The sequence below is a fragment of the Bosea vestrisii genome, assembly GCF_030144325.1.
Classification (GTDB): domain Bacteria; phylum Pseudomonadota; class Alphaproteobacteria; order Rhizobiales; family Beijerinckiaceae; genus Allobosea; species Allobosea vestrisii_A.
The window spans coordinates 5,827,191-5,884,861 of the sequence record NZ_CP126307.1 but is presented as its reverse complement, the minus strand read 5'-3'; the positions used below and the strand labels follow the sequence as shown (position 1 = coordinate 5,884,861).

41 protein-coding genes and 1 pseudogene (2 of these 42 cut by a window edge) are annotated in these 57,671 nt (G+C 65.3%); 29 read left to right on the top strand and 13 right to left on the bottom strand.

The genetic code is table 11. The annotated features are described in order from the left end of the window. A protein-coding gene (locus QO058_RS28960) for a 4'-phosphopantetheinyl transferase family protein (RefSeq protein WP_284169695.1) crosses the window boundary here: on the bottom strand, nucleotides 1-379 show its 5' portion. It extends 320 nt beyond the left edge of the window; the window shows 379 of its 699 coding nt (coding positions 1-379); its start codon is at nucleotides 377-379; its stop codon lies beyond the left edge, outside the window. Beyond that, nucleotides 376-1,776 (bottom strand): lipopolysaccharide biosynthesis protein, encoded by a 1,401-nt coding sequence (locus QO058_RS28955; RefSeq protein ID WP_284169694.1) that lies wholly within the window; start codon nucleotides 1,774-1,776, stop codon nucleotides 376-378. The genes QO058_RS28960 and QO058_RS28955 overlap by 4 nt, the downstream gene beginning before the upstream one ends. A 215-nt stretch (nucleotides 1,777-1,991) precedes the next feature. Here QO058_RS28955 and QO058_RS28950 point away from each other — a divergent pair, with 215 nt between their 5' ends. From QO058_RS28950 to QO058_RS28880, 14 genes are all read left to right on the top strand, one after another. Then, a complete protein-coding gene (locus QO058_RS28950; protein ID WP_284169693.1) occupies nucleotides 1,992-2,594 on the top strand; it encodes a hypothetical protein in 603 nt (200 codons plus the stop codon). After that, nucleotides 2,549-4,855 (top strand): right-handed parallel beta-helix repeat-containing protein, encoded by a 2,307-nt coding sequence (locus tag QO058_RS28945; RefSeq protein ID WP_284169692.1) that lies wholly within the window; start codon nucleotides 2,549-2,551, stop codon nucleotides 4,853-4,855. The genes QO058_RS28950 and QO058_RS28945 overlap by 46 nt, the downstream gene beginning before the upstream one ends. A gap of 132 nt (nucleotides 4,856-4,987) precedes the next feature. Next, nucleotides 4,988-5,644, top strand: a complete 657-nt coding sequence (locus QO058_RS28940) for a class I SAM-dependent methyltransferase (protein ID WP_284169691.1) — start codon at nucleotides 4,988-4,990, stop codon at nucleotides 5,642-5,644. Continuing rightward, nucleotides 5,641-6,570: a glycosyltransferase family 2 protein gene (locus QO058_RS28935; protein ID WP_284169690.1), complete on the top strand. Its 930-nt coding sequence runs from the start codon at nucleotides 5,641-5,643 to the stop codon at nucleotides 6,568-6,570. The genes QO058_RS28940 and QO058_RS28935 overlap by 4 nt, the downstream gene beginning before the upstream one ends. Before the next feature lie 916 nt (nucleotides 6,571-7,486). After that, complete coding sequence (locus QO058_RS28930) at nucleotides 7,487-8,044, top strand: methanogen output domain 1-containing protein (RefSeq protein WP_284169689.1); 558 nt, start codon at nucleotides 7,487-7,489, stop codon at nucleotides 8,042-8,044. Further along, a complete protein-coding gene (locus tag QO058_RS28925; protein ID WP_284169688.1) occupies nucleotides 8,019-9,197 on the top strand; it encodes a sensor histidine kinase in 1,179 nt (392 codons plus the stop codon). The genes QO058_RS28930 and QO058_RS28925 overlap by 26 nt, the downstream gene beginning before the upstream one ends. After that, nucleotides 9,194-9,865 carry a response regulator gene (locus QO058_RS28920; RefSeq protein WP_284169687.1) on the top strand — a complete coding sequence of 224 codons (672 nt, stop codon included), beginning with the start codon at nucleotides 9,194-9,196 and terminating at the stop codon, nucleotides 9,863-9,865. The genes QO058_RS28925 and QO058_RS28920 overlap by 4 nt, the downstream gene beginning before the upstream one ends. A gap of 240 nt (nucleotides 9,866-10,105) precedes the next feature. After that, on the top strand, nucleotides 10,106-10,789 hold the full coding sequence (locus tag QO058_RS28915) for a LuxR C-terminal-related transcriptional regulator (protein WP_284169686.1): 684 nt from the start codon (nucleotides 10,106-10,108) through the stop codon (nucleotides 10,787-10,789). Between the two features lie 307 nt (nucleotides 10,790-11,096). Then, nucleotides 11,097-11,849 (top strand): response regulator transcription factor, encoded by a 753-nt coding sequence (locus QO058_RS28910; RefSeq protein ID WP_284169685.1) that lies wholly within the window; start codon nucleotides 11,097-11,099, stop codon nucleotides 11,847-11,849. A gap of 46 nt (nucleotides 11,850-11,895) precedes the next feature. Further along, complete coding sequence (locus QO058_RS28905; RefSeq protein WP_284169684.1) at nucleotides 11,896-12,693, top strand: glycosyltransferase family 2 protein; 798 nt, start codon at nucleotides 11,896-11,898, stop codon at nucleotides 12,691-12,693. Between the two features lie 123 nt (nucleotides 12,694-12,816). Further along, nucleotides 12,817-13,023: a hypothetical protein gene (locus tag QO058_RS28900; RefSeq protein ID WP_284169683.1), complete on the top strand. Its 207-nt coding sequence runs from the start codon at nucleotides 12,817-12,819 to the stop codon at nucleotides 13,021-13,023. Between the two features lie 610 nt (nucleotides 13,024-13,633). After that, complete coding sequence (locus QO058_RS28890; RefSeq protein ID WP_284169682.1) at nucleotides 13,634-15,583, top strand: PrkA family serine protein kinase; 1,950 nt, start codon at nucleotides 13,634-13,636, stop codon at nucleotides 15,581-15,583. Nucleotides 15,584-15,601: 18 nt separating this feature from the next. After that, a complete protein-coding gene (locus QO058_RS28885) occupies nucleotides 15,602-16,906 on the top strand; it encodes a YeaH/YhbH family protein (RefSeq protein WP_284169681.1) in 1,305 nt (434 codons plus the stop codon). 10 nt (nucleotides 16,907-16,916) lie between these two features. After that, nucleotides 16,917-18,476, top strand: coding sequence for a SpoVR family protein (locus QO058_RS28880; protein WP_284169680.1), 1,560 nt, complete (start codon nucleotides 16,917-16,919; stop codon nucleotides 18,474-18,476). 202 nt (nucleotides 18,477-18,678) lie between these two features. Here the strand turns inward: QO058_RS28880 and QO058_RS28875 are convergent, their stop codons facing one another. From QO058_RS28875 to QO058_RS28865, 3 genes are all read right to left on the bottom strand, one after another. Next, complete coding sequence (locus tag QO058_RS28875) at nucleotides 18,679-19,983, bottom strand: TRAP transporter large permease (RefSeq protein ID WP_284169679.1); 1,305 nt, start codon at nucleotides 19,981-19,983, stop codon at nucleotides 18,679-18,681. A 9-nt stretch (nucleotides 19,984-19,992) separates the two neighbouring features. Beyond that, nucleotides 19,993-20,454 carry a TRAP transporter small permease gene (locus QO058_RS28870; RefSeq protein WP_284169678.1) on the bottom strand — a complete coding sequence of 154 codons (462 nt, stop codon included), beginning with the start codon at nucleotides 20,452-20,454 and terminating at the stop codon, nucleotides 19,993-19,995. A gap of 112 nt (nucleotides 20,455-20,566) precedes the next feature. Beyond that, nucleotides 20,567-21,553, bottom strand: a complete 987-nt coding sequence (locus tag QO058_RS28865; protein ID WP_284169677.1) for a TRAP transporter substrate-binding protein — start codon at nucleotides 21,551-21,553, stop codon at nucleotides 20,567-20,569. Between the two features lie 183 nt (nucleotides 21,554-21,736). On the opposite strand from QO058_RS28865, the gene QO058_RS28860 reads away from it, so the two are divergent. The 3 genes and pseudogenes from QO058_RS28860 to QO058_RS28845 all read left to right on the top strand — a co-directional run. Next, complete coding sequence (locus tag QO058_RS28860) at nucleotides 21,737-22,624, top strand: LysR family transcriptional regulator (protein WP_284169676.1); 888 nt, start codon at nucleotides 21,737-21,739, stop codon at nucleotides 22,622-22,624. A 126-nt stretch (nucleotides 22,625-22,750) separates the two neighbouring features. Further along, entirely contained in the window at nucleotides 22,751-26,581 is a 3,831-nt protein-coding gene (locus QO058_RS31275; RefSeq protein WP_347975569.1) for a hydantoinase B/oxoprolinase family protein, read from the top strand. Nucleotides 26,582-26,654: 73 nt separating this feature from the next. Further along, nucleotides 26,655-26,786: pseudogene (locus tag QO058_RS28845) on the top strand (helix-turn-helix domain-containing protein); the annotation flags it as partial. A gap of 50 nt (nucleotides 26,787-26,836) precedes the next feature. Here the strand turns inward: QO058_RS28845 and QO058_RS28840 are convergent. After that, nucleotides 26,837-27,415 carry a helix-turn-helix domain-containing protein gene (locus QO058_RS28840; RefSeq protein WP_284169675.1) on the bottom strand — a complete coding sequence of 193 codons (579 nt, stop codon included), beginning with the start codon at nucleotides 27,413-27,415 and terminating at the stop codon, nucleotides 26,837-26,839. Between the two features lie 478 nt (nucleotides 27,416-27,893). On the opposite strand from QO058_RS28840, the gene QO058_RS28835 reads away from it, so the two are divergent. From QO058_RS28835 to QO058_RS28825, 3 genes are read left to right on the top strand one after another with little or no spacing between them, the layout of a single operon-like run. Further along, nucleotides 27,894-29,594: an FAD-dependent oxidoreductase gene (locus QO058_RS28835; protein ID WP_284169674.1), complete on the top strand. Its 1,701-nt coding sequence runs from the start codon at nucleotides 27,894-27,896 to the stop codon at nucleotides 29,592-29,594. Next, the gene (locus tag QO058_RS28830; RefSeq protein WP_284169673.1) at nucleotides 29,591-30,433 is read left to right on the top strand and encodes an SDR family NAD(P)-dependent oxidoreductase; all 843 of its coding nucleotides are present in this window, start codon (nucleotides 29,591-29,593) and stop codon (nucleotides 30,431-30,433) included. The genes QO058_RS28835 and QO058_RS28830 overlap by 4 nt, the downstream gene beginning before the upstream one ends. A gap of 13 nt (nucleotides 30,434-30,446) precedes the next feature. Continuing rightward, a complete protein-coding gene (locus tag QO058_RS28825) occupies nucleotides 30,447-31,214 on the top strand; it encodes an SDR family oxidoreductase (protein ID WP_284169672.1) in 768 nt (255 codons plus the stop codon). 15 nt (nucleotides 31,215-31,229) lie between these two features. Here the strand turns inward: QO058_RS28825 and QO058_RS28820 are convergent, their stop codons facing one another. The 4 genes from QO058_RS28820 to QO058_RS28805 all read right to left on the bottom strand — a co-directional run bounded on the left by QO058_RS28820 (nucleotide 31,230) and on the right by QO058_RS28805 (nucleotide 34,936). Beyond that, a complete protein-coding gene (locus QO058_RS28820; RefSeq protein ID WP_284169671.1) occupies nucleotides 31,230-32,060 on the bottom strand; it encodes a sugar phosphate isomerase/epimerase family protein in 831 nt (276 codons plus the stop codon). A gap of 3 nt (nucleotides 32,061-32,063) precedes the next feature. Then, nucleotides 32,064-32,963, bottom strand: coding sequence for an NAD-dependent epimerase/dehydratase family protein (locus tag QO058_RS28815; protein WP_284169670.1), 900 nt, complete (start codon nucleotides 32,961-32,963; stop codon nucleotides 32,064-32,066). Between the two features lie 64 nt (nucleotides 32,964-33,027). Continuing rightward, nucleotides 33,028-33,885 (bottom strand): IclR family transcriptional regulator, encoded by an 858-nt coding sequence (locus QO058_RS28810; RefSeq protein ID WP_284169669.1) that lies wholly within the window; start codon nucleotides 33,883-33,885, stop codon nucleotides 33,028-33,030. A gap of 4 nt (nucleotides 33,886-33,889) precedes the next feature. Beyond that, a complete protein-coding gene (locus tag QO058_RS28805) occupies nucleotides 33,890-34,936 on the bottom strand; it encodes a Gfo/Idh/MocA family protein (protein WP_284169668.1) in 1,047 nt (348 codons plus the stop codon). A gap of 197 nt (nucleotides 34,937-35,133) precedes the next feature. Between QO058_RS28805 and QO058_RS28800 the strand changes: the two genes are divergently transcribed. From QO058_RS28800 to QO058_RS28760, 9 genes are all read left to right on the top strand, one after another. Continuing rightward, nucleotides 35,134-36,405 carry an ABC transporter substrate-binding protein gene (locus QO058_RS28800; RefSeq protein ID WP_284169667.1) on the top strand — a complete coding sequence of 424 codons (1,272 nt, stop codon included), beginning with the start codon at nucleotides 35,134-35,136 and terminating at the stop codon, nucleotides 36,403-36,405. A 92-nt stretch (nucleotides 36,406-36,497) separates the two neighbouring features. Then, nucleotides 36,498-37,367 (top strand): branched-chain amino acid ABC transporter permease, encoded by an 870-nt coding sequence (locus QO058_RS28795; RefSeq protein ID WP_284169666.1) that lies wholly within the window; start codon nucleotides 36,498-36,500, stop codon nucleotides 37,365-37,367. Then, the gene (locus QO058_RS28790) at nucleotides 37,364-39,886 is read left to right on the top strand and encodes a branched-chain amino acid ABC transporter ATP-binding protein/permease (RefSeq protein WP_284169665.1); all 2,523 of its coding nucleotides are present in this window, start codon (nucleotides 37,364-37,366) and stop codon (nucleotides 39,884-39,886) included. The genes QO058_RS28795 and QO058_RS28790 overlap by 4 nt, the downstream gene beginning before the upstream one ends. A gap of 25 nt (nucleotides 39,887-39,911) precedes the next feature. Then, nucleotides 39,912-40,718, top strand: a complete 807-nt coding sequence (locus QO058_RS28785; protein ID WP_284169664.1) for a shikimate dehydrogenase family protein — start codon at nucleotides 39,912-39,914, stop codon at nucleotides 40,716-40,718. A 7-nt stretch (nucleotides 40,719-40,725) separates the two neighbouring features. Next, nucleotides 40,726-42,477, top strand: a complete 1,752-nt coding sequence (locus tag QO058_RS28780) for an FAD-dependent oxidoreductase (RefSeq protein WP_284169663.1) — start codon at nucleotides 40,726-40,728, stop codon at nucleotides 42,475-42,477. Continuing rightward, nucleotides 42,477-44,195, top strand: a complete 1,719-nt coding sequence (locus tag QO058_RS28775) for an FAD-dependent oxidoreductase (RefSeq protein ID WP_284169662.1) — start codon at nucleotides 42,477-42,479, stop codon at nucleotides 44,193-44,195. The genes QO058_RS28780 and QO058_RS28775 overlap by 1 nt, the downstream gene beginning before the upstream one ends. A 14-nt stretch (nucleotides 44,196-44,209) precedes the next feature. Further along, nucleotides 44,210-44,824: an NIPSNAP family protein gene (locus tag QO058_RS28770; RefSeq protein WP_284169661.1), complete on the top strand. Its 615-nt coding sequence runs from the start codon at nucleotides 44,210-44,212 to the stop codon at nucleotides 44,822-44,824. Between the two features lie 11 nt (nucleotides 44,825-44,835). Then, nucleotides 44,836-45,690: a sugar phosphate isomerase/epimerase family protein gene (locus tag QO058_RS28765; protein ID WP_284169660.1), complete on the top strand. Its 855-nt coding sequence runs from the start codon at nucleotides 44,836-44,838 to the stop codon at nucleotides 45,688-45,690. Further along, nucleotides 45,690-46,397, top strand: coding sequence for an SDR family oxidoreductase (locus QO058_RS28760; protein WP_284169659.1), 708 nt, complete (start codon nucleotides 45,690-45,692; stop codon nucleotides 46,395-46,397). The genes QO058_RS28765 and QO058_RS28760 overlap by 1 nt, the downstream gene beginning before the upstream one ends. Before the next feature lie 177 nt (nucleotides 46,398-46,574). Here QO058_RS28760 and QO058_RS28755 read toward each other — a convergent pair whose 3' ends face one another. The 3 genes in view from QO058_RS28755 to QO058_RS28745 are tightly spaced (at most 23 nt apart) and all read right to left on the bottom strand, a layout consistent with a single transcriptional unit that may run on beyond the window. After that, the gene (locus QO058_RS28755; RefSeq protein ID WP_284169658.1) at nucleotides 46,575-47,285 is read right to left on the bottom strand and encodes a SapC family protein; all 711 of its coding nucleotides are present in this window, start codon (nucleotides 47,283-47,285) and stop codon (nucleotides 46,575-46,577) included. A 23-nt stretch (nucleotides 47,286-47,308) separates the two neighbouring features. After that, nucleotides 47,309-48,940, bottom strand: coding sequence for a ShlB/FhaC/HecB family hemolysin secretion/activation protein (locus tag QO058_RS28750; RefSeq protein WP_284169657.1), 1,632 nt, complete (start codon nucleotides 48,938-48,940; stop codon nucleotides 47,309-47,311). Beyond that, nucleotides 48,937-57,671, bottom strand: partial view of a leukotoxin LktA family filamentous adhesin gene (locus QO058_RS28745; protein ID WP_284169656.1) — the 3' portion only. 8,962 nt of this gene lie beyond the right edge of the window; only the last 8,735 of its 17,697 coding nucleotides appear in the window; its start codon lies off the right edge, out of view; its stop codon occupies nucleotides 48,937-48,939. Before QO058_RS28745 ends, QO058_RS28750 begins: the two co-directional genes overlap by 4 nt.

Sequence of the window (57,671 nt, the reverse complement as noted above, 5' to 3'; positions counted from 1 at the left end):
CGGTCGAAACCGGCCGGATGCGTTCGATGTCGATGCCGACCGGCATCCCTGCCGTCACAGCGACGATCGCAAGCTCGCCGGAATGGCTGAGATTGAACGCGAGACGCGATCCGCCCTCGTCGTTCGCGAGAAATGGCTTGCCGAAGACGGTTTCGCCGAAGCGAAGCTGCGGCGGCGGGACAGGCGTGTAGAGAGCCAGGACGCGCCGCAGCCAGTTCCGTGCCACGATGAAGGCGATCCGCGCTTTCGCATCATGGAAGCGGTCGGCGCGGGCGCGTTCATCATTGGAGAGGATCCCGCGCCGCTCCGCCGCCTCCGCTGCGCTGAGATCAATGCGACAGCACCAGAGATGCACGTGAAGTGGTGGTAGCGGCATCATGGCGTGGGCGCCGTCACCATGCGACTGCCGGCCGAAGCGCCCGGCCGGCTTGCCAGCAAACCCGGTATCCGGAGCGCAAGCATCACCAGCACGAGCAGAGCAGCGAGCTCCGACAGAAGCGTCACCGCGATCAACCCCGCCACGCCGAAGAAGAGCGCAGCCGGATAGACCGCCAGCAGGTTGAAGCAACCTCCGACGAGCGCTGCGATGAAGACCGGACGCGTGCGCTCCAGCGCTCGGAAGGCGCAGCCAAGGACCAGGCTCATCAACGCCATCGGGAAGGCGAAGGAATACCAGATGATCACCCAGTCGAATTCGAGGATTTCGCCACCATAGAGCTGGTGCAGGAGCCAGGGGCCGAACAGTCCGAGGCAAAGAACCACCACGGCACCGGTCAGGCCGGCGAACAGCAGGGCCCGACCGAGGGTTCTGTGGAGACCGGGCATGCCGCCCTCCGCGAGAGCCTTCCCAGCCAGCGGCGGAACGATGTTTTCCAGCGCCTCGCGCACCACGTTGAGTACGGCGAGCAGGCTCTGCGCTGCCCTCAGCGCACCGAGCACCTTGGGCCCGAACAGGCCGGCCGTCACCAGAAGGCCGCTATAGCTGAGCACCCATTGCACGGAGCCGGTGAGGACGAGCCACCGGGCTGACCGCCATTGCCGCCCGGTGACGGTGGTCAGGATCTGCGGCCTCCACACCAGAGGTCCCGACAGGCTCAAGCCACATATCGTCGATATCGTTGCCGCGCCGGCGACCGCCCACAGCGCATTCGCGACATTGATCATCCCGGCCTGCCAGAGAGCCGCGAGCGCGCCGAGCTTCAGGATTTGATTGATCACGTCGATCAGCAGAATTCCCGCCGGCCGGCTCCGGGCAAACAAATAGCGCCTCAGGAAATCCTGCGTCAGATAGGATGCTGCGGCCATCGATCCCGGCAGCGCAACCTCGGCGAGAGGCGGTGCCCCGCCTGCAGCCAGCATCAGAGCGGCAAAGATCGCGCCGGTCGCAATGACCACGTAGCCGGCCTGATGAAGGAAGACCACGGTGTAGTAGGCCTCGGCCTCGCCCCCCTGCTCCTTCGTGCCGATGCTCATCATCGGGCTGACGATGAGGCCCAGCTGAAGGCTCATCGCGAGGTAAAGCGCCAGCCAGACCATGGTGTAGAGCCCGAAGGCTTCGAGGCCGAGCGCGCGGGCCAGCAGGATGGTCGTCAGGAAATTGCAGGCACTGCTCAGCACCTGATCGCCGAAGGACAGCGCCGGATCGCGCATGGCCCAGAGCCGCGCCCTCACGGTCATCCACGCATTGCCGGGCCTGACCTGATCCGAGCCGACAGCGCTTGGCTCGAACAGCGCCCGGCCGAGATCGCCACCCGTCTTGCCCACGCCGAAGGTCATCCGATCTCCGTTGACGATTACTCGGCCGCATCATCTCGGAGCGAAGTCTAGCGGCGTCCTCTCGCCGACGGCGCTGGGCATAGGGGCTGCCTAAAAGGAAGATCACCTGAACGGCCCGCCGGCATGGCTACCTCGGATGCCCATCCCTGCCTGGACCCGGCGGAGGGATACCTTCGCCGCGCGCCGGCAACCGCCGCGCCGAGCGAGGGTCGGCAGTGAGACGAATATCACGAGCACCGATCGCCGCCGCCACCGATAGGCGGGCGACCGATCGCTATCTGCCGATCCTGGCGCTCGGCTTTGCTGGATATGTCGTCCTGGGCAAGAGCTTTGCCTATCTCGGCCTGCCGCCGCTTTTCGTCGGCGAGATGCTGTTCGCGCTCGGACTGCTCGCCTTCCTGGCATCAGGCTGCGCGACGTCGCTGCTCACAACGGTGCCGGCCGTCAGCGCGGCATTGCTCATGGCCTGGGTCCTGCTGCGGACGCTGCAAGGGATCGGCGCCTACGGGGTCGACGCGTTGCGGGACGGGGCGGTCGCACTTTACGGCGGTTTCGCCTTCATCGTCGCGGCGCTGCTGGTGGAGCGCCCGATCCGCATCGCCCAGATCGTCGGCTATTTCAGGGTGCACGCGCGCGTGCTCATCCCGATTGCGATCGTGCTCTATCTCATCGCCCGGTTCTTCGGCGCCTCGATCCCGAAGCTGCCCGGGCAGAATGTCGAGATCATCTCGGTGCGCTCGGGGAGCTCGCAGCGCATCTTTGCGGCGCGCTCGTGCTCGTGCTGGTCGGTCTTTGCAAGGTCGGCCGCACCTGGCTGATCGTCGCTCTCGGCGCAGCCCTGCTCATCGCCAGCCAGAGCCGCGGCGGCATGCTGGCCTTGCTGGTCCCATTGCTCCTGGCGATGGTCCTGACCGGTCAGTCAGCTCGCCTCGCCACCATCGCCGGCGGCCTCACGCTCTTCCTGCTGGTTGCCTACGCCGCCGATCTGGAGATCGACCTGCCGCGAGGCGAGCGGCCCATCAGCGCCGCCGCCGTCGTGGAGAACCTCGCGAGCGTCGCCGGATCGAGCGACGCCAACAATCTCGACGGCACCAAGCAGTGGCGGCTGGGCTGGTGGCAGGCCATCCGCGACTACACCGTCCACGGCCCCTATTTCTGGACCGGCAAGGGCTTCGGCATCAATCTGGCGGAGGCGGACGGGTTCGTGGTCGGCCTCGAACGCGGCGGCCCGACCCTGCGCAGCCCCCATAGCGTGCACATGACCTATCTCGGCAGAGGCGGCGTGCCAGGGCTGGCCCTCTGGCTCCTGGCCATCGGCAGCTGGACCATCGCGCTCTTGCGAGCCGCCCATCTCGCCTGGCGGCGCGGCGACCTCGACTGGGCGCGCTACTTCGTCTTCCTGGTCTGCTATCTCGCCTCGATCATCATCGACGCATCCTTCGACGTCGCGCTCGAGGGGCCGATGCTCGGCATTCCCTTCTGGATCCTGTTCGGGATCGGCTTCGGTTCGCTGATGGTCTATCGCGCCTGGCATGTTGTCGAGGAGCCCGCGCGCGCCCGACCCGTGGGGCGCAACGGCGCGAGCATCGCGGGCGCGGCTCTCCTCGGCGCGGCGACATGGCTAGGGGCCCCTCCGTCCGAAGCGGCTGACAGTGCCCCCTGCCCGACCGGTTCGATCTTGGTCCCGGTCGGCGCCTCCATTCAGGCCCTCGTCGACAAGGCTCCCCCAGGCGCGACGTTCTGCATCGCGGCCGGCACTCACCGAGCGCAACTGATCGCGCCCAAGGACAGGCAGGTCTTCATCGGCCAGCCCGGCGCAGTGCTGAACGGGGCCGAACTGGTCACGGACATTCGCCGGGAGGGAGCCTTTTGGGTAACGGCCACACCGAGGCTTGCGATCAAACCGTTCGGCACCTGCCTGACCTTGCGGCCTCGCTGCAACGATCCGCGGCGCTTCTTTCTCGACGGTCAGCCGCTGGAGCCGGTCGCCGACCGCGCCGACCTACGGTCTGGCAGCGTCTTTGCCGATGCTGCAACCGGCCTGAGTTATCTCGCGGACGATCCGCGAGGCCGTGCCCTGGAGAGAACGCGGCAGCTCTATGCCTTCAACAATGCAGGCGCGCGCGGCGTCACCGTCAAAGGCCTGATCGTCGAGAAATATGCGACGCCGGCCCAACAGGGAGCGATCTTCGGCGACGAGAATCCCCGGGCCACGGACTGGTTGATCGAAGGCAACGAGGTCCGCTTCAACGGCGGCTCGGGAATCGCGACCGGCGAGCGGAGCATCGTCCGCAACAACAAGGTTCATCACAACGGCCAGCTCGGGATCTCGCCGAATGGCGCCGACGTCCTGATCGAGGGCAACGAGATCCACGAGAACAACACCTACGGCTTCGACGCCGCCTGGGAGGCCGGCGGTGTCAAGGCAGGCAAGGTCGAGCGACTGACGCTGCGCGGCAACCACGTGCACGACAATTACGGCTCGGGTCTGTGGTGCGATGTCGACTGCCGCCACGTCCTGTTCGAGAACAACCTCGTCGAGCGCAATTCGGATGCCGGAATCTTCTACGAGATCAGTTTCGATGCCATTATCCGCAACAATATCGTTCGCCTGAACGGGACTGGGCGCGGCGGCCAGCAAGGCAGCGCCTGGGTGTGGGGTGCCGGCATCCAGATCGCCGCATCGGAGGGCGTCAGCGTCTACGGGAATACTGTCACCGTCGCCGACGGCAGCAGCGGGATCGTCATCGTCGATCAGGGGCGCGAGCGATTGGGCCAATCTAACCGGCGAGACGCTGCGAGCCCGCTGCTCTACCGGACCGCCCGCAACGCGGTGCACGACAACGAGATCATCTATGAGGGCGACACCGGCCTGTCCGGCGGGGCCAGCGACGTCACGCCTTCAAATCCGAATTTCGGGATCATCGAAACGGGTGGAAACCAGTTCGACCGCAATACCTATGTGCTACGCCGGCCGATGAATGCCCCTTTCTTGATCTGGGGGCACGAGCCCATCTCTTACGAAACGTTCCGCAGCCTTGGCCAGGAAGCCAGCGGCCGGCTGGCCCGTCCAGACTAGGCTGCCCATCTGCCCAGAACGGCTTAGTCCGCAAGCCCAGGGGCTCAGCCGTCGGACCGGGCTGCCGACGGTATGATTATCTCTAGGATCATGCCCTCCGGAACCGGCGCGGCATCGCGAGGCAAAGAGCTCATGAACATGATTCCGCGATCGTTCCGCCGCTCGCAGTTCCGCGAGGAGCGGTTCAGAACGTATGTCCGCCCGATCATCGATGCCGTGGTGAAGAAGCGGGGCTCCTGCCGGATTCTCGACATGGGCGGCGACGCCGATTACTGGCACTTCGACCTCCCGGCGTCGGGTGTCGAAATCTCTCTTTTGAACATCGAAGCCAAGCAGCAATCATCCGACCCGCGCTTTCACGTCATCCAAGGAGATGCGCGCGACGTCGCGCAATTCGGTGATCAGAGCTTCGATTTCGTCCACTCCAACTCGTTGATCGAGCATGTCGGCCGATGGGCCGATATGAAGCGCGTCGCGGCGGAGATCAGACGTCTGGCACCGAACTATTACGTGCAGACGCCGAACTTCTGGTTTCCACTCGACCCGCACAGCAACGCGCCGATCATGCACTGGCTGCCGCAGCCGCTGCAGCGACGGCTGGTATCGAGCAAGTCCCGCGGCTTCTATGCGAAGGCGACCTCGCTCGACCACGCCATGCAGATCGTCGAAGGCACGTCCATGCTCGACCGGGCTCAGCTTGCCGACCTCTTTCCGGATGCCGAGATCCTGACCGAGAATGTCCTGTTCCTGCCGAAATCGCTGATCGCCATCAGGAACTCGGAGACGTGAAGCAAGCGGAAGCCATGCAGCGGGATTTCGCCTTCCTGGCTTTGGCCAAGGATTGCGCGACGACGATCCCGCGCTTCCTGGCACTGATCGAGACGCTTCGACGCAAGGGCATGAGCGTGGCTGCCTTCGTCGGCGAGAACGGATCGCAAGACGGGACGCGGCTGCTGCTTCAGCGTGCGGAGGCGCGAGGAGAGATTATCCTTGTTCCAACCCCTTTCATGGCAGACGAGCCCGAGCGGCTCCGGCGGATGGCACTGGGCCGCGAGCGGCTCAAGAGTGAACTCGAAGCGTCCGGCGTCGAAGCCCGTTTCGTCTGCGTCGTCGATATCGACAACGTCATCGCCGCGCCACCTTCGGTCGCGGCCCTCCTCGCAGCGGCATTGAAACTCGAGCAGCCGGGGATTTTCGGCGTGTCGGCGACCTCTCGCCCGCACTATTACGACCTGCTGGCATTCGAGGACGAGCATCGATCGTTCGAGACGCTTCTTGATGACCTCGCGAAGAGCCGGGTCGACATCTTCGAGTACTACCGCTTCTTCCGGTCACGGATTTATCCGCACCAGCGAGCGCTTACGGACGATCGCGAGATCACATGCTCATCGAGTTTCAATGGCCTGTGTCTCTATCGTGCCGATACCTACCGCCTCGGAAGCTACCTTCAAGCCGGCTCCAGCATCTGCGAGCACCTGGTCTTCAACCGCAGCCTCGCCGGTCTGACCGGCGGGACGATGCTCATCGATCCAGGCCTGGTGCTACGCACGCCGAAAGACCATTCCGAGCAAAGCTTCGTGCCATTCGCCTGGAGGCGGCTTCGGAAGCTAGTGGCCTGGCATCTGCGCCAGCGAGATCGTCGCTCAAAATTGCTCGCCTCGCGATCGGCAGCAGGTGGAGCGCGAGCCCCAGAGAATGCGAATGGCAGCTCATAATCATGTTAAGTACTCGGTGTGAATTCAGCGTTTCGGCAGGACTATCGCGGAGAAACCGTCACATGATCGTGAAGATCATAACATTCTCGTCAATCAAGTTGTCTCCGCTGACCTTTCCCAGTTATTCGAATCTCAGGCGGCTCGAGTAGGCTAAAAACCCCCTGCATACGAGAATATTTGTGAAATCTATCTTAGCCAAAGCCTAAAACTGACGCAGAATAACATAACACAGCCCGTTCAGCGACCTGACTATATTTCGCATCAGACGGAATTCCTTCGATATTCGTACAAATTACCAGAGCTTTTTGTTCTCTTTTGGTTCTCGCCAAACGCGCTCGATCGCACCTGCACCCCCAAATGCAACCTATGTTAGAATAACCCCTGTAAAAAATCCTTTCAGTACTACATAGTTCAAATTTCGGCAGACGCCTCACAAATAAGCTGCTATTATCACCTCCAAGATGCGCATTCCAAGTTTTGAGATCGCGTTGAATTACCTCGCCTGCCACACCGATCGCTAGTCTGACAGCTTTCATATCTTTCTCCCTTCGGGGAGAATCTCCGGTGCCTTCGTGGCGGGCAAACGAACCATCCAAATAATCTAACGGGCGTTCTGATCTAAATATTATAATGACATCTAAAATTTTGAAAATTATGGAATGCTGATAAGGCCTACGTTTAAAAGAATTTCATGTCGCAGGATTAGAATATATACCGTCAAAGAGCTTCGATACTTCGTGCGTTGAATTCAAGTTTGAGCGCCCATAATTCAATACGGCCGGAGCCCCTAAGTAGAGCAAATGGACCATCATTGTCGAGAAAGGAACCCTTTCTCCATTGGACCCGGGAGCGACCTTTCACCAATGCCAAGGGGCGCCCTTAGTGAAACAGCACCTCGCTCTGGAGGCCAGTCATCGTGACCCCATCCGCCACCAACGTGACGCTGCCAAGCATCGGCTCGCTTAAGATCGAATTCGACCATCACGGTCTTTTCAACGCCCTGGTCGGGAGCATGGCGGAGCTGTTGGAGACCATAGCGGGGATCGAGGATGCATGTGCCTATGTCAGCAGCATCGCCGCGCGGTTGGGAGCCGACATCGAGAAACAGTACAAGGCGGCACTGGGCACCCAACACCTCAACCGAAACCAGCTGGTCGACGTCCTCATCGATCTTAAGAACCGCGCAGGCGGGAGCTTTTCCGTGATCGAGCAAGACGACGACCACATCGTCTTCGGGAATTGCGCCTGCCCTCTCGGCAAGGCCGCAGCAAACCACCCGTCCCTCTGCATGCTGACCTCGAACATCTTCGGCCGGATCGCCGCCAACACGGTCGGATACGCTGCGGTGGATCTCGAGCAGACGATCGCCAGAGGGGCCCCTGGCTGCCGCGTAGTCCTTCATCTGAAGCGAACGGAATTGGGCCTCGATACGAGGGAATACTTCCGAGATGATGCATCTACAGCTTCGGCATGAACTAGACCTCGAGACCTATCTCGAGCCGTCGGTCATCGCTTTGAGCGATGGAAGTGTCCACGCGTTCAATCGTGCCGCTAGCCAGCTTCTCAATCCCGCGAGTTCGATCTCGTCGCTGCTCGATATGTGCTCGAGCGGGGTCGAGACCTTGCAGACCTATCTTCTCGCCTGCTCGGGCTCGCGGCAGCCATTGATCCAACCGGTCAGTTTTCACGGTCCGGATGGCACAATCGACTATCGCTGCTTCGGCAATGTGCTGGTCCCCCGACGTCGAAGCCGCCCGGCCACGCTTCTTCTACGTCTGTTTCCGGCCCTCGATACACGGTTTTCCGCAGCTGCGGAGCGGATACGGCGCTTAACGGCGGAGCGGCAGCAACGTGTTGCCGTGCAGCAGTTCGACGAGTTGCGCAGCGACCGCCTGCGGCTGGTCGAACAATATTGCTTCGTCGCTGAAGCGCTGCGCGTCGTGGAGGCGCGAACGCACGAACTGCAGGACGAGATCAATCACATCCGCTGTGACGAGCGCGAACGCATCGCCCGCGACCTGCATGATCATGCCGGACAGGAGATGGCCCTCGTCCTCGCAGCATTACAGGCCTTGCAGGACGGTGCGAAAGGGCCCGCAAAAAAACGGCTCGAAGAAATTGCCGAGCACATTGCCGGGGTCGGGCGCAAGATCCACCATGCCGTCGTCAACGGGCGGCCTCGCATCATCGAAGAACTCGGCTTCGAGCGCGCCATCGAATCCATGGTCGCATCGGTTGCGACCGACGGCAGGCTGGCCTTCTCTTTCAAGAAGAAGGGAAGCGGACCGGCTGCATTGCCGGTCGACATCGAGAACACGCTGTACCGGGTCGCTCAGGAAGCCCTGACGAACGTGCTCAAGCATGCATTCGGCGCGCGCAAAGTCGATGTCATCTTGGAATTCACCGATAGCTTAGCCTCGCTGGCCATAGCCGATGATGGCATAGGCCTGTCCGGGGAAGCGATGCATCTGAAAGGCAGCGACGCCGGCATCGGCCTCCGCGGAATGCGGCAACGCCTGGCCGACATCAATGGAACGCTTACGATCGGCCCGCGTTTGGGCAAGGGCACGATTGTCACGGCCACTGCTCCACTGGCCTCCGACTTGCATGGAATTGTTCCGTCATGACGGCACGTCTCATTCTCGTCGACGACCATCCTGTTGTTCTCGCCGGCCTGCAGGCGCTTGTGCTCGGCTTGCCCGATCTTGAACTTGTCGGAAAAGCGACCTGTGCATCCGAGGCGCTCGCGCTCGTCCGCGGCGAATGCCCCGACATCGCCGTCCTCGACATGGGACTGCCCGGCATGAGCGGTCTGATGTTGGCAGAGCGCATCCTCGAAGGAGCGCCCGACACACGGATCGTGATGCTGACGCACTATGAGGAGCCGAGCTATGTCCAGAAGGCACTGAGGATCGGCATTCGCGGCTATGTCCTCAAAGCCTCGGCAAGCGAAAAGATCGTACAGGCGATCAGAACGGTACTGAGCGGCGGCGTCTACATCGACTCCGATCTGGAAGACTTCCGCTCGGAATGGATTCGCAAGCTTTGTCCAGCCTCAGGCGCCATCCCGGCAAACACGAACGGCACGTTGACCTATCGTGAAACTCAGGTCCTGCGACTTGCAGCCGTCGGCCACTCCAACAAGGAGATCGCCCGGCGCGTCGGCCTCGGCATCAAATCGGTCGAAACCTACCGTTACAGAGCCTGCAAGAAGCTGATGCTGCACTCGCGCCTAGACATCATCAGATATGGCGCCAGTCACGGCTGGATTCTCGACGTTGATAGTGCCGGCTAAGCCATCGCGCGCTGAGCTATCGCATTTAGCTTGTGCGGAGTACTCAACTTGGCGCGGCTAAAACAATAATCGCCACGCATCACGCAACGCCATCTCCCGAAGAGCGGGCGACTCACAAAACCTTTGCCGCTACGACAAATCCCGGGGCTTAGGAGCCCGCGCTTCGGGCTGCCCGCCACCAGCGGAGCCCGAGCACGGTTGAGCCTCCCGATTGCAAAGCGATCAGACCGGCGGCGCGACATGACAAGGATCCTCGTTGCCGACGACCATGCGCTCTACCGCACGGGTCTGCGCACGATCCTGCAGGCTGCGCTGCCGGAAGCCGAGCTTCTCGAAGCTGCGGATTTCGACGGCCTGATGCGCAGCCTGATGGAAGACCAGCCCCTGCATCTCGCCCTCATCAGCCGGAACCTGACCGGTTCTACCGACCCGCAGATCATCTGGGACTTCAAGCGAGCCTCGACGACGACGCGTTATGTCATCATCTCGGGCAATGGCACGTTCGACCAGGTTCTCCACTATATCGCCGAAGGCTTTCACGGCTTCATCTCGAAACTACAGCGGGATGACGAGATCGTCGAAGCTGTTCAGGAGGTTCTGGCCGGACGGCTTGCGGTCCCACGCGGCCTAACACCGTTCGGCTCCTCTGCGGAAGGGTATGGCGCTCGCGAAGCGCCACAGCGCCGTACCGTTGGTTCGCAGCAGGACCCATTCGGGCTGACGCGTCGACAGAAAGATGTCCTGGCACTGATCGCTGACGGGCTTTCGAACCGGGAGATTGCCCAGGCACTCCATATCGCCGAGCCAACGGCGAAAATTCACGTCTCCGCACTGATGCGCACTCTCAATGTCCGCAACCGTACTGAAGCGGCAGTGCTCGCGAAGGATCTGCTTCGTATCCTCAAAGTCGACCCGACAGGCTGAAGCAGTCGCCTTCGAGAGATCGAGCTCGGCGGCGAAGGGAAAAGGCTCTCGCTTGTCAGGGTTATCCTGACGGGATCGTAATTTTCCCGACAAGACGAATGCACCCGAATGAACTAATTATTAACAATGAGGTTCTGATTGCACGCATCCTGTTGCGTCATCGGTGCCCATAACTGATTAGACCAAACGTATCCCATCTGAAGGCCTCTCTGACAGATTGATTGATATTTCGCTGACGCGATGGCGAGCTGACGCTCTCTATTGCGCTCGCCGCGATAGTTTTGTGCCGAGTAAAAGGGGAGTACCGATGTCTGAAATCATCGAAACCACTGTACTGAGCGACAACGCCCTGCTTCGGGAAGGCATAACGAAATTACTGGACGGCGCGCGCTTCCATGTAAGCCAGAGAACGACGAGCTGTGATCTCTACAGGCCGGAAGTCAGCCAGCAGACTCCTGACCTTTTCATCGTCGTGATCGACGACATGTCCTGCTCGATCGTCGGCGACATCAAAAGGCAGTTCAAGAGCGCCAAGATCGTGGCGCTCGCTCTGCGCGACAGCCGCGAACTAATGCGCCGCGCCATCCAGCTCGGTGCGGTGGGCTATCTCGTCGAGTCGATTTCCGCCCATGATCTCATCACGTCATTGGAAGTCGTCATCGCCAATGGTGCCGTCTTCCCACCCGAACTTCTGTCGCAACTCTCCGAGATCGCGGTCGAGCCGCAGCGTCTCCTCCAGGGCGTGCAACGGCGGGCAGACGGATCTCCGTTCCAGGGTCTTTCCGTCCGGGAGGTGAGCATCCTCGAGGGGCTGATGCTGGGCGAATCCAACAAGGTGATCGCGCGCAAGCTGGAAATCGCCGAAGCCACAGTGAAGGTCCATGTCAAGGCGATCCTGCGGAAGGTGCGCGTCAGGAACCGTACCCAGGCGGCCATGTGGGCGATGCAGAATGCGGTGACCCGGATTCCTGTGGCCGAAGAGCCAGGCACGGCCGAGGACGAGCATCTGCCGATGATCGCTGCGAGACTGGAAATGGCGAATTCGCCCCGGTTCTCGTGAACAGGTCGGCCTCAGCGACGGAGCTGCACCCATGATCGTGACAATCGTGACCCCGACGCTGAATGCCGTCGACTATCTGAAGGAATGCGTCGAGTCCGCGCGCCGGAACGCCATCCGCGACATCGAGATCGAGCACGTGATCGTCGATGGCGGCAGTACCGACGGAACCGTCGAGCTCGCCCGCAGCTTTGGGCTGCGTGTGATGCAAGGCAAGGACAGCGGCATTTTCGACGCCATCAACAAGGGGTCCTTCAACTCGTCAGGCGAGTTGCTGGGCTTCCTTGGCGCCGATGACGTCATGCTGCCGGGAGCGGCTGCCGCGGTCGTGGATACCTACCGCCGGAGCCGCCGGCGCTGGGTCGTCGGCGCCATCCGATGGATCGATTCAGGCGGGCACGGCCTCGGCGGGCTCGCGGCGCCTCCGAACTGGATGACACCAGCAATGCTGGTCTGCCTGGGCTGGAACCCGATCATGCACATGGCGACCTATTTCTCGCGGACCTTCTTCGAGGAGCTGGGTGGGTTCGACATTTCCTACAGGGATGCCGGCGACTACGACATGTTTTGCCGGGCCCTGAAGAAGGAACCCTACGGGCGGATCAGTCAGCCGCTGGCCTGCTTCCGGAGAACGGGCGTGAACAACAGCGCAATCCACGGCAGCCGCACCGCTGCAGAATGCACGAGGATCTTCGCGCAGCATGGGCCTTCGTCGCAGGCGGAGCGCCTGTTCTGGCGTTTTGCTCTGAAGGCCTATTTCAATCTCGGCAACCCCGATTGGTTGCTGTCGAAGATGGCGGATTCGACGCGGACCACGCTGAAACTGCAGTCCAAAGCTCATTTCTGAGTTGTTCGGCAGCGACCAAACTTGATCGCTGGCTCACCCTGGCGAACGAGCAGGGATAGGAACGGCGGATATCAAAACGTCGCGTACTCGGAATGCGGGATGCTCAGCGGGGAGCGAGTTGAGATGACCATCGCGCTCGCCATTGTCGTAGCGATGTATCTCGTGGGCGCAGGTCTGATCGCGCTCAACTCGGCGTTCGAAGCTCAGCGCTCGTCCCTTGGGGCAATAGACCTCATCATCATCGCGCTGGTCAGCATGGCCTGGCCGGCGTTCGGCTGCGCCCTGCTGCTGATGTTGGCGTGTCAGAAAGCTTTCTCCAAAGCGGAGTGAGCCACCCGGGAGCGATCATGCTGGGCTATGCCCGCAAGATGTCCCCTGGGCGGGTGGAATGCTTCAATGGCGCCCGAGCAGACCACTGGAGGGCAACCGCCCCTCGACGCCCGACGGCCTGCCCTGCATCGGTCTTGCATCGGCTTCGAGCGACATCGGGCATGCCTTCGACCACGCCCATACCGGGCTGACTCAAGCTCCAGCCCCGGCAAAACTTGTGGCGGCGCTGACCGATGGACATGAACTGCCCTTCGATCCCACTCCCTATTCCGCACGGAGATTCGCCTGATGGGCGAGCGCTTGCTCTATCTCTCGCGCAGCGACGTGAAAGCTCTCGCGATCGAACCTGGCAAAGCGCGTGAGGCCGTGCTTCAGACTTTCCGCGACCATGCCGCAGGCACGAACCGCAGCCTGCCCAAGAGCGCGCTCATGCTTGGTCCCGGTCACGGTTTTCAGGCGATGACCGCAGCCTCGCAGTCGGACGGCGTCGCAACCCTGAAATGGGTCTCTATGACCTCCAAAGTGCCATCGTGTAGGAACTTGCGGGACCATCGTCGGTTGAGTGTTTGGGGCTGTCGTCGACAGCTCCGACTATCGCGGGATGGCTGCCATGATCGAGAAAGCCAGCGAGATATTCAGCCTGTTCTCCGAGGATTATCGTAGCTATTCGCAGGAAGAGATGAGTCTGCAGGAATATCTGCTGGCTTGTCGTGAAGATAAATCCATGTACGCCGCCGCCGCCGAGCGGATGGTCGACGCAATCGGTACACCCAGATTGTTCGATACGAGCCAAGACGAGCGCCTCGGCCGGATCTTCTCCAACCGCACGGTCAAGATATACCCGTCCTTCGCCGATTTCTTCGGCATGGAGGACACCATCGAGCGGATCGCCGGCTATTTTCGCTACGCATCACAGGGTCTGGAAGAGCGCAAGCAGATCCTCTACCTCCTCGGCCCCGTCGGCGGTGGCAAGTCCTCGCTTGCCGAGCGGCTCAAGAAGCTGATGGAGGAGCGTCCATTCTACACACTCAAGATCGGTAACCAGATGAGCCCGGTCTTCGAATCGCCTCTGGGCCTGTTCCGTCCCGATCGCATGGGCGATCTCTTCGAGGAGAAGTACGGTATAGCGCGGCGGCGATTGACCGGACTCATCTCGCCATGGGCAGCAAAGCGGCTCGATGAACTCGCGGGCGACATCTCCAAGTTCAGCGTCGTCAAGCTGACGCCCTCGCGCTTGCGGCAAGTCGGCATCGCGAAGACCGAACCGGGCGATGAGAACAACCAGGATGTCTCCGCGCTCGTCGGCAAGGTCGATATCCGCCAGCTTGAGAACTTCAGCCAGTCGGACCCGGATGCCTATTCCTACAGCGGCGGACTGAACCGGACGACGCAGGGCCTGCTCGAATTCGTCGAGATGTTCAAGGCGCCAATCAAGGTGCTGCACCCGCTGCTGACCGCGACCCAGGAAGGCAGCTACAACGGCACCGAGAACTTCGGAGCCTTTCCCTATCAGGGCATCGTCCTGGCTCACTCCAACGAGTCAGAATGGCTCCAGTTCAAGAACAACCGGAACAACGAGGCGTTCCTCGACCGCATCTTGGTGGTCAAGGTGCCCTATTGCCTGCGCGTCACCGAAGAGCGGCAGATCTACGAGAAGCTGCTCCGCGAGAGCGAGCTGGCCGGCAGCCCCTGCGCGCCCGAGGTGCTCGACCTCCTCAGCCGCTTCTCGGTCTCCACCCGGCTCGCCGAGTTCGAGAACTCGCCGCTCTATACCAAGATGCGCGTCTACGACGGCGAGAACCTCAAGGAGGTGGAGCCCAAGGCGAAGGCCATCCAGGAGTATCGCGACGCCGCCGGTGTCGACGAGGGCATGACCGGCGTCAGCACGCGCTTCGCCTTCAAGATCCTCTCGCAGACCTTCAACTACGATACCGAGGAACTCGCCGCCGACCCCGTGCACCTGATGTACATCCTGGAGGGTGCGATCAAGCGCGAGCAGTTCGCCAAGGAGACGGAAGCGGCCTATCTCGACTTCATCAAGTCGGAGCTGGCGACGCGCTATGCCGAGTTCATCGGACACGAGATCCAGAAGGCCTATCTCGAATCCTATGGCGAATACGGCCAGAACCTGTTCGACCGCTACATCGCCTATGCCGACGCCTGGGTCGAGGATCAGGACTACAAGGACCCCGATACCGGCCAGCTCCTCAACCGGCAGGTCCTCGACAATGAATTGTCGCAGATCGAGAAGCCGGCCGGCATCGCCAATCCCAAGGACTTCCGCAACGAGGTGGTGAAATTCACCTTGCGCGCCCGGGCCAGGAACAATGGCCGCAACCCGTCCTGGACCAGCTATGAGAAGCTGCGCGAGGTGATCGAGAAGCGGATGTTCGGCCAGGTCGAGGATCTGCTGCCGGTGATCAGCTTCGGCTCGAAGCAGGACAGCGTGACCGAGAAGCGCCATCACGGCTTCGTGCAGCGCATGGTCGAGCGCGGCTATACCGAGCGTCAGGTGCGGCGCCTGGTCGACTGGTACATGCGCGTCAACAAGGCAGGCTGAACGCGGCAGGAGCCTGCCATGCCGATCTTCATCGACCGCCGCTTGAACCCGAAGGACAAGAGCCTGGGCAATCGCCAGCGCTTCCTGCACCGCGTGCGGGCGGAGCTGAAGCGCAGCGTCCAGGAGCAGATCCGCTCCGGCAAGATCGCCGATGCGGACGGGGAGCATGCCGTCTCGATACCGGCGAAAGGCACGAGCGAGCCGAGCTTCCGCGATGCCAGGGACAGCGGCCGGCGCCAGCATGTCCTGCCCGGAAACAAGCACTTTTCGCCGGGAGACCGGATGCCGAAGTCGGGCCAGGGCGGCGGAGTGGGATCGTCGTCCGGCCTGCAGCTCTCCGAGGACGATTTCCGTTTCGTGCTTTCGCGCGAAGAGGTGCTCGACCTGTTTTTCGAGGACCTCGAGCTTCCCGATATGGTCAAGCTCAATCTCAAGGAAATCCTCGCCTTCAAGCCGCGGCGGGCCGGATTCTCGACCAGCGGGTCGCCGACCAACATCAGCGTCGCGCGCACCATGCGCAACAGCCTGGGACGCCGCATTGCCCTGCAGCGTCCCAAGCGCGAGGAGATCGAGGCCATCCTGCGCGAACTGGCCAGAATCGAAGCCGATGGGCCGGGCGCCGCTCGCGCTGACGTCACAGCCTTGCGCGCCGAACTCGACCGGCTGGAGCGCCGGCGCCGGGTGATCGCCTTCATCGACCCGGTCGATATCCGCTTCAACCGCTTCGACGCGCAGCCTCTGCCGAACGCGAACGCGGTGATGTTCTGCCTGATGGACGTCTCAGGCTCGATGGGCGAACGCGAGAAGGATCTGGCCAAGCGCTTCTTCGTCCTGCTGCACCTGTTCCTGAAACGGCGCTACGACCGCACCGACATCGTCTTCATCCGTCATACCCACACGGCGCAGGAAGTGGACGAGGAGACCTTTTTCTACAGCACTCAGAGCGGCGGCACCGTCGTTTCCACGGCGCTCGAGAAGATGCAGAGCATCATCGCGCAGCGCTACCCCAGCCGGGAGTGGAACATCTACGCCGCCCAGGCTTCGGACGGCGACAATCTCGCTACCGACTCCGAGCGCTGCCTCGGCCTACTGGACGGGCCGATCATGCGCCAGTGTCAGTATTTCGCCTATGTCGAGATCATCGATGAACGCGAGAGCGAGATCTTCGGCTCCACGGACAACGGCACCTCGCTCTGGCGCGCCTATCTCGCAGTCAAGGAGAAATGGCCGAATTTCGACATGAGCCGCATCGCCAAGGCCGCCGACATCTACCCGGTCTTCCGCCGGCTCTTCACTCGGCAGCCGGCGCGGCCGCGCAACTGAAGGAGCACCGATGCACAGGCACGCGCCCGGCTCCGACCTCATGTTCTCCGGCTCCGACTGGAACTTCGGGACCTTGTCGCATGCCTACGACGTCATCGAGGCGGTCGCAAAGGAGGAGCTGCGGCTCGATATCTACCCGGTACAGATGGAAGTGATCTCCTCAGAGCAGATGCTCGACGCCTATTCATCCATCGGCATGCCGCTGATGTATCGCCATTGGTCCTTCGGCAAGCACTTCCTCCACCAGGAACTGCTCTACCGCAAGGCCGGCCGCGGCCTCGCCTATGAACTCGTCATCAATTCCGATCCCTGCATCATCTACCTGATGGAGGAGAACACCATGGCGCTGCAGGCCCTGGTCACGGCGCATGCTGCCCTCGGGCACAACCATTTCTTCAAGAACAACTATCTGTTCCGGCAATGGACCGATGCCGGCGCGATCCTGGGTTATCTGGATTTCGCCAAGGGCTTCATCAACCGCTGCGAGGAAAGGCACGGCGTCGCGGCGGTGGAGACGCTCCTCGACGCCGCCCACGCCCTGATGGAACAGGGCGTGTTCCGCTATCGCCGCCCGCCCAAGCTTTCTGCCGACAAGCAGAGCGAGGGAATGCGCGAGCGGCTGGAATACGAGGAGCGGTCCTACAATGATCTCTGGCGCACGATCCCGCGCCCCGCGGACTGCGAAAAGGTGGCGGAAGAGGGCGAAGACGCGATCGCCGAGCGAAAGAGAGCACTCAATCTACCAGAGGAGAACCTGCTTTATTTCCTCGAGAAGAACAGCCTGATCCTCGACCCTTGGCAGCGCGAGATCCTGAGGATCGTCCGGGTCATCGCCCAGTATTTCTACCCCCAGCGGCAGACGCAGGTGATGAACGAGGGCTGCGCGACCTTCGTGCACTACACGGTGATGAACGCGCTGTTCGACCGTGGCCGGATCGGCGAAGGCGCCATGCTGGAGATTCTGCGCAACCATTCGAACGTCATCTTCCAGCCCGGCTTCGACGATCCCCGCTTTTCCGGCATCAACCCCTATGCGCTCGGCCTCGACATGATGCAGGACATTCGGCGCATCGTGACCGAGCCGACCGCGGAGGATCGCGACTGGTTTCCCGAGATCGCGGGGAGCGGCGACTGGCGCTCGATCCTGCTCGACGCCTGGGCCAACCATCGCGACGAGTCCTTCATCCGCCAGTTTCTCAGCCCGGCCCTGATCCGGAAGTGGCGGATGTTCGTGCTCACCGATGCTGCAAACGAAGCATTCTATGGTGTGGCCTCGATCCACAACGAGCGCGGCTACGAGCACATCCGCGCCGCCCTGGCCCAGAGATATGACATCGGCGCGAGCCATTCGGACATCCAGGTCGTGGATGTCGACCTGCTCGGCCAGCGGCATTTGCGCCTGCTGCACAAGGTCAATGACGGTATCTTGTTGGATAGCGACAGTTGTGATGCGACGCTGCGCCATATCCACAAACTTTGGGGTTACGAGGTCAGCCTCCAAGGCGTTGACGCGCAGACGGGCGCCGCGGTCTACGAACGCTCCAGCCGTCAGCTTGCTGGTCAGCCGTAGCTCGTTGTCGGTGAAGGACGGGCGATCGGTGAAACCTCGCCCGACGCCTTCTCGCGTCCTACGACGCCTGAGACAGCCGCCGGATCTGGCGGAGGTCGGCGACGAAGCCTCGGCATTGGTGAGGCAGCTTGCGGCTCGGTCGATACCGGCTTCATCCAGCGCCCGATCCCGACTTCGTCCCGGACGTTCCCCGCGCCGTTGTCTATCCCGTCATCATCTTCGGCAGGGCTGTGACGATCTGCGGGAACAGCGTGATCAGGACGAGGAGCAGCATCAGCACGAAGAAATAGGGAATCGCCGCCTTGGTCACCGCCAGGATGTCCTTGCCGGTGATGCTCTGCAGGACGAAGAGGTTGAAGCCGACCGGCGGGGTGATCTGCGCCGCCTCGATCAGGACCACCACGAAGATGCCGAACCAAAGCAGGTCGATGCCGGCGGCCTGCACCATCGGCAGCATCACCGAGGAGGTCAGCACGATGATCGAGATGCCTTCGAGGAAGCAGCCCAGGATGAGCATGAACACGGCGAGCACCGCCAGCAGCGCATAGGGCGAAAGCTGCATCGCGGCGACCCAGCCCGCCAGCGAACGCGGGATGTCGACGAAGGCGACGGCAATGGTCAGGCAAGCGGCGCAGGCGATGATGAAGGAGATCATGCAGGATGTCCGCATGGCCGCCATCAGGCCGTCCATGAAGCTCTCCCGAGTGAGCCCGCCGCCGATCGCCGCGAGGATGAGCGCACCGATCACGCCGATGGTCGCAGCCTCGGTCGGCGTCGCGACGCCGCCATAGATCGAGCCGACCACCGAGGCGATCAGCAGCGCCACCGGAATCAGCCGGCGCGACAGGTAGAGCTTCTCGAGGAAGGGCACGGGCGGATCTGCCGGTGGCATCTTCTGCGGGTTGAGCAGGCTCCAGATCGCCGTGTAGCCCATGAACAGTGCCATCAGGAGCAAGCCGGGCAGGACGCCGGCGATGAACAGCCGGGCGATCGAGACCTCGGCGGTCACGCCATAGACGATCATGATGATCGAGGGCGGGATCAGCAGGCCGAGCGTGCCGGAGCCGGCCAGCGTGCCGATGGTCATGTTGAGCGGGTAGCCCCGCTTCTCCAGCTCCGGCACGCTGATCCGCCCGATCGTGGCGCAGGTCACCGCCGAGGAGCCGGCGACCGCCGCCATGATGCCGCAGCCGAGCACGTTCACATGCAGCAAACGGCCGGGCAACCACGACACCCAGGGTGCCAGGCCCTGGAACATGTCGGATGACAATTTCGAGCGGAACAGGATCTCACCCATCCAGATGAAGAGCGGCAGCGAAGTCAGCGCCCAGCCCCAGCTCGAATCCCAGAGGGTCGAGGCGATCAGCGAGCCCATCGGCGCGGTGGTGAAGAGCCCCATCATCACCATGCCGACGGTGAGGAGGGACAAGGCGACCCAGACACCGCTGGCCAGCAGGAACAGCAGCGAGCCGGCCAGGATCAGCGAGGCGACGACGATCGGATCCATCACAGGCCCCTATGCCACTGGCCGATCGAGGCCGACTTCGTCGGGCGCCTCGTAGCGCGGCCGGCCGCCGCTCAGCAGCCAGACGAGTTCATCGATGAGCGCGATCGCGAAGGCGGCCACGCCGATAGCCACGCCGGTCTGCGGAATCCAGAACGGCATGGCGAGCAGGCCCGGACTGATGTCGTTGAATTCATAGGACTGCAGTGCCAGCCCGCCGACATGCCAGGCGAGATACGACACGACCACCGCGCCGAGCAGGCAGTTGAATATCTCGACGCCGTGCCGGAACCGGGCCGGGAACCGGTCGACGATCAGGCTGATCCGCACATGCGCGCCGCGCCTGAAGGTGTGCGCCAGACCGAAGAAGGTCGATGCGGCCAGGCAGAGGCCCGCCGCCTCGGTGGCGTCGAGCGTCACCCCCCGCATGCGTGCGGTGATCTGCGCGGCGATCGCGACGGCGATGCCGACCATGAAGGCAGCGGCCAGGTAGCCGCATGCCTCGTAGAACTTGTCGAGACCCCCCCGTATCACCGGTTACCCCGCTGGCCATGGTTTCGTGGAAGTCGGCGTCGTTGCCAGCGGCTTAGTTCAGGCTCTTCCGATAGCTCTCGTAGACGGCTTTCTCCTCGGCGGTCGCGGAGGTCAGCCAGTCGGCGACCATCCCCTTGCCGGCGGCCTCGATCGCGTCCAGCACGTCCTTCGGCGCCTGCGCGATCGTCACGCCATGGCTCTTGAGAACGTTCTCGCGCTCCTCGCTCGCCTTCTTGGAGAGCTCCCAGCCGCGCTTGGTCGCGGCCTCGCCGGCCTCGGTCACGACCTTCTGCGTCGCCGCATCGAGCTGGCGGAAAGCGCGCTCGTTGACGATGATCGCGTTCTTGTTGTGCATGGTGCCGGTATAGGTGAAGTGCTTGACGTAATCCCAGATCTGGACGTCGGTTCCGGTCTGCGCGCTGGTCCAGAGCGACTGGATCATGCCGGTCGAGAACGCCTGGGGCACCTCGGCGAATGGCAGGATCAGCGCTTCCATGCCGAGCTTCTCGCCCATGATCTGCGTCTGCTTCGAATAGATGCGCAGCTTCTGGCTCTTGAGGTCGGCGAGCCCCTTGAGGGGCTGCTTGGTGTAGAAGCCCTGGCCCGGCCAGGCGACATAGGTGATCGCCCGCATGCCGTTCTTCTTGAACATGGCGTCGAAGAACGGGGCCTGGGCCTCCGTCAGCCTGGTGGCCTGATCATAGGTCGTCGCGACACCGGGAATGTTGTCGAGATTGTACATGGCCGCTTCGTTGCCATAGACGCCGAGCCTGATCTCGCCGATCTGGATCTGGCCGGACTGGACGGCGCGCTTGACCGCATCGAGCTTGATCAGGCTGTCGCTGGAACGCAGGTCGATCTTGAGCTTGCCGCCGCTCTTCTCCTCGATCTCCTTGATCATCTGCCGGATGTTCTGCGTGAAGAAGCTGCTCTCCGGATAGCCGGAGGCCATCGTCCAGCTCGTCTGGGCCAGGGCCGGCGCGGTTAGGCCGACACTCATCGCAAGGGCAGCGGACGCAATCAGGGCTCTGCGGTTCATCGTTCCCTCATTTTTGCCTCGGCGCGGACTGAAGGGCCGCACGGGTTCGCGAACGCGGCATGCAAGCATGGGCTCGATAGCCGGCGACGCTACTCCACCGTGTTCCCGCGATAACATCCAATTGAATTTTTCTGTTCTCGCGATTGATTTTCTTTATTGTGTGCAAGGCCCTGTGGAGATGCGATGCCGAACTGGACACTGAAACAGCTTGAGAGCTTCGTCTGGGTGGCCAAGCTCGGCAGCTTCCGGGCCACGGCGGAGCGCCTCAACACGACCCAGCCCAACATCTCGGTGCGTATATCGCAGCTGGAGGCTGTGCTGGGCGTCAGGCTGTTTCATCGCGACTCGGGTTCCGTCGCGCTCACGCCCATCGGGCACTCGCTGCTCGGACATGCCGAAAGGGTCCTCGTCGCGTCGGAGGAGTTCTCGCAGCAATCGATCCGCTCCGATCAGCAGATCGGCATCCTTCGGCTCGGCGTGGCGGAGCTCATCGCCCAGACCTGGCTGCGGGACTACATGCTCGATCTGCGGCAGGTCTTCCCCAATGTCGATGTCGAGCTCAGGGTCGATCTGACCATCAACCTGCGCGAGGAGCTGGTTTCGCGGGCGCTCGACCTGTGCCTGCTGAACGGCCCGATCTCGAACTTCAACATCACCAATGTCGATCTCGGCTCGGTGCCCTATCTCTGGGTGGCCTCGCCGCGGCTTGCGCTCGCCGGCTCCGACATTGCGACGCTGGCTGCGCACACGATCCTGACCCATGCGCGCAATACCCGCCATTTCGTCGAGCTCTCCGCGCATTTCCGCGAGCTCTGGGAAAAGCCGATGCGGATCGTGCCATCGAGCAGCCTGTCGGCCTGCCTGCAGATGACAATCGACGGCCTCGGAATCGCGCCGCTGCCTCGGACGGTCGTGGAGAAGCCGCTGGCCGCCGGCGAACTGGTCGAGATCCCCTATCACTGGAAGCCGAGCGCCCTCGTCTTCACGGCTTCCTTCGCCCATACGCCTGCGAGCTTCCTGCTCAGGCGTTCGGCCGAGCTCGCTAGCGATCGCGCCGCCCGCCATCATTGACGCCTGTGCCATTCGCAGGCTGCTGGCGATAAATATTCTGTATCAAGTTATATTCGGAATAATAATTCGACGGCATTGAGCGCCCTTCCTATCCTCCCCGGGTCAGGCAATGGAGGCGAAACGGCCATGTCCACTCTCGGGACCCGCTTGGGCGTCGATATCGGGGGAACTTTCACGGATGTCGTGCTCGAACAGGCGGGGCAGCGGTTCTCGGCCAAGGTTCTGACGACCTACGGCGCCCCCGAGGATGCCATCATCGAGGGGATGCACCGGGTCTGTGCGAAGGCCGGCGTCGCCGTCTCGACGGTCGGGCAGATCATCCACGGCACGACCCTGGCTACCAACGCGCTGATCGAGCGGCGCGGCGCCAAGACCGCCCTGATCACCACCGAGGGCTTCCGCGACGTCATCGAGATGCGCACGGAGAGCCGCTTCGAGCAATACGACCTCAACCTGACACTGCCGGAGCCGCTGCTGCCGCGAAACCGTCGCTACACCGTGCGGGAGCGGATGGATGCGCGCGGCCAGGTGCTGATCCCGCTGGAGCGGGGCGAGGTCGAGGCCCTCGCCGACGAGCTGCGCGAAGCCGGCTACGAAAGCGTCGCGGTCGGCCTGCTTCACTCCTATGTCAACGACGCGCATGAGCGGATGATCCACGACGTGCTGGCGGAACGGCTGCCCGGCGTGATGATCTCGCTGTCGTCGGAGGTCTCGCCGCAGATGCGCGAATACGAGCGCTTCAACACGACGATCGCCAACGCCTACATCAAGCCGCTGATGAAGAGTTATCTCGTCCGGCTGAAGGGGCGACTCGCCGCCGAGGGCGCCTCCTGCCCGATCTTCCTGATGCATTCGGGCGGCGGCATCATCTCGCTGGAGAGCGCCTCGGAGTTTCCGGTGCGCCTCGTCGAATCCGGCCCGGCGGGCGGTGCGGTCTTCGCGGCCGACATCGCTGCGCGTCACGGGCTGAAGAAGGTGCTTTCCTTCGACATGGGTGGCACCACCGCGAAGATCTGCCTGATCAAGAACTACACGCCGAAGACCGCGCGCGTCTTCGAGGTCGCCAGGACCTACCGCTTCAAGAAGGGCTCGGGCATGCCGATCTCGATCCCGGTGATCGACATGGTGGAGATCGGCGCCGGCGGCGGCAGCCTTGCCCATGTCGACTCGATGAACCAGATCCGCGTCGGGCCCGAGAGCGCTGGCTCGGAACCCGGCCCGGCCTGCTATGGCCGCGGCGGAAAGCGCCCGGCGGTCACCGACGCCGACGTCATCCTCGGCAAGATCGATCCGCACAACTTCGCGGCGGGCACGATCCCGCTCTTCGCGGATGAATCGGCGGGCGCTCTGAAGCACGAGATCGGCGACAGGCTCGGCATGGATGCCCTGGAAAGCGCCTGGGGCGTCGCCGAGGTCGTCGACGAGAACATGGCCAATGCGGCGCGCGTCCACGCTGTGGAGAATGGCGAGGATCTGTCCGATTATACGATGATCGCCTTCGGCGGGGCGGCGCCGCTGCATGCCGGCCGGCTCTGCGAGAAGCTCGGCATCGCCCGCTGCCTGGTCCCGCCGGGAGCCGGCGTCGGCTCGGCCATCGGCTTCCTGCGGGCGCCGTTCAGCTTTGAGGCCAATCGGACCCTGTTCATGCGGCTGGCGCGCTTCGACGCGCAGAGGGTCTCGCAGCTCTTCGATGAGATGGAAGACGAGGCGACGCGTGTCGTGCGCTCCTGCGGCTGGGATGGCGAGATCCTCACCGAGTACAAGGTCTATATGCGCTATGCCGGCCAGGGCTGGGAGATCCCGGTCATCCTGACGCCCGAGGAGGCGCGCAGGGCCGACCCGGCCGTCATCCTGCAACGCTTCGAGCATGAGTATGCCAATCTGTTCGGCCGCACGGTGAAGGGACTCGAAGCCGAGATCACCGTCTGGTCCGTCAACGCCCATACGCCGCAAGCCGCGACCGTGCCGGTCGAACCCCTATCAGGGACGAGCGAGGCGCCCGCCGAGGGCAGCCGCTCCGTCTTCGACGCCGGCCTTGGCCGGCGCGTCGAGGCCGAGGTCTACAGCCGCGCCGCGCTGCCGGCCGGCTGCAAGCTCAGCGGGCCCGGCGTGATCACCGAGGACGAGACCACCATCATCGTGCCGTCGAGCCGGATGGCCGTGACGCTGAACGACGGTTGCATCGACATCCACCAGCAGGATGCGTCGCCCGCGCCGCGCGCGCGGCGGCCCGCAAGGAGGCTGCCCATGTCTGATATCTCGCAAGTCGCCTATCAGGTGATGTGGAACCGCCTGATCTCGGTCGTCGAGGAACAGGCGCAGGCGCTGATTCGCACCTCCTTCTCGACCTCGGTGCGCGAGGCTGGCGACCTTTCCGCCGGCGTATACAACGAGAAGGGCGAGATGCTGGCGCAGGCGGTGACGGGCACGCCGGGCCATGTCAACGCCATGGCCGACGCCGTCGCGCATTTCATCCGCCGCATCGGACGCGAGAACATCGCCGAGGGCGACGTCTACATCACCAACAATCCATGGGAGGGCACCGGCCACCTGCACGACATCACCGTCGTCAGCCCCTCCTTCCATGGCGGGCGGCTCGTCGGCTTCTTCGCCTGCACCGCCCATATCGTCGACATTGGCGGGCGCGGCTTCGGCGCCGACGCCAACTCGGTCTACGAGGAAGGGCTCCATATCCCGATCATGAAGATCGTCGACCGCGGCACGGTCAACGAGACGCTGGTCGCAATCATCCGCGGCAATGTCCGCGAGCCCGACCAGCTCGTCGGGGACGTCTATGCGCTGGCGACCTGCAACGAGATCGGCCACCGCCGCCTGATCGACATGATGACCGAATTCCGGCTCGCCGATCTCGCCGGCATCTCGGACTTCATCCTGACGAACTCACGGCAGGCGACGCTGGACAAGATCGCGGCGCTGCCGCGGGCGCAGGCCGAAGGGCATATGCGGATCGACGGCTACAGCCGGCCGATCGACCTGCATGTCAGGATCTCGATCGAGTCGGACGGCGTGCTCTGCGACTGGGCCGGCACCTCCGGTCTCGACAAGAACGGCATCAACGTGCCGCTGGTCTATACCAAGGCCTATACCTGCTACGCGCTGAAATGCGCGATCGCGCCGGAAATTCCCAACAACGCCGCCTCGCTGGAGCCATTCCGGATCGTCGCGCCTGAGAATACCATCGTGAATGCGCTCTGGCCGGCCCCGGTCGCGCTGCGTCACATCATCGGTCACATGGTGCCCGACACGATCTACGATGCGCTCGACAAGATCCTCCCGGGTGTCGCCCCTGCCGAAGGAGCGGGCAGCCTCTGCAACTTCCAGGTCTCGCTCCGGCCGCGCAGCGACGCGCCGGTGCCGGCCGAAGCCATCCGCGCCGAGGTGCTGACCTTCAACTCCGGCGGCTCGGGCGCGCGCCCAACGCTCGACGGCATGAACGCGACCGCCTTCCCCTCAGGCGTGATGACGATGCCGGTCGAGGCGACCGAGCAGGTCGGCCCGGTCATCGTCTGGCGCAAGGAACTTCGGCCCAATTCCGGCGGCAACGGCCGCCATCGCGGCGGCCTCGGCCAACACATGGAGGTGGGCGCCTGGGAGGGTTACGAGTTCGACATCCAGGCGATGTTCGACCGTGTCCACCATCCCGCCCGCGGCCGGCGCGGCGGCGGCGCTGGCGCCCCGACCACGATCGCGCTCGACGACGGCACGCCGATGAAGGGCAAGGGCAAGCAGTTCGTGCCACATGGCCGCAAGGTCGTGATGGCCTTCCCCGGCGGGGCGGGTTACGGCGCACCCGGCGAAAGGGGCCAGCGCAGCGTCGAGCGAGACCTCGCGCTGGGCTACATCTCTGCCGAGGCTGCCAGGGCGGATTACGGCCTGGCCGATGAGCGCATCGCCGATGTCCTTGCAGCGTCGCGCCGTGGCGAGTTGCCTCGTTAAGCCGTATCGCTGCCCGCGCGTCCCCGGCGCGTTTTCTGTTGGTTCTCGGTCGGGTCATCGGCATCATCGCGCGATGATCGACCTGCGCAATATCGAAACCTTCTTCTGGGCAGCCGCGCTCGGCAGCTTGCGTGCCGCCCCGGAGAAGCTCGGCACCACCCAGCCCGCGATCTCGCAGCGGATCGCCTCGCCGGAAGCGGCGCTATTCGCCCAGCCGCGGCTCCAAGTCAGCAGGCAGGGCGACTGTCTCCATCGTCACGCCCGAAATCGGCGCGGACTTAGGCCCAGCCGCTTCGTAAAGAAACGTGAGAAATACCCGGCATCCCGAAAGCCGAGCGCCTCTGCGATGGCGCCGATCGGGGTCGAGGTATAGAGCAGCCAGCGTTGGGCCTCGACCATGATGCGCTGATGGATGATCTGAATGGGAGGCGCGTCGAAACGCTTCCGGCAGACCGCGAGCAAACGATCTTCGGAAACGCCGAGCCTCCGGGCATAGGCAGCGACCGTGAGACGGTCGGCAAAATGAGCCTCGACGAGCGCCCGGAAGCGGGCCAGGAGCGAGGAGTCGGCGTCGGACAAGGATGCCACCGCCGTATCGGTTGCCAGTGCCGCGCGGGAAAATGAAGCCAGAAGCTTCAGCACATCGCCCTCGATCGCGAGGCTGCGGCCGGCCCCGTCCCAGGCGAGCTCGCTCGACAGCGACAGGAAGCACAGTCCGATCTGGCGTGCGGCCTCCCCGTCGATCGGCCCGGCGCAGCGCGATCGGTCGAGCAACGCCGAAACCAAGCCGTCGCCGCTCGCAGAGGCCGGCAAGGCGGTGCGCGCGATCGACATCACCCAGCCATCAGTGCCCGGCTCGAATGCGAAGCCGTGAACGGTCTCGGCGGGGATGACGAGCAGCGCCGGCGCCTCGATGCCGAAGCTCTCACTCTCGCTGTCCATCCTTCCCCCCGCCCTCCGAGACGAGCAGCAGCTGATGCAGCGCACGATGGGCGTGAGGCGCTATTTGCCATTGGTGATAGCCGCTGCGTTCCCGGATCGGTTCGACATGGATGAAGCGCGGTTCCACATGCCTGATAGGCTCGCCATACAGGCTGTAACGTTCGACCGGTGCGACCGCCATTACGCCTCACTGCGCATCTTGCTCCCCGGGAAAAGTACAAATTATTACGCCCTCCGTCCATTGCCTCGACGCAGCGCCGCCTTACCCTGCCAAGACAAGTTCCCGCGGGGACAGGGCGAAACGTCCTGCCCGCCGCCCCGTCTGCAAGCGGAGAGCGAACGAGCTGAGCCCCGTCGGAAGGAGGAAGCCATGGCCGAGCCATCAGCCGATTGCGAGGTGCTCGTGATAGGTTCCGGCGCCGGCGGGCTCTCCACGGCAATCACGGCCCGCAAGCACGGCCTTAACGTCATCGTCGCGGAAAAGGACCGGTTCTTCGGCGGCACCATGGCCTATTCGGGCGGTGTCCTCTGGATTCCCGGCAGCGTTCACGCCGCGAAGGCTGGCCTTCCGGATTCGCGCGAGGCGGCGCTCGGCTATCTGCGGCAGGAGACCGGAAACTTCTACGCCGGGGACGTGGTCGAAACCTTCCTCGACATCGCTCCCCGCATGGTCGACTTCTTCGAGCGCGAGACCGAAGTCCGCTTTCTCCTGTCCAACTATCCCGACTACCATCCCGACGTGCCGGGCGGCGTGGCGAAGGGCCGCTCGCTGACCGCGGCTCCCTACGATGCGCGCCACCTCGGCAAGGAGCTCGCGCGGCTGCGCCCGCCGCTGGAGACGATCACGTTCATCGGCATGATGTTCAACTCCTCCAACGAGGACCTGAAGCATTTCTTCCGGGCGACGCGTTCATTCAACTCGGCTCTCTATGTCGCGCGCCGGCTCGCATCGCATATCAAGGACCTTGTGCTCTATCGGCGCGGCGTCCAGGTCACCAGCGGCAACGCCCTGGCCGCACGGCTGGCCAGATCAGCCTTCGATCTCGGCATCCCGATCCTGACGGGGATGCCGGCAAAAGACCTCATCGTCGAGAGCGGCCGCGTCGTGGGCGCGCGCTTCGAGGCCGAAGACGGCATCCGCGAGATCCGGGCGAAACGCGCCGTCGTACTCGCCTGCGGCGGCTTTCCCCATGATGAGGCACGCATGGCGGCGGCCTACCCACATGTCGCCCGCGGCGGCCGGCATGTCTCGCCAACGCCGACCGCCAATACCGGCGACGGCATTCGGCTGGCGGAGTCGGCCGGCGCCCGCTGCGAATTGCGCTATCCCAATGCCGCCGCCTGGATGCCTGTCTCGGAAGTACCGCTCGGCGGCGGCCGCACTGGCGTCTTCCCGCATCTCGTCGACCGCTACAAGCCCGGCGTCATCGCCGTGAACCGGGCCGGACGCCGCTTCACCAACGAGTCCGAATCCTATCACGACGTCGGCGCCGCCATGATCGCCGATGGCGCGCAAGGCGATGCCACCGAAGCCTGGCTGATCTGCGATCACGCCACGATCCGCAAATACGGGCTCGGCTTCGCCAAGCCGGCGCCGGTTCCGATCGGCCTCTATGTCCGCAACGGCTATCTCAGGCGGGGCGCGACGCTGGCGGACCTCGCCGGGGCGGCTGGCCTGGATCCGAGAGGACTTGAAACCACGGTCGCGCGCTACAATCGTGACGCCGAACGGGGCGAAGATCCGGAATTCGGGCGCGGGCGCAGTGCCTTCAACCGATTTCTCGGCAATCCCGATCACAAACCCAATCCCAATGTGGCGCCGATCCGCAAGGCTCCGTTCTACGCGCTGCGGATCGTCATGGGCGATCTCGGCACCTTCGATGGGCTGACGACCGACGTCGTCGGCCGCGTGCTGGCAGCCGATGGGCAGCTGATCGACGGCCTCTACGCGGTCGGCAACGATCGGGCGAGCATGATGGGCGGCAGCTATCCCGGCGCCGGCATAACGCTCGGACCGATCATGACCTTCGGCTATCTGGCGGGCTGCCACCTCGCCGGCCGCGAACCATGAACAAAGCAAAGACGATGAGCGACGACGCTGCGGGCATGCCCGGCTTGCAGGGCGCAGCCTGCGTGGTCACCGGCGCGGGCGGCGGGCTCGGCCGCGCGATCGCGCTCGGCCTCGCCAGGGCCGGCGCCCGCATCGCCATGCTGGACCGCTCAACTGTAGCAGCCGAGGAAACCCTTTCCGCCATCCGGCAGATCGGAGCGGAGGCAGCCGTCTTCTCGTGCGACGTCTCGGCCCCTGCGAGCATCGAGTCTGCGGCAGAGGCCTGCATGGCGCAATTCGGCCCTTGCCGGGTGCTGGTCAACAATGCCGCATTGCTGCGCCCCGGCGCACTGGAAACGCTGGCCCTGGCCGAGTGGAATGCCGTGTTGTCAGTCAACCTGACCGGCTATTTCCTCTGCGCGCAGACCTTTGCGCGGCAGATGCGTGCGAATGGCGGCGGCGCCATGGTTCATATCGCCTCGGTCGCAGCGACGCATGCCCAGGCGTTCAGCGGTGCCTACAGCATCAGCAAGGCCGGCGTCGTGATGCTGTCGCGGCAGATCGCACTCGAATGGGCCCCACAGGGCATCCGCAGCAACGTCGTCAGCCCCGGACTGATACTGACTCCGATGAGCCGCGGCTTCTACGCCGATCCGGAGCTGAAGCGGCAGCGCGAGGCGGCGGTGCCGCAAGGGCGGATCGGACAGCCCGACGATATCGCCGACACCGTCCTTTTCCTGGCGAGCGACCGAGCGGGCTACGTCAACGGCGAGGAGATCACGGTCGATGGCGGCTTCACCCGGGGATTGATGAGTCTGATCCCGCGGCCGGGCTACGCTTCCGGCCAGGCCGCCCGTTGAGGGGGCGATAGCCATGGCCAAGAAACCCACGGCGATGATCACCGGCGCGGCAGACGGCATCGGCTGGGCCCTCGCCCGCCGCTTTGCCGCCGCCGGCTGCCGTATCGCCATTGCCGACATCGATGGCGACCGCGCCTCGGCCTGCGTGGCCGAGCTCGGCACCGGGCACATCGCTCTCGCCTGCGACGTCTGCGACGAGGCATCGGTCTGCGCCGCCGTGACGGCTACAGCCTCTGCAATGGGTACGATCGACATCCTCGTCAACAATGCCGGCATAGGCGACACGCATCTGCCGACGCTCGAGCAGGATATCGGCCATTTCGAACAGGTCCTGAAGGTCCATCTCAACGGCACCTTCCTGATGTCGCGCGAGGTTGCGCGCGTCATGGCGATCAGCGGCGGAGCGATTCTGAACATCAGCTCGATCGCTGGACTTGGCGGCTTGCCGCGCCGCAATGCCTATGGCGCCGCGAAGGCCGGCATCGTCCAGATGACGAAGAATCTCGCCTGCGAATGGGCGAGCCTCGGCATCCGGGTCAATGCTGTCGCGCCGGGCTATGTCGGGACATCATTGGTCAGGAAGCTGGAAGCGGCCGGCCGGATCGACCGCAAGCGGCTGGAACGCCGCATCCCGATGGGGCGCCTCGCCGAACCGGAGGAAATCGCCGAGGCCGGCTGGTTCCTGTGCTCGCCGGCGGCGTCCTATGTCACTGGAGCCATCCTCAGCGTCGACGGGGGCTGGCAAGCCTTCTCCGATGCCGGAGACGCATCGTTCGGTTGAGCCGTTCCCGAGGCTTCACGGCCGGGCGAGCGTGTCGTTGAAGACCCATCCCTCCTCAATCAGCTTGCGGGCTCCATCGAGGAGGCCCGCAAGCGGCGTTTCAGAGAGGATCTCGAGCGCGACGGGTCCCTTGTAGCCCTGGCGCTTCAGTTCTTGCCCGATCGCTGTGAAATCGATGGCACCGCTGCCGATCGGATCATGCCGCCACTGACCGATCGGGCTGTCGGACAGATGCACGATGCTGAGATGGGGAGCGAGGGCCGCGAGCCCCTCGACCGGGTCCTCACCGATCGCAACGGCATTGGCAACGTCATAGATCACGGTGACATCCGCGTAGCCCTCGTCAGCGATGAACCGGAGGATGGCGCCGGCATCGGCGAGCAAGCCCTGCGGATGGTTTTCGAGCCCGACAGACAGGCCATGGCGCCGGGCCTCGACGACGATCTCGCGGAAGGCGGGGCGGAAACTCTCCATCAGCCGGTCGTTGGCCTTGGCGAGCAGGGCATGCCTGCGCCCGGAGCCGACACAGACCGCGGCCGCGCCCAAATCGGCGCAGCGTGCGATCAGCCGCCGATAGGCATCGACCGAGAAGCTCACCACATCGGGAGAAGCGCTCGCCAGATTGATGTCGCTGCTTGCGAGATCGCAAGCCAGCAGATTGAGTCCGTACTGCTCGATCAGCCCTTGCAAGCGCGTGGTGCGGGCGGCGTCGCTGCGCCAGGGATCGAAATGCGGCGGCGCCGCCATGAGCTGGACATGGCGAAAACCGGCTGCAGCGACCGCTTCGAGCGCGGCCTCGGCGCTCTCCTGCCAGACGAAACCGAAGGTATGGGCGGCGAGCTGCATGGCCTAGAGGCTTCCATCCCGGTAGAAGGCAAAGGTGCGCGCAAGGCCTTCACGAAGCGACGTGAAGGGTATGTCGGCGAGGACCTCCCGCAGCGGCCCCTCCGCGATCTCCGGAGCCGAAGGCATCGGCGCGCCACCGCGGCGGATATCGCAATCCGGCGCCAGCCTGCGCAACTCGGCGATCACGTCTTCCGGCGCGGCCTGTTCGCCGATCATGTTGAAGACATGCGCTCCCGCGCCTTCGTGTCGAAGCGCGCTCTCGTAGGCCGCGGCGACATCGCCGACATAGACCAGCCCGGCCATGCCCTCATAGGGGAAGACATAAGGCTCGCCCCGAGCCGCCGCCCGGCAGGCAAGAGAAGGCCCCGCGCTGAGCCCGCTGTCGCGGCCTGGCCCATAGACGACGTAAGGCCTGAAGCCGATGCTGGAGAGCCCATGGTCGGCGAAGTAGGCACGCGCGCTGCCCTCGCAAGCCAGCTTGAAGGCGCCGTAATGCGAGGTTGGAATCGGGAGCTTACCGCTCTGCGGTCCATAGGTGCCGGCGCTGCTCGTGTAGACGACCTTGCCGATGCCATGGCGCAGCGCCGCCTCGAACACGTTGAGCGTTCCGATCAGGTTGATCTCGGCGCCGCGAACCGGCTTCTCCTTGCAGGCCAGAGTCAGCACGCCGGCGAGATGGATGATGGCGTCGCAGCCGCGCGCGGCGGCCGCGACAGCCTCGCCGTCGACGATATCCCCGGTCACCCATTCGCAAGCGGCCGCGGCCTCAGCGCCGGCGATCGCCGCGATGGTGGCCCGGTTCTCGGTCCGGTCGAAGATACGGATATGGTCACCGCGGCGCGATAGGCGCCGGCAGATCCAGGCGCCGAGGAAGCCGGCACCGCCGGTAATGAGAACCTGCAATCGAACCTCCCGTCGCGTCGCCGGGCTTTCAGGCGATCTCTTGTTGGCAGGCCAGAGAGCTGGCTCAGCCGAAGAACGGGCCCCGCGATTGCCGCGACGTGAGGCTGGAGCTTGCTCCCATCGCCAGCGACAATTCCCGCGCCGCGCTCAGCAACATCGGCGACAACGCCAACATCTTCTCTTCCGTCAGCCGGATATGCGGCCCCGCGATCACGACGGCGCCGACGACGTCCTTCGTCTGCGGATTGCGGATCGGCGCGGCGGTGGCGTTCATCCAGGGCGAGTAGGTCTGGACGACAATGCTGAAGCCGCGCTTGCGCGCCTGGCGCAGGTATTTCAGCAAAGCCGCTTGTGTCTGCGGCGCGCGCGGGCCGAATTCCTCGCGCGCGCCGTAGCCCTGCCGCTCGACGAGCGCGAGAGCCTCCTCGTCCGGTAGACAGGACAGCCAGGCATGTCCGCTCGCCGAGCAGGAGAGCCTGCCGGCCTGCCCCATATCGGGATCGTAGCGCAGCCCGAACGGCGAACCTTGCGATTTCGCTACCCAGACGAGCTCGCGCCCGTCGATCAGGGCGAGACGCACCAGCTCCGCCGATTCACGCGCCAGATGGTCGAGGATCGGCTGGGCGAGATCCGTGATGCCCGTGCCCGCCAGGAAGCTGAAGGCGAGCGAAGCGATCTTGGCGGTCAGCTCATAGGTGCCGTGATGGCGCTCCTGCCGAACGTAACCATGATCGACGAGGCTGGAGAGGACGCGATGGGTGGCGCTGCGCGGGATCTTCAGGCGCTCCGCGATCTCGAAGAGCGGCAGTCCCCGCGCGTTCTGCGCGAGCAGTTCGATAACGCCGAGGGTGCGCTCGAGCAGGCCGCTCGGCGCTTGGTCGGTTTCGTCCAGCCCTGCGTCGTCCTCGATCCGCTTCGTCATCACCCTATCCAAAATGCATCTCCAGACGCTGTCTCTGGCGTGCTGCGTCCTGAACGGCAAGCGTCACTTTAAGCGTACGGGTCGCATCGGCGGCATCGATCAGGGGAGCGGCGCCGTGGCGCACGATCTCGAAGAGATGCCGGAGCTGGCGCTGATACGGGCTTTCGCGCTCGACCGGGATCGTCTGCTGCGTGATGTCGGCGAACCAGCTCTTCTCGCCGTCATAGCGCCAGTGATCGAGGCTGGGGAGTGCAAGCGAACCTTCCGTGCCCGAGATGAAGTGTGAGTTCACCGGCTTTCCCTGCCGGGGGTAGTTCGGCAGTTCGCCGGAGACGAGATCCCAGCTCCAGGGCGTCACCGCCGTGTCGGACAGGCTCACCGTGATGAGCGCCCCGTTCTCCAGCTCGAGCAGCACCGCCGCCGTGTCCTCGACCGGCAGGCCCCGGACACGGCCGGAGGTCACCGCCTGCACGGCCGCGATCTCGCCGCAGACGAAGCGGATCAGGTCGATCTCATGGATCAGGTTGATCAGCACGGGCCCGCCGCCCGGCTCGCGCCGCCAGGCCAAGTCGAAATAGGCGTCGTGCTTGTAGAATGTGTAGAGCACCGTCGCGTTCGTCAGCCGCCCGAGCGCGCCTTGGCTGACCAGCTCGCGCGCCTTGGCTATGACCGGATTGTGCCGGCGGTGATGCCCGACAAGGACCGGCACGCCAGCACTCGCCGAGGCGGCTGAAAGCTCCTCTCCCTCCGCGACGGTGACCGCGACCGGCTTCTCGATCAGCGCGGGAACGCCACGGGCGATCGCCGCCAGCCCGATCTCGAGATGGCTCTGGTTGGGCGTGGCGACGATCAACGCCTCCGCCTCGCCCGCAGCGAGCAGATCCCGGTGGCTCGCATACCAGGGCAGCCCGCGCTCTCGACAATAGAGGCGGCCGGCTTCTGTCGGATCCGCCACACCAGCGATCGCAGCGAAGTCGCTGCCTGCAATCACATCGGCATGCATGCGGCCGATGGCGCCGGCCCCGACGAGCCCGATCGATAGCGGTTTCATGCGTTTTTCTCCCGCCCCGTTTATGTCGGCGCCGCCGGAGGGCGTCAACAAAAATCAGAATTAGATTCCAATTCTCAAATTATCGGTGGAATTCAATTCCAGTTATGTTACAGCCGTCGCCGCCGCATGCCCCGCCGGAACGGACGGGCAGACATAAAGATCGACACGGCAAGGGAACGCCACACAGGGAGGACGTCGTGACAGACGCTCGCAAGCCATCAATCACCCGCTGGATCGGACGCCGCAGCCTGCTCGTGGGCGCCGGATCGCTCGGCGCCAGCGGCCTCGTTTCGGCCAGGCTCGGCATGCCCTATATCGGCAACGCCGCAGCGGCGGACCCGATCAAGATCGGCATGATCTGGGCCAAGACCGGGACCATCGTCGATCAATCGGAATACCTCGCCCAAGGCGGCATGCTGGCCCTGGAGCAACGCAACAACACGCTGCTCGGCCGCCCCACCGAAATCGTCTGGCTCGACGAGCCGAACCCGCAGGGCGCGCAGCAGAACGCCGAGCGCCTCGTCGGCGAGCACAAGGTCGTCGGCATGGTCGGCGGCGCGCTCAGCTCCTTTGCACTCGCGATCTCGGCGGTCGCCAAGAAGGCCAAGGTGCCCTACATCGCCGCCAATGCCGCCACCGGCGAACTCACCGGCAAGTCCTGCAACAAATACACCTTCCGCCTGCAGCCGCCGGTCGACGTGCATGTGCGGGTGCTGGCGCCCTACTGCGCCGATGTCGGCAAGAAATGGTACCTGCTGACGGCGGCCTATGCCTTCGGCCAGGACATCAAGCGTTCCTTCGAGGACTACGCCAAGGCCAATGGCATCACCATTGTCGGTGCCGACGAGGTCCCGGTCGGCACGCCCGACTATTCCTCCTTCATCCTCAAGATCCGGCAGGCGAAGCCCGACGTCGTCATCGGCGGCATCGCCGCCAGCGACCTCACCACCTTCCTGAAGCAATGGAACGAACTTGGCATGAAGGGGCGCATCCCCTTTGCCGAGATCTCCGTCGGCAACACCGATCTGTGGGGCGTCGGCCCGGACGCGGCCGACGGCCTCTACACGATCACCTGGTACTACAAGAACCCCAACAACCCGCCCGAAGAGCAGGCGATGGCCGCCGCCTACGAGAAGAAATACGGACGCCCGGCTGCCGACAAGGCCTGGATGGGCTGGATGGGCATGAAGACCCTGCTCGATTCCATCGAGGCGGCGAAGTCGACCGACTCGGCGGCGATCGTCGCCGCTCTCGAGAAATGGTCGACCAAGCGCGACGGCCTCGACGTGCACTATCGCAACTTCGATCACCAGATGGTCAGCCGACTGCTGGTCGCCGGCATCAAGCCGAAGATCACCGACAAATGGGATTATTTCGACATCAAGGCGGAGCTGCCCAAGACGACCGCCGATATCGAGAAGGCCTTCGGCAGCCAGGCTGAAAGCGCCTGCAAGATGGATGCTGTCTGACCGCAGCCATCCCGACGTCGACGCGGCCGCACGCTGTCGTGCGGCCGTCCCGTCCCGCGCGTCCTTTGCGTCCTTGCAGGAGCGGCCAGCCCATGTTGGACATGATACTGTCCCAGACCGTCAACGGTCTGATCCTCGGTTTTCTCTACGTCCTGATCGCGGTCGGGCTGTCGATCATCTTCGGCCTGCTCGGCATCGTGAACTTCGCCCACGGCGCCTTCTTCGCGCTCGGCGCCTATCTCGCGCTGGTGCTCGCCCGTGAATTCGGCTGGTGGGCCGCGCTGCTCGCGCCGGTACTGACCGGCGGAATCGGCATGGTGGTCGAGGTCGTCCTGATCCGTCATCTCTACGGCAAGGAACCGCTTCTCGGCCTGATCCTGACCTTCGCGCTGGCGTTGCTGATCGAGGCGATCCTGCGCATGATCTTCGGCGGCGCGCCGCTGCCCTTCAGCGCGCCGCGCTTTCTCGCAGGCTTCGTCGAATACGGCCCGATCCTGCTGACCAAATACCGGCTCTTCGTCCTGCTGGTCACGATCGCCGCCCTCGTCGCCTTCTGGGCCTTCCTCACCTACACGCCGTTCGGCCGCATCATCCGGGCCGGCTCACGCGACGCCGAGATGGTCGGGTTGCTCGGCATCAACCTCCCCGTCGTGTTCAGCTTCGTCTTCGGCATCGGTTGCCTGCTCGCCGGCCTCGCCGGTCTGCTGGCGGCGCCGCTCTGGACCGTCACGCCCTCGATGGCGGCCAGCGCGATCATGCCGGCCTTCGTCATCGTCACCATCGGCGGGCTCGGCTCCTATGCCGGCGCCATCATCGCCGGGCTGCTCGTCGGCGTTACCATCGCCATGACCATCCAGTTCCAGCCGGAGTGGTCGGGCGCGGCCATGTACGTGCTGATGGCGGCCATCCTGCTCGTGCGACCCCGTGGCCTCTTCGGTGAAAAATGGGAGCGCTTCGAATGAGCCCTCGCACCCTGCTCACACACCCTGCCCTCTGGGTCGGTGTCGTCCTCTGCGCCCTGACCGCGCTGTGGCTGGCGCTCGGAGCCCCGGTCGGCCTGATCACCCAGATCGCGATCTATACGCTCTACGGCATGGGGGTGAACCTGCTCGTCGGCTATACCGGCCTCGTCCCCTTCGGCGCTTCTGTCTTCTTCGGCTGCGCCAGCTATGCCGCTGCCTTCTTCGTGCTCGGCCGGATGTCAAACGACATGGGCGGCCTCCTGCTCTCGGTGCTGTTCACGCTGGCGCTGGGCCTGGTGCTCGGCGCGCTGATCCTGCGGCGCAAGGGCCTCTATTTCTCGCTCCTCACCCTGGCCTGCTCGCAGATCGCCTTCGAGGTCGCCTTCAAATGGACCGCCGTCACCGGGGGCGAGAACGGGCTGCAGGGCGTGGCACGTCCGACCTTCGAGAGTGACCTCGCCTTCCACGGATTCGTCATCGTCTGCGTCGTCGCGGGAGTCTGGCTGCTCTGGCGCATCGTGCATTCGCCGTTCGGGCGGGCCTTGCAGGCCGTGCGCGACAACGAGCAGCGTGCGCGCAGCCTCGGCTTCAACGTCTATCTGCTGCGGCTCGGCTCCTTCGTTCTGATGGCCGGATTCGTTGGTTTCGCAGGCGCGCTGCTGACCTTCCTGCTGCAAGGCGTCTACGCCAACAACCTGAGCTGGCAGCATGCGGGCGATGCCTTGCTGATGACGGTGCTCGGCGGTGTGCATCACTTCCTGGGTCCGCTCTGGGGCGCAATCACCTTCATCATCCTGGAGAACCGGCTTTCGGCCGTCACCGAGAACTGGTGGCTGGTCTTCGCGCCGATCCTGATCCTGTTCGCGCTGCTATCGCCCGAAGGCATCACCGGTCTTGCGCAGCGTTTCGGCCGGCGCCAGCGCTGGACCCTGACACGCAACACGATTCCACCGCGGCCGGCCGTGATCGAGCCCTATGTCAGCGCCGCCCAGGCGATGGATCCGGACAAGCCGATCCTCGAAACACGCAAGCTCTCGAAGCAGTTCGGCAGTCTGGTCACGGCGAAGGAAATCGACCTTCAGGTTCGGCCCTTCGTCCTGCACAGCATCATCGGGCCGAACGGCGCCGGCAAGACGACCTTCTACAACATGCTCACCGGCGTGCTGCCGCCGAGCGGCGGGCAGGTCTTCTTCGAAGGGCGCGAGATCACCAAACTGCCGATGCATGCACGCGCCCGGCTCGGCATCGCCCGCTCCTTCCAGATCCTGTCGATCTTCCCGAACCTGACCGTGTTCGAGAACGTGCGCATTGCCGTGCAGGCGCAGCGCCTCGGGGCACGCGGCTTGCTGCGCGACGCGCATGACATCGCGGAGATCAATGCGCGCAGCTGGTCGCTGCTCGATGCCGTCGGCCTCGTCGAGCAGGCCGCGGAAATCAGCCAGGACCTGCCGCATGGCGCGAAGCGCCTGCTCGAGATCGCGGTGACGCTGGCGATCGAATCCAAGCTGCTGCTCCTCGATGAGCCGCTCGCGGGCCTTGCCGAGGCCGATCGGATCGTCGTCGCGGACCTCATCCGCCGGCTGTCGCAACGCCATGCCGTGCTGCTGATCGAACACGACATCGACCGCGTGCTCGCCATCTCCGATCGCATCTCGGTACTGCATCAGGGCCGCATGATCGCCGACGGCAAACCAGCCGAAGTGGCACGCAATCCGGACGTGATCGCCGCCTATCTCGGCGCCGCCAGGGATGGCGAGCGCGCCACGGCGCCGGCCGTGAACCGCGGCAATGCGGCGGCCAGCCGCGTCCTGCTCGAAGCGTCCGACATCGCCGCCGGCTATAGCGGCAGCACCGTTCTCTCAGGCATCGACCTGACGATCAGAGAAGGCGAGGCGGTCGCGCTGCTCGGCCGTAACGGCGTCGGCAAGACGACCTTGCTGCGGGCGCTGACCGGCAGCCTCCCGCTCGACCGCGGCAGCATCCGCTTCGCCGGCACGGACCTGCGTAAGCTACGCCCCTTCGAGATCAACCGGCTCGGCATCTCGCTGGTGCCCGAGGGGCGGCGCCTCTTCCCGAACCTGACGGTGGTCGAGAACCTGATGCTCGCCCAGCGCCCGGGCGGCATCACCCTGGACGAGGTCTATGCGCTCTTTCCCCGCCTCAAGACGCGCCAGGCTGCAAAGGCCGAGAATCTTTCCGGCGGCGAGCGCCAGATGGTGGCGATCGCCCGCGCACTGATGGTTCCCAGCAAGCTCATCCTGCTCGACGAACCGTTCGAGGGGTTGGCGCCGGCCGTCGTCAACGAGGTCATGGAAGCCCTGGTCAAGCTGCGCGGGCGCGTCGCGATGGTGATCGTCGAACACCACGCCGAGCTGGTGCTGCCGATCGTCGACCGGGCCTATGTGCTGGTCAACGGGCAGGTCGCTTTCTGCGGAGACGCGACGGAACTCGAGCACGACGAGGCGATGCAGGCGCGCCTGCTCGGCGTGGTCGAAACCCAGGGCCAATGCGCGGCCTGATCGGCGCCGCGAGAGGAGAACGACTGTGGATTTCCAGATCACCGGGGCGACGCGCCTCAACCTCATCGTCGGCGAGCCGATAGCACAGGTGAAATCGCCGGCCGGCATGACGGCCGCTTTCGCCGACCGCGGCCATGACGGCGTCGTCGCGCCCGTTCGTGTCGCGCCAGAGCATCTCGATGCCTTCCTGAAGGCGGCCGATCACCTGCCGAACCTCGACGGCATCATCGTCACCGTCCCGCACAAATTCGCCTGCCACCGGCACTGCGCCAGCGCGACCGAGCGCGGCGACTTCCTCGGCGCGGTCAACATCATGCGCCGCCGAAAGGATGGCGCCTGGCATGGCGAGATGGTCGACGGGCTCGGCTTCGTCGGAGCGCTCAGGGCCAATGGCGGTGAGCCGGAAGGCAAGCGTGCATTGCTGATCGGCGCGGGCGGCGCCGGCTCGGCCATCGCGCTCGCCCTGGTCGACGCAGGTGTCAGCGAGCTGGCGATCCACGATGCGGATACCGCTCGGCGAGACGGGCTGATCGAGCGGCTGAACCGCAAGGGCAAGGCCAGGGTCTTCGCCGGTTCGACCGATCCGACCGGCTTTGGCCTGGTCGCCAACGCCTCGCCCGCGGGCATGAAGGCCGGCGATCCCCTGCCCGTCGCAGTCGAGAACCTCGCACCGGACACTTTCGTTGGCTGCGTCATCACCGTTCCGGCGATATCGCCGCTGATCGAGGCGGCGCGCGCGCGCGGATGCCGCACCTCGACGGGCACGCAGATGTATCAGGCACTGCAGGCCGCGATGGTCGACTTCCTGCTCGCTGGCGAGCGCATCGGCTGAGGTGGCCATGTTCACGACATTGAAGGCTCTGCCGGAGCAGGCCGCCTACGACCTGATCGTGGTGGGCTCGGGTGCCGCCGGCCTTTCGGCCGCCGTCTTCGCCGCAATCGAGGGCCGCTCCGTCCTCGTGATCGAGCGGACGGAGTATGTCGGCGGCACGAGCGCGCTATCGGCCGCCACCACCTGGATTCCCAACTCGATGCATGCGGAAAAAGTCGCGACGGGCGACAGCCTCGAAAAGGTCGCGCGCTTCCTCGACGGCGTCGTCGGCAATCGCTCCTCCGCACGCCTGCGCGACGCGTTCCTGCGCGCCGGTCCCGAGGCCATCGCGACCCTGGAGGGCCGTACCGACGTGCATTTCCGGCCCTACGCGACCCATCCGGACTATGAATCGGATGTCGAGGGCTCGACCTTGCGCGGTCGCGCGCTGGAGCCCGAGCCCTTCGACGGGCGCCAGCTTGGGGAAGATCTGAATCGCATCCGCCCGCCGATTCCGGAATTCACCCTGTTCGGCGGCATGATGATCGACCGGACCGACATAGGCCACCTGCTCAACCTGCGCAGATCCTGGAAGTCGTTCCGGCATGCGGCCAGTATCCTCGGCCGCTACGGATTGGATCGCCTGCGTGGGCAGCGCGGCACGCGGCTCGTCATGGGCAACGCCCTGATCGGCGGCCTGCTCCTGACGCTGAAGAGGCATGGTGGCGCCGTGCTGCTCAACGCCTCTGTGACGGAACTTCTCACCGGGCCCGTTGGCGCCACCGGCGTCGTGGTCGCGCAGGACGGTGCCTGCCGCTCCATCGCAGCGCGGCTCGGCGTCGTGCTCGCGGCCGGCGGCTACAACCGACACCCGCAGCGGCGCGCCGAGATGCTCAATGCGCCGGTGCCTCCCCTCAGCCCGGCCGCGCCCGGCCATACCGGCGCGATGCAGGATCTTGTGCTGAAGCTCGGCGCGCGGTTCGGCGAGGATAATCTCGACAATGCCTTCTGGGCGCCGGTTTCGACCCGCAAGCGACCGGACGGCACGACTGCCGTCTTCCCTCATTTCGTGCTCGATCGCAGCAAGCCAGGAACCGTATGTGTCGACCGGACCGGCCGACGCTTCGTCAATGAATCGACCTCCTATCACCTGTTCAGCCGGGCGATGTTCGAGGCCAACCGCAGCCGGCCGACGATCCCTTGCTGGATCATCACCGATGCCGAAGGCCTGCGCCGTTACGGCCTCGGCATGGTCCGCATGGGCACGCGCGACCTGAAGCCTTTCCTCGCCGACGGCTACCTGATCGAGGGCGCGACAGTCCCCGGTCTCGCAGGCAAGCTCGGGGTCGATCCGGCAGCGCTGTCGGAAACGATTGCGAGCATGAACGACTACGCTCGCAGCGGCATCGATCCGGAATTCGGGCGCGGCACGACGGACTATCATCGCGTCAACGGCGATGGCTCGCGCGGCTTCCCGAACCCGACGCTCGGCCCGATCGCGATCGCGCCCTTCTACGCCGTAGAGCTGACGCCCGGCGATATCGGCGCCGCGACCGGGCTCGTCATCGACGAGGATGCGCTGGTTCTTGGTGAGGGCGATCGTCCGATCGGCCGCCTCTATGCCTGCGGAAACGAGGCGAACTCGATCATGGGCGGCACTTATCCGGGGCCGGGCATCACGATCGGTCCGGCGATCACCTTCGCCTGGCGCGCGGTCCGCCATGCGCTCGGCCGTGGCGCGGATCGGCAAGCGTCCTCGGTGCCGGAGCAGGCCACCTGATGAGCGAAGCGCTGCCGGCATCCTGCGATCTGCTGGTGATCGGCTCGGGCGCCGGCGGCCTCGCCGCCGCGGTCACCGCCGCCGCGCTCGGCCTCGATGTCGTCGTCGTCGAGAAGGAGGATCATTTCGGCGGCACGACGGCCTGGTCCGGGGGCTGGATGTGGCTTCCGCGCAATCCGCTCGCCCTAGCCGCTGGTATCGACGAGGACGAGGCCACGATCCGAACCTATCTGCGACACGAGCTTGGCGACGACTACGACGAGGCTTTCGTCACGACCTTGCTGGAGCAGGGACCGCGCATGGTCTCCTTCTTCCAGCGCGAGACGGCGGTCGACTTCGTCGACGGTAATCTCATCCCGGACTTCCACGGCAAGACGCCGGGCGCCAGCACGGGCGGGCGCTCGCTCTGCGCCAAGCCCTTCGACGGCCGCGAGCTCGGGCCTCGGCTCAAGGACCTGCGACCGCCGCTCGACGAAGTCGCGCCTTTCGGCATGAACATCGGATCCGGCGCCGATCTGCGCCATTTCCTCAACGCCACGCGCAAGCTGCCGTCCTTCCTGCACGTCCTGCACCGCCTCGCGCGACACTTCGCCGACCGGGCCCGCCACGGACGCGGCCTGCATCTCGTCAACGGCAATGCGCTGGCGGCACGGCTGCTGAAATCGGCCGACGATCTCGGCGTGACGCTGCGGACCAGCACCGCGGCGGTCGAGATGCTGCGGGAGGGCGACCAGATCGCAGGCGCGGTGGTCGAGACCGACGGACGGCGGCAGAGGATCCGGGCCGGACGAGGCGTAGTGCTCGCCACGGGCGGCTTTCCGCATGATGTCGAACGTAGGGCCGAGCTCTTTCCGCACGCGCCGACAGGCAAGGAGCACTGGTCGGCCGCGCCCTGCGCCAACACGGGCGACGGCATCAGGCTCGGCGAGGCGGCCGGCGGCCATGTCCAGGCCGGCCTGCCCAATGCCGGGGCCTGGGCACCGGTCTCGCTGGTGCCGAAGCCGGATGGATCGATCGGCCGCTTTCCGCATCTGGTCGAGCGCGCCAAGCCTGGCGCGATCATTGTGCGCCGCAACGGGCTTCGCTTCTGCAACGAGGCGGATTCCTATCACGACGTCATGCAGGCGCTGTTCGCTGCCACGCCGCCGGGCGAGCCGGCCGAGGCGTGGCTGGTCTGCGACGACGCCTTCCTGCGCCGCTACGGGCTTGGCCGCGCGAGACCCCGCCCCTTCCCCATCAGGCCCTGGCTGCGCAGCGGCTATTTGCGTCGCGGCGACACCGCCGAGGCGCTGGCGGCCGACTGCGGCATCGACGTGGCCGGCTTCTCCGGGACCCTCGCGCAATACAATCGCGATGCAGCGCAGGGGCGCGATCCTGCCTTCGGCCGCGGGGAGACGCCCTATAACCGGGTGCAGGGCGACCCGGAGCACCGGCCCAACCCCTGCGTCGCCCCGATCGGTCCCGGCCCCTTCTACGCCGTCAAGATCGTGCCCGGCAGTCTCGGCACCTTCGCCGGTCTGAAGACGGATGCCTTCGCCCGCGTGCTCGACCGCAACGGCGCTCCGATCCCAGGCCTCTATGCGGTCGGCAATGACATGTCGAGCATGATGGCCGGGCGCTATCCGGCCGGCGGCATCACGCTGGGGCCCGCCATGACCTTCGGCTACGTCGCCGCCCACCATGCCAGCGGCGTGCCGCTCGCCAACAATCGTTCCTGATGCCGGAGAGAGCCATGCGCTACGAAATCGCCACCCTGACCATCCGTCTCGGCAAGGCCGGCGCCATCGTCGCGGCGATCGACGTCGCGTTGAAAACCGGCGCGGCGAAGGGGCAGTTGTACGGCTGCTGGGCAAGCGAGATCGGCACGCTGAACCAGATCATCGTTCTGCGTGGCTTCTCCGATGAGGCAGAGCTCCGCCAGGAACGCGAGCGCCTGCTCGCCAGCGGCAACCCGTTCGGCTGCGGCGAGGACATCGGGAAGCTCACCTTCGACAGCTACGCGCCCTTCCCCTTCCTGCCGCCGGTGGCGTCCGGTCGGTATGGCGGCGTCTATGAGATCCGGACCTACATGCTGAAGCATGGCGGCGTACCCGCCACCATCGCCGCCTGGCAGGCCGCGGTGCCGGCCCGTGTCGAGCTCTCGCCGCTCGTCATCGCAATGTACGCGCTCGATGGACCGGCGCGCTTCACTCATATCTGGCCTTTCGCCAATCTCGACCAGCGGGCCGCTGTCCGGTCAGATTCCGTGGCGAAGGGCCTATGGCCGCCGAAGGGCGGCCCCGAATGGCTGACCGGCGAGATGTATTCGACCATCGCCCTGCCCACCGCGATCTCGCCGCTCGCCTGAGGATCAAGTCGATGCAGCCAACGATCTCGCTCGCCTATCTCACCAGCGTTCCACTCAGCCCTCCCGATGTCATTCGACTCGCCGCCGAGCTCGGCTACGACGCCGTCGGAGTGCGCGCTCTTCCAGCCGCGCCGGGCGGCGATGCAAGCCCGCTCATCGACGATGCCGCGCTGAGGGCGGAAACCCGCCGAGCGCTCTCCTCCGGCGTGCCGGTCTTCGACGTCGAGATCGCGCGCCTCGGCGCCGATTTCTCCGTCGAGGCCTTCCGCCCCTTTCTCGAGCTCTGCGGCGAACTCGGCGCCCAGGCGATCCTCGTCGCCGGCGACGATCCCGATGAGGCCCGGCTCACCGCCTCCTTCGCCGCATTCTGCGAGGCAGCCGCGCCTTACGGACTGACCGGCGACCTCGAATTCATGCCCTGGACCAAGGTGCCGGACGCTCGCGCCGCACTGCGGATCGTCACTGCTGCCGCTCAGCCCAATGGGCGCGTCCTGGTCGACGCGCTCCATGCCGGCCGCTCGCACACGACGCTTTCCGACATCGCCGCCATCCCCGCATCGCGGCTGAGCTACGCGCAAATCTGCGACGCGCCGGGCGAGATCCCCCAGACGGATGAAGGCCTTATCCACACTGCCCGTCAGGCGCGGCTCCTTCCCGGCGAAGGCGGCATCGACCTCACCGGCATCTTCAGCCAGCTGCCGGCCGACCTCCCGATCAGCGTCGAGGTGCCGCATCTCGAACGGTCGGCGAAGCTCGGCGCGCGCGAATGGGCGCGGCAAGCACTCGACGCCACGCGTGCTGCGCTTGCCGCCCGCGACGCCGCTGTCGCGAAAGGCGCCTCGCTCCGCCAACCCGAGGCTGCGTGATGAACGCGATCGATCTCAAGGGGCGTGTCGCCTTGCTCAGCGGCGGCTGCGGCGGCATCGGCCGCGCCGTCGCGGAGCGTTTTGCGGCGTCGGGAGCGAAGGTCGTCACCTGGGACCTCGCCGAGGATGCCGACGACCAGCTGGATGTCACCGACGAGACCGCCGTCGCGCAAGCCATGCAGCGCCTGCTAGCCAGCCACGAGCGCCTCGACATTCTCGTCAACTGCGCCGGCATCATCGGCCCCAATCTGCGGATCGAAGATTACAGCGTCGCTGACTGGCAGCGCACCGTCGACATCAGCCTGAAAAGCACCTTCCTCTGCTGCCGGGCCGCCGTGCCCTCGATGCGCGCCCGCAACTGCGGCCGGATCGTCAATCTCGCCTCCATCGCCGGCAAGGAAGGCAACGCGACGATGACGGCCTATTCGGCGGCCAAGGGCGCGGTCATCGCGCTGACGAAGGCGCTCGGCAAGGAACTCGCGGACACGGATGTTCGGGTCAATTGCGTCGCTCCCGCCGTGATCGCCACCCCGATGAACCAGAAGATGACGCCCGAAGCCTATGCCGCCGTCGTCTCCAAGATTCCGCTCGGCCGGCCTGGCCAGCCCAGCGAGGTCGCCGCGATGATCGCCTGGCTTGCCTCGGACGAATGCTCGTTCTCGACCGGTGCCTGTTTCGACCTCTCGGGAGGCCGCGCCACTTACTGAATGCAGCGTCTTCATATCAGCACCGCAGCAGCGGCCACTGGCTTGTCGCCCGCAAGCGGGCGTTCGGACTACAGTGCCATCTTCGACAGCGCCCCGAAGCGGGTCGCCATGAAAGCGTTACCGAGCGGTTGGCCTTCACTCCTGCCACCCTCAGCACTGGTCGGATGTGAAGTCTGCCTATGAGCGCTCGCCGAGCAGGGCGAAATTCGCCAGGCTGATCAGATGAGCGTGGATCGGCGCCAGATAGCCTTTCCGCCGCAGATCGAGCCAGATCTCGTCGGACAGCGTGTTGAGGCGCTCTTCGCTCACCGCCATGAAGCCGGAGAAGCTCGAGCTCGCGCCGTTGGCCGAGCGTATTTCGATGTTGATCGTGTGGAACAGGTCGAGGGCCTTGAGCTCGGCGGTGAAGGCGGCCGTGGCCTTGGCGGCATCGGCATATTCGCCGACGAAGGTGATGACCCGCTGCAAGGCTTCCGCCGGCTCGCCTTCCTCGGTGAAGAGGCGCTCGCCTTGCTCGTTCTGCAGGCCGGAGAAGCCGCCGTCGACGCAGATGACCTGTTGCTCCGCCGAGACCTCGCCACCGACGAACGGATAGCGCCGTAGATAGGCCGGCGCATGCTGGCCACGCCAGCGCCCCTCGCCATTGACGAAACAGCACTCGCCGGGACGCATCCCGACCATGAACAGCGGGGAGACGAGGCCCGCTTCATCGAGGAAAAGGATCGGCATGTCCCGGCAGGCGACGGCGAACTCCGGCATCAGGGCCGGCAGGACATGGGCTCCGGACGCGAAGGCGTAAGGCGCCTCCGACGGGGCGATGCGCGCCTCGCGATGTTCGTTGCGGTCGAGCACGGTGATGCTTGAATAGAACAGCGGCAGGGGAGCCATGATCGGATCCTTGTCAGAAAAGCTCAGATGCTCGCGCGCAAAGTGAGCCGGAAATAGAGTTCGACATCGCGCTGCGCAGGCGAGACGCGCTGGAGCGGCCGCCCGACGCCGCCTTCGAGCGATGCCCATTCGAGCGGGCGCCAGATCAGGCCCGCGCCCATCGAGGTGGCGTGCGTCACCCGCGCGCCGTTAAGATACGTCTGGCCGTGATCGAGGAAAAGGAAGCTCTCGAGCTTCAGCGGCTCGGGCAGCGCGTAGTGCAGCTCGGCCTGGCCATAGAAGCCCGAATTGCCGAAGGCGCTGCCGATCGGATAGCCGCGAACCGTGGTCGGGCCGCCGATCTGGAAGATCTGGTCACCCGGCAATTGCGATTCGGTCGTGTATTGCCCGGCGCCGACGAGCGAGCCGTAGATGTCATCGGTGATGCGCCAGAGCGAGGCGCTGTTGCCGGTCCAGATCGTGTAGTTGCGCCTGGTGCCCGCCAGCGTGTCCTCATGCGCGATCTGCGACCAGTTCGCGCTCGTCGAATGAGTGAGGTTCGGCAGGTTCACGGTCAGCGTCGCACCGGCCTGGGTCCGGATGTAGTTGGTGTCGACCGTCGAGATGTCGAGGAGCTTGCTGCGCCCGCGGCCGCGGCCGAGCGCGCCCGTTGCCTGCAGCAGGATGGTGTCGGTGGCGAAGATCGGCTGCGACAGCGTCAGCGAGCCGCTCTCCGATATGCCCTCCGGGTGCAGTTCACGGATCGGGCCGCCGATGATGCGGTAGGCCGAGCGGGTATAGGTCACGCCGAGCCGCGTGCCCCAGGGTGAGATCGGGATCGTATAGCTGCCGCTGCCGAGGACGCTGCCGCGCGAGCGTGAGCCGTAGAGGACGAGCTTGTCGTCGATCCCGAGCAGGTTGTGGTGGCGCAGGAAGAGCGTGCCCTGATAGCGTCCGGTGGTGAGCACCCCCTGGTTGTCGAAGGAAATCTGCGCCGTATTGCGCGGCGGCTCGGTCAGCGAGAGCTCGACATCCGTCAGCCCGAAGCTCGCGCCCGCGGCGAGCTGGGCCCGGATTTGCAACTCGTTGAGCCGGTTGAAGATCGAAACCTGGCGGTTGAGCGCCGGCGCATCGACGACCTCGTCCGCGGCAATCGGCACCTGCGAACGGACATACCAGGGCCAGGTCTGCACGGCGCCGCTGATGCCGACCTTTCCGACCCGCCCCTCGACGAGCTTGACCTTGAGCACGCCGCCGTCGAGCTTCTGTGGCGGCAGCACGGCGCTCGCCGTGATCTGGCCCTTCGCGGCATAGAGGTCGTTGACCTCCTGGACGAGCTTGCCGATCGCGGCAAGATCGACCCGCTTGCCGAGATAACGGGCCCGGATGGCATCGAGCTCGGCCGGGCTGATAAACTTCGATGCGTCGAAGTCGATCCGCGTCAGCACCACGGTCGCGCCACCGGCGGGGAATTCGAGCCGTGGCCCCGGCGTGGGCGCGACCACACCCGGACCACGTTGACGCGGAGGTGCAGTCTGGCGCTCGATCTCGCGCCGCTGGCGCGCGGCTTCGTTCTCCAGGGTCTGCGGCAGGACCTGCGCGAGCGTCGGTCCCGCGACGAAGCCCGCCGCAAGAGCCAGACCGAAACCGACGGCGACGCGTCTTGCGCGGTTCAAGGCTGCTCCTCGAAACCAGCGAGATTGACGAGCGGCTTTGGCGGAGCGCCCGTGCTGGCGGTGGTGGCAGGCTCGTCGGAGCCAGCCGTGTTACGCCAGCGACCATCCGGGCCCAGGACGAAGCCACGCGCGATCTCGCCGAAGGACGGTCCGTTCGACAACAGAACGCCGAGCCGGGCCAGATCGCGGCCCAGATGCATCCCTTCCGGAGCGTCGACGACATCGGAGTCGAGCCCGACGATGAAGGCGCTCGTCGCCAGCCGCTTGCCGTTGACGGTCAACGAGAAGCCCCGATCCCTCTGATAAAGCTGGACATCATAGCCGGGCACCGGAGCAAGGCTGCGGTTGTTGGCGAGGATGGTCATGATCGGCGTCTGCACCCGCAAGGCGCCGGGGACGAAGGCTTCCGCGATCGCGAAGTCGTTTGAGGTTGTGGTGAGCATGCCGTCGACGCTCTCGAAGCGGCCGATCCGGAAACGATCGGTATCGATACGCAGGTCGACGCTCTGGGCGGTGCGTTCGCGGAAGCCGGCGATGTCGAGCATGAGCGGCAGCCCCGCCCCTGTGGGAAGCTGGACGATGTCGGCGGCGATGCGCGTGCCCAGGATGACGATGCTGTCGCCCGCGCCGAACCGCCCGAGCTTGACCTCATCGGCGCTGGCATTGGTGCTGCGTGCTGCGCCGGTTTCGATCGTTATCGAGCCATAGCCGCTGCGGCCGGCCTGCAGCACCAGCGCATCGCTGGCAACCACTCGCGCGCCAACGATGCTCTCCTCGGCCAAGAGCGAGGCGGAACGTCCGGCGTCGACGAGATCAAAGACGATGCCGCGTGCCTGCAGGCCGATATCGCGGCCGCTGGTCAGCGTTCCGCTGCGGATCGTACCGGCCAAGGACTGGAGCAGGATGTCCGTGCCGCTGCGCACCGTGCCGACAGCAAGGCTCCCGAGCGCGGAGTTGGTCACGGTGCCGGCGCCTTCGAGCAGGTCGACCCGGATATCGCCGCGCTGGGAGATGAGCGAGACGGCGCCCGCCCGCGCCCGCCCGGTGCCGATCGATAGGTTTTCGCCGGCCACGAGAGCAAGGTCGTGTCCGGCATCGAGGCTGCCAACGACCACCGAGCCGCCCGCCGAGAGCTGCGCCGAAGCTCCGGCAACAAGTCGCGAGATCGACAGATCCGTTGCGGCCCGCAGCGTTGTCGTGCCGGCGGTATCGATGGTGGCGGCGGTGATGCCGGCGCGGATCGAGTGGGCCGAAAGGTCGCCTGCCGTGGTCCTGGCGCTAACCAGCGTTACGGCATCGGAAGCGGACAGGATCGCGCTCGCGGCGCTCAGGGTATTGATGCCCAATGTCCCGCCATTGGCGGTGACGCTTGCCGTGCCGCCCGCAGTCAGGCCATTCGTCACCGAGATCGAGGCGGCGGCGCCAAGCGTCGCGTCTTCGGCTGCATCGATGCTCGCGGCGGTGATGCCGGCACCGGTCGAGGTCATGGCGAGATCGCCTGCAGTGGTCCTCGTACTGCCGATTGCGATCGCCCCCGAAGCCGTCAGCGTCGAGGTCGCCCCGGCATTCAACTGATCGACAGCCAGAGCACCGCCATTGGCCGAGAGGTTGGCGCCGCGCCCCGCGCTCAGCCCATTCGTGACCGAGACCGAGGTCGCAGCCGCAAGGGTCGCGCTTCCGGCGGCATTGACGGTCGCCGCAACGATCCCAGCGCCCGTCGAAATGACAGAGAGGCCGCCCGCGGTCGTTCCGGCGCGCCCCAGTGCGATCGCCCCGGAAGCGGACAAGAACGAACTCGCTCCTGCGCTCAGCGTATCGATGGCAAGGCTCCCACCGCTGGCTGCGATGTTTGCCGCGCCGCCCGCCGTGAGGCCGTTCGTGACGGAAATCAGGGTTGCGGCGGTCAACGTCGCGTCCACGGCTACGTTGATGGTTGACGCCGTGATCCCCGCACCGCTCGAGTCGATGGACAAGTTGCCGACCGTCGTCGTCGCAGTGCCGAGCGTGATCGCGCCCGACGCCGTCAGCGACGAACTCGCGCCAGCGCTCAAGCTGCCGAGGTCAAGCGTCCCGCCGCTGGCCGTCACGCTGGCCGCGCCGCCCGCCGTCACGCCGTTCGTCACCGAGACGGAGGTGGCGGCGGCAAGCATTGCATCGTCAGCGGAATTGACGCTGTTGGCGGTGATGCCAGCGCCGGTCGAGGTGATGGAAAGATCACCCGCCGTCGTTGCCGCAGTGCCGAGCGTGATTGCACCCGACGCGGTCAGCGACGAGTTTGCACCGGCATTCAGGCTGCCGAGGCCGAGCGTCCCGCCGCTTGCAGTAACGCTGGCCGCGCCGCCGGCCGTCACGCCGTTCGTCACCGAGACGGAGGTCGCAGCGGCAAGTGTCGCGTCTTCAGCCGCGTCGATGCTCGTGGCGGTGATGCCCGCGCCCGTCGAGGTGATGGCAAGGTCACCGGCCGTTGTGGTCGCAGTGTCGAGCGTGATCGTGCTCGAGGCTGTCAGCGTGGAACTCGCGCCGGCACTCAAGCTGCCGAGGCCGAGCGTCCCACCGCTGGCTGTGACGCCGGCCACGCCGCCGGCCGTCACGTCATTCGTCACCGAGATCGAGGTCGCAGCAGCGAGCGTCGCATCTTCGGCAACATCGATGCGGGTTGCGGTGATACCGGCACTCGTCGAAGTGATGGAAAGATCACCTGCCGTCGTCGTGGCGCTGCCGAGTGTGATCGCGCCCGAGGCCGTCAGCGCCGAACTCGCGCCGGCGCTCAGGCTGCCGAGATCGAGTGCTCCGCCGCTGGCGGTCACGCTCGCTGCGCCCCCCGCCGTCACGCCGTTTGTGACCGAGATGGAGGTCGCGGCGGCAAGCGTCGCATCTTCCGCCGCGTCAACGCTCGTGGCGGTGATGCCCGCGCCCGTCGAGGTGACGGAGAGATCGCCCGCCGTGGTCGTGGCGGAGGCAATCGCGACGGCTCCGCTCGCCGCAAGCGAGCTGTCGCCGCCGGCCACCAGTGTTCCGAGCGTCAGGCTGCCATTGCTGGTCGAGAGCCGCGCACCCGAGCTGCTCGTGACGGTGTCGAGAGTGAGGTTGCCGCCGGCGCTCAGCGTGAGTGCGCCGGCATCCGCAGCGAGGCTGGTGGCATGAGTGGCGCCTGCCGTGGACAGGTAAACGCCGCCATTCAGGCTGCGTGCGGACATCTTGGGCGCGGCGAAGGCGAGTGCCAGGCTCTCCGTGCCGATGCCGGTTCCGGCCATGAGCGAGATCACCCCGCCAGCCTGGTGGGCATCAAGCAGGGCGCCGCTGTCACCGTTGCCGGTGATCGCGCCGGTCGCGGTCAGCACGATCGAGGCGCCGCCAGCCGGTGCGGCAAGGGTGCTGGCAACCCGCCCAAGCACGATGGCGCTGTCGGACGCAAGGCTGACGCGACCGGCGGCGCTGACTTCCGCGCCGCTCGCCATGGTAATCCTGGCGCCGGTCAGCGAGACCGCCCCGGCGCTGGAGCGCGCGCTGCGCAGGATGTCGATCTCGCCGTCGGCGACCAGGTTGAGGCCGTTAACGGCAGCAATGTCTCCAATGCGGAAGGCCGATGGTGTCTGGCCCGAGACGGTCGGGCCGGAGAGCCAGGCGGACCCGCCAACGGTAGCGGACACATCCCCCGTCGAGCCGACCCGCAGGCCGAGCGCCGCGGTGGCGGCACCGACATTGCCGGTCGCGCTGAGCCGGATCGAGCTCGCCGAGATCGCGACACCCGGCAGATAGCCCTGAATGCTGCCGGCCCTTGCCGTCAACGAAGCGGTACCCGACGCGAAGATGCGGCCGATCTCGGCATTGCCAGCCGCGGCGACGAGATAGGCGTCGCCGGCAGCGGCCGAGGCCGAGACGAGCCTGCCGCCGATCTGGTAGGTCAGCGCCGTCGCGGCAGAGCCGATGCCGCCACCGCCTGCGACCAGGATGAGGTCGCCATTGGTCTGGATCTGGACCGGGCTGCGCGGCGTCGTGCCATCGGCTTGCGTTCCGACAGCGATTCCCTGCGGCGCTTGCAGGCTGACCGTACCCGTTGCGGCGATGTGACCGATCGTCAGCGTGCCACCAGCTGAGTTCGGTGCCCCGGTCGACTGGACATAGACATCGCCCTGCGCCGAGGCTGAGAAGGTCCCTGTCGCGTTGATGAAGAGCGGCGCGGTCTGCTTGACGTCGACGCGGATGAGCGTGACGCCGTTCGGGACATGGTTGAGATCGGTGACCTCGACGAGGCTGCCATCCTGCCTCTGCCCGATGAGCTTGACCGTACCGGGAGTGGTCGCAACCGCGAGCGCGGCCAGCTGGGGGTTGGTGACCGAGCCGTCGCGGATAGCCGCCAGCGCGACCTGCACGTCAGGAGCAAGCGAACCGATGCTGCCGGCGGTGTTGAGCGTGACGTCGTGGCCGATGACCAAGGCCCTGCCGTTGCCGACGACGCCGGGATCCGGCTGCAGTGCCGACGTGTTGATCGCCGAGACCAGCTGTCGCTCGGTCCAGACCGCATCGCCTGCGATGCGAGTGGCAAGGCCAGGGGCGACATCCGCACCATTCGCGCTGAAGCTGTAATTGCTCTCCAGCGTCGCCGGTTTGAAGCGAGCCTGGTCGGCCCATTCGCCGCCATAGGCGGACTCGAAGACGCCCGAATAGGCGGCGTAGCGCCGCGCGGCATAGGCTGCCACCTCATCGGTCCCAGCCGTGCGCCCGAGCTCGGCATCGGCGAAGGCCTGGTAGAGCGCGATGGCGGCTGGATTGAGCGTGAAGACGCGCTCCTTGACGCCGTCGCCGTCCGTATCGACCAGCGTGACGCTGCCGTTGCGGAGCAACGCCGAATACTGAGCGTAGGTCTGCGTGACCTGCTTCTCGAATGCCGTGATGCTGGCCAAGGCAGCCGCATCGGCACCATCTGCCGCGGTGAGCTTCAGCGCACGCGACACCTTCGAGAGCTGGTCGGCGCTCAGCGCCTGCGCTGCCGTCTGTCCCGTGGCCGAGACGAGCCTGCCGGCGGCGACGTCGATGCGGACGTCACCGGCCCTGCTCTCGATCTGGCCGACGCGCAGGTCGCCGGCGACCTGCGCGATACCGATGTCGCCGCGGGCCGAGAGGTTGACGACGCCATCGACCTGGCTGCCGTTCGGCAGCTGCGTCGCGACTGCGCGCATCGTCATGAGGTTCGTGAGCGAGCCGATGCTGCCCTCATCGCTCACCAGCGTGATGTTGCGACCGACGACGTTCGTCGAACCCGTGGCCACGGCCTCGAGGCTGCCGGTGGCGCGCACATTGATGTTGCCATAGCCGCCCGGATTCTGGTCAGCGCGCAGCGCTACCACCCGGGCACTGCCGGTGATATCGAGATTGATGCCGCCACTGCCGGTCCTGGCGTCGAGCTGTGCGCCCTGGGTCAGCGTCGCCTGGATCGCCGCCGATTGCGTGCCGATCGAATCGCGCGCGGTCAGCGTCAAATTGTTGCTGAGGATCGTCGTGTTCGGCGCCTGGGTAAAGCTGCCGCCCGAGGCGACGATCGTCGTCGTGCCGCTCGGATTGACGATGTTGCCTTGCTGGATGACCGAGCTGTTCGAGGTGATGCTGACGCGGCCGGCCGCGTTGCCGGCGAAGCTGACCGCGAAGGGGTTGTCGGCCTTCACCGAGGCAGTGACCTGCACGAAGGCGCGGGTCGCGTAATTGTAGGCCCACTGCGCCTGCGATGCCCCGGGCTGGGCGACGAAGTCGCGGTCGCAGTGATTGATCGCTTGCCCGTTGCAGCCGCCATAGCTCGCCGAGTTGTGGATGAAGTCGAGTTGGCCGCCGGTGATCTCCTGCGTCAACCCGACATTGGTCAGACTGGTGTCGTTCGTCAGGCGGCCCGACACGGTCGTCGCGCTTGGAGCCTGTGCGCTGCGCGACCACCAGTAGCCCCAGTCCTGACCCGGATTGGTGCTCGGCGACTGGGCGTCGACATAGACCCAGGGGTTGCCCGACGTGCCTGAATCGAAGCGCCAGTAGACGCCCGGGATGTCGCGCTGGTTGCGGTTTGCCTCGGTCAAGCCCTCCTTCTGCAGGATGGCCTGCTGGGTCCACTCATAGCGCGTGCCCGTGACGGGATTGTAGCTCGTCGTGTCGCCGGAGATGAAGGCGACAGGCGTCGAGGCGCCGACGCCGCTCAAGGTCGGCTGCGCGCCATTATGCGTCTTGTAGACTGCGATGCCGGAGCCGGGCGTGTAGGCGTAGACGGTGGTGTTCGCGCCGGAGGTGACGAGCCGGTCGACGATCGTGATCTTGCTGACGCTGGCGTTAACCCCGGCCGCCGTGCCGGTGTTGATGCGGTTGACGACGAAATCGAGCCCTGACTGGTTGTTGACGCTGACATCGCCGAAGCCGCCATTGATCTTGATGCGACCGAGCGTGTTGGTGCTGATGATCTGGCCGTCGAGCAGCACCGAGCCACCGCCCGAGGAGGCGTTGACGTCGGCCATGACCAGCCGGTCGTTGACGAGGTCGTAGGAGACCGGGGCCGCGCCGGCGGCCGACCAGCCTCCACCGAAGATGCTGGCCAGGCTCACTGTCGTGTAGCCGGCATCGAGCCAGGATTGACGGGAACCGCGCAGGATATCGCCGACGTTCCCGCCGATATTGCCCGACCAGTTGGTGATCCGCCCCGCCTCGATCGAGGCGTTGACGTTGATCGTCGTCGCCTTGATTGCGACCTGGGCGCCGTAGATCTGCGTGCCACCGCCCTGCGCGACCGGATTGCTCTCCCGGTAGGTCGGGACCGTCGGAATGACCATGAACCGGATATTGTTGCCCATGTCATAGCCGCCGGTGCAGTTGTAACCGGAATCGGCGATGTAGCCGGCGCAATTTCCGAAGAACTGCAGCGAGAAGTTGCGGGTCGCGCCCTCGCTCTGCCTGCCATACAGGAAGTAATTCAGGTCGGTCGCGCCCTGCCCCGCTGCGAGCGCGTTGGCCGCGGCGATGACTGCTTCATCGGCGTTGAAGCTGGTCGAGCCCGGTCTGCCGCCCGGATAGTAGATATAGGAGCCATACTCAGCCTGTGGCGAGGCGCCGGGCGTGTACATGCCGTTCGGCCCGTTCGACGAGACCGCGACCGCGCCGTTCGGCACGGTCGCATTGAACTGCAGCGCGTCGATGCGCTGGCCGGAGAAGCCGAACGAGCCAAGTGTATTGTTGATCGAGACCAGACCGCCGAGATTGGTGAGATCGCCGGCGATCAGCAGCGCCGGCCCATTGCCGCTGGCGTCGAGCTGGCCGCCATAGGCATTGTCGATGATGATCCTCGGCGTCGCGTCCGGATTGCTCTGGCGTGTCAGGGACCCGCTGGAGCCGACGATCTGGCCGCCGGTCGACTCGGGGATATAGGCGCCGCCGTCGAGCACGAGATAGGCGGCGCTGCGGTTGATCACGGTGATCGACGGTCCGCCATTGGCGATCAGTGAACCATTGCCCAGAACCGTGCTGGCATTGACGAAGACATTGCCGCCCGCGGCATAGAGCTGGCTGAGCCGCACCGCCTTGACCGGCGCCGAGCTGACGCCGGAGATCAGCGTGCTCGCGACCGCAGCATCGTAGCGGGCATTGATGTAGGCGATGGGATCGAAGGCCGTGGTGTAGCTGGCGGTCACCGGCGCGCCGCTGATGAAGCGGATCGTCGGAGTCTCGTTCAGCCCGCATTGCACCGAGGCGTTGACGCCGCAGCCGATCTCGACGCGCTGTGTATTGTAGATGCCGGCCGTCGCGGTGCCGTTCATCACCAAGGTCGAAGTCGAGGACCGGCCCGGGCTGCTAGAGCCGGAGGTGACAGGAATGAAATAGAGCTGGTAGCCGTGGCCGGTGCCGTCGGCATCGGCGTCGAGCACACCGTCATAGGCGCCGAGCGTGACGTTCTGGGCGCTGGAGATCGTGGTGCCGCTGCCGACCTCGACGCGGGCATGGTTCTGCAGGTTGGTCGAGGCGTCGGCATCGGGAACGGCGATAAGGCCGCGGACATAGCCGAGCGCGGTCGCGGTGCCGGAGAGCCTGTTCGTGCGCAACCCAGAGCCGTCGCGACCGGCGGTCACGTTGACGTCGTAGAGGCCGAGCAATTCGGAGTTCGTGCCGATCAGTACCTTGTTGTCGGTGCGGATGGTGACGTCGGCATCAGCGAGGCCGACGCTGGCGAGGCCGTAGGTGCTGACATAGGCGTTCGCCCTGACATCGGCGATCGTATAGGTGCCGAGGTTGATGACGCCGAAGGAGTTCAGGACGACGTTGTCGCCGAGCGTCACCGTGTTGTCGACATCGGCACGATAGCGCGTGGACACACCCGCGCCCTGCAGGAGGCCGCCGGTGGTCAGCGTCGCGGTGTCGTTCCCCGTCAACTCCGTCCAGGCCTGCACCAGGATCGGCCCGGGTGCAGCAATCGGATTTGTGCCGGCAATCAGGGTCGTGCCGTTGCCGAGCGTGACGTTCGACGTGCCGTCGATTTCCGTCCGCGAGGTCGCGCCGGCGCCGTTGATGCCGCCGCCGGCGGCCGCGCGCACGGAATCGCCGAGCTCGAGCTGGGTGAACACATTGCGGCTAGTCAGCGAGATCGCCTGCAGGCAGCTCGTCAGATAGCAGCCGGCGGTGTTCGGGCCAGCGGCGGTGATCCGGCTGCTGGCGCCCAGCGAGACCAGCACGTCGACATTGGCGCTGTTGCGGGCGAGCGCGGCACTGG

Bases quoted from the DNA above. Each gene is read 5' to 3' on its own strand.
- QO058_RS28835 (WP_284169674.1), top strand. From the start codon at position 27,894: ATGGCCGAGCCATCAGCCGATTGCGAGGTGCTCGTGATAGGTTCCGGC.
- QO058_RS28870 (WP_284169678.1), bottom strand. From the start codon at position 20,454: ATGGTCGGCATCGCCGTCGCGATCGCCGCGCAGATCACCGCACGCATG.
- QO058_RS28770 (WP_284169661.1), top strand. From the start codon at position 44,210: ATGCGCTACGAAATCGCCACCCTGACCATCCGTCTCGGCAAGGCCGGC.
- QO058_RS28880 (WP_284169680.1), top strand. From the start codon at position 16,917: ATGCACAGGCACGCGCCCGGCTCCGACCTCATGTTCTCCGGCTCCGAC.
- QO058_RS28925 (WP_284169688.1), top strand. From the start codon at position 8,019: ATGATGCATCTACAGCTTCGGCATGAACTAGACCTCGAGACCTATCTC.
- QO058_RS28830 (WP_284169673.1), top strand. From the start codon at position 29,591: ATGAACAAAGCAAAGACGATGAGCGACGACGCTGCGGGCATGCCCGGC.
- QO058_RS28910 (WP_284169685.1), top strand. From the start codon at position 11,097: ATGTCTGAAATCATCGAAACCACTGTACTGAGCGACAACGCCCTGCTT.
- QO058_RS28890 (WP_284169682.1), top strand. From the start codon at position 13,634: ATGATCGAGAAAGCCAGCGAGATATTCAGCCTGTTCTCCGAGGATTAT.
- QO058_RS28765 (WP_284169660.1), top strand. From the start codon at position 44,836: ATGCAGCCAACGATCTCGCTCGCCTATCTCACCAGCGTTCCACTCAGC.
- QO058_RS28760 (WP_284169659.1), top strand. From the start codon at position 45,690: ATGAACGCGATCGATCTCAAGGGGCGTGTCGCCTTGCTCAGCGGCGGC.
- QO058_RS28820 (WP_284169671.1), bottom strand. From the start codon at position 32,060: ATGCAGCTCGCCGCCCATACCTTCGGTTTCGTCTGGCAGGAGAGCGCC.
- QO058_RS28790 (WP_284169665.1), top strand. From the start codon at position 37,364: ATGAGCCCTCGCACCCTGCTCACACACCCTGCCCTCTGGGTCGGTGTC.
- QO058_RS28920 (WP_284169687.1), top strand. From the start codon at position 9,194: ATGACGGCACGTCTCATTCTCGTCGACGACCATCCTGTTGTTCTCGCC.
- QO058_RS28840 (WP_284169675.1), bottom strand. From the start codon at position 27,415: ATGTCGATCGCGCGCACCGCCTTGCCGGCCTCTGCGAGCGGCGACGGC.
- QO058_RS28860 (WP_284169676.1), top strand. From the start codon at position 21,737: ATGCCGAACTGGACACTGAAACAGCTTGAGAGCTTCGTCTGGGTGGCC.
- QO058_RS28755 (WP_284169658.1), bottom strand. From the start codon at position 47,285: ATGGCTCCCCTGCCGCTGTTCTATTCAAGCATCACCGTGCTCGACCGC.
- QO058_RS28875 (WP_284169679.1), bottom strand. From the start codon at position 19,983: ATGGATCCGATCGTCGTCGCCTCGCTGATCCTGGCCGGCTCGCTGCTG.
- QO058_RS28780 (WP_284169663.1), top strand. From the start codon at position 40,726: ATGTTCACGACATTGAAGGCTCTGCCGGAGCAGGCCGCCTACGACCTG.
- QO058_RS28865 (WP_284169677.1), bottom strand. From the start codon at position 21,553: ATGAACCGCAGAGCCCTGATTGCGTCCGCTGCCCTTGCGATGAGTGTC.
- QO058_RS28885 (WP_284169681.1), top strand. From the start codon at position 15,602: ATGCCGATCTTCATCGACCGCCGCTTGAACCCGAAGGACAAGAGCCTG.
- QO058_RS28900 (WP_284169683.1), top strand. From the start codon at position 12,817: ATGACCATCGCGCTCGCCATTGTCGTAGCGATGTATCTCGTGGGCGCA.
- QO058_RS28955 (WP_284169694.1), bottom strand. From the start codon at position 1,776: ATGACCTTCGGCGTGGGCAAGACGGGTGGCGATCTCGGCCGGGCGCTG.
- QO058_RS28810 (WP_284169669.1), bottom strand. From the start codon at position 33,885: ATGACGAAGCGGATCGAGGACGACGCAGGGCTGGACGAAACCGACCAA.
- QO058_RS28805 (WP_284169668.1), bottom strand. From the start codon at position 34,936: ATGAAACCGCTATCGATCGGGCTCGTCGGGGCCGGCGCCATCGGCCGC.
- QO058_RS28825 (WP_284169672.1), top strand. From the start codon at position 30,447: ATGGCCAAGAAACCCACGGCGATGATCACCGGCGCGGCAGACGGCATC.
- QO058_RS28940 (WP_284169691.1), top strand. From the start codon at position 4,988: ATGAACATGATTCCGCGATCGTTCCGCCGCTCGCAGTTCCGCGAGGAG.
- QO058_RS28795 (WP_284169666.1), top strand. From the start codon at position 36,498: ATGTTGGACATGATACTGTCCCAGACCGTCAACGGTCTGATCCTCGGT.
- QO058_RS31275 (WP_347975569.1), top strand. From the start codon at position 22,751: ATGTCCACTCTCGGGACCCGCTTGGGCGTCGATATCGGGGGAACTTTC.
- QO058_RS28915 (WP_284169686.1), top strand. From the start codon at position 10,106: ATGACAAGGATCCTCGTTGCCGACGACCATGCGCTCTACCGCACGGGT.
- QO058_RS28775 (WP_284169662.1), top strand. From the start codon at position 42,477: ATGAGCGAAGCGCTGCCGGCATCCTGCGATCTGCTGGTGATCGGCTCG.